This window comes from Salinimicrobium sp. WS361 (assembly GCF_050750585.1).
GTDB lineage: Bacteria > Bacteroidota > Bacteroidia > Flavobacteriales > Flavobacteriaceae > Salinimicrobium.
Window position 1 is genome coordinate 115,344 of record NZ_JBOJLM010000002.1, and the last position, 55,711, is coordinate 171,054.

Sequence of the window (55,711 nt, forward strand, 5' to 3'; positions counted from 1 at the left end):
GCAAATTTCAGGTAAAGCCGATGCCCTCCTTTTTCTAAGCCTGCTCTCCGGAAGAAACCCCGACTACCTGATTGGGCAGCAGGTGAGATCTGTGCCGCTTATTTCAAAAACCAGGCTCGAAATCATTCCCACGGCCTATCTGCTCATTGATGGAGGAAAGGAAACTGCCGTACAAAGGGCCAGCAAAACCCAGCCGCTTCCGCAGAAAGATGTACAGCATATCGTAGATACTGCCATGGCCGGAAAATATATGGGGAAACGTCTTATTTACCTGGAAGCCGGTAGCGGCGCAAATATTCCTGTTGCAGCAGGAATAATTTCCGCAGTAAAAGAAGCAGTGCAATTGCCCGTTATTGTTGGCGGGGGCATAAGAACTAAAGAACAGCTTGAGGCTGCTTACAGTGCCGGGGCCAATATGGTGGTGATAGGCACAGCCTTCGAAAAAGGGCATTTTTTCCTCTGATTTTCTTCAGTCGCAGCAAAAGTTTTCAAAAAGGCCTGTTTTACGTCTTAATCTTCCTAATTTTGAGAAGACAAAAACTATCAACATGCAAATTTCAGTAGAACTTGCTCTTACTCCGCTTCAGGATGATTTTGAAGCGCCCATTAAAGACTTTATCAAGAAACTTCGCAGTTCGGGGTTGACTGTAATGGAAAATCCTTTGAGCACCCAAATTTACGGGGAATACGACAAGGTGATGGAATTCCTGACTGAAGAGGTGAGGGAAACTTTTCAGGCTTCAGATCATGTATTGCTTACCATGAAACTTGTAAAGGGAAACAGAAGCGATTATGCAGCCGATTTTTGATTTCTTTTTTCAGCAGTATTCAGATTATCCTACGCTTTACATAATTTTAGAACTCATTGCGGTGGTGTTCGGGTTTCTTTCGGTGTGGTATTCCAAGCAGGAGAATATCCTGGTTTACCCCACCGGAATTATTAGTACCGTTATCTTTGTTTACCTGCTGTGGCAGTGGGAGCTGCTGGGAGATATGATGATCAACGTATATTATTCTACCATGAGTATTTACGGCTGGTATGTATGGACGCGCAAGGTAGATGCCCGGCATTACATTCCCATCACCACCACCACTCAAAAAGAGCATTTTTGGAGCCTCATCATTTTTGTTGCTACCATGGCTTTTACTTTTGGGATCTACGAGTATTTTGATAAGTGGAATAGCTGGACCGCTTATGTAGACACCGTGACCACGGCCATATTTTTTGTGGGTATGTGGCTCATGGCACGAAAAAAACTCGAAAACTGGATCTACTGGATCGTGGGTGATATTATTTCTGTGCCATTATATTTTTACAAGGGGCTCACTTTTACCAGTTTGCAGTACCTTTTGTTCACAATAATCGCAGTTTACGGATATAAAACATGGAAGAAGAGCTTGAGCAGCGGCGGTCACGTGATGTCATAAAAATAGTCCTGTTTGGACCCGAGTCTACAGGAAAAACCACCCTGGCCCAAATGCTGGCCAAACACTACAATACGCAGTGGGTGCCCGAATATATGAGGGAATACCTGCAAAAGAAGTGGGATGAACAGCAGGAGACCTGCCAACCTCATGACCTTTTGCCTATAGCCCGTGGCCAGATGGCCATTGAAAACCTGAAGGAAGCTAAAGCCAGTAAATATCTTTTTTGCGATACCAACCTGCTTGAACTGGTAGTCTACAGCCGTGCCTATTACAACGAATTTGTTGATCAAGTCCTTCTTAAACATGCGTTAAAGGCACAGTACGATCTCTATTTTTTAACGTATATTGATGTTCCCTGGGTTGAAGATGATCTTCGCGACCGCCCTGAAGACAGGGATGAAATGTTCGCCAGATTCAAAAAAGCCCTTGATGACAACCATTTACCCTACCGCATCCTGGAAGGTGTCTTGCAGCAGCGGCTGGAAATGGCGATAAAAATTATTGATCAACTTAAAAAATAGACCATTGGACTTTAGTGAAAAGGACATCTCCCACTTCAGGGAGAAAGGGATCTCTCCCGAAAAAGTAGAAGAGCAAATCGAGATCTTTAAAAGAGGAAATATTGTAGTTAACATCAGGGAGGCAGCTACAGTAAAAAACGGAATCCTCGCATTTTCCGAAGAAGAAAAAAACGAACTTACAGCGCTTTACGAATCGAGAAAGGATGATCTTGATCTCCTTAAATTCGTGCCGGCATCGGGCGCAGCCACCCGTATGTTTAAAGCTTTTTACAATCTGCTGAAGGAATTTGATCCCGAAAATGAAAATCTGGATGAATATATAGATCAAAAGAACGAGCAGAGCCTCGAAGTGTTTTTTAACCGTATAAAAGATCTTCCTTTTTACGATGAGGTAAAGAAAAGGGCTGTCCAGTCTACCCCGGGTTACGAAGAAATGCCAGAAGACCGTCAGCAGTATTTATTCGTAAAATATATGCTGCAGGAGGATGGATTAGATCTTGGAGATCAACCTAAAGGTCTCGTGCCATTCCATAAATATGATGACCATCTTGCTACAGCTTTTAAGGAACATTTAGTAGAAGCTATAGATTACGCGGCTTCCGTTAAGAAAGTGCGTATCCATCTTACGGTTGCCAAAGAGCACAGGGAAAAATTTGAAGAGGAAGCCCGGGAAGTAGTGCCCCGTCTTGAAGAGGAAACAGGCTACAGGTTTGAAATCTCCTATTCGTACCAGGATCCAAAAACCGATACTGTTGCGGTTACCAAAGAAAATGAACCCTTTAGGGATGAAGATGGAGAAATCTTCTTTAGGCCCGGCGGCCACGGTGCCCTCATCCAAAACCTGAATGACCAGGAGGCCGACCTTATCTTTATAAAGAACATTGACAACGTAGTGATCCCCAAGAACAGGGAACTTCTTGCTTCCTATAAAAAAATGTTGGGAGGTAAGTTGCTGCAGCTGCAGGAGAAGGTATTCAAGTATCTTGAGCAGTTGGAGCAAGGTGCCTCAGAAGATGAACTTCAGGAGATGGCAGAATTCCTTCAGCATGATCTAAATGCAGGGCTTAGTGTCAATTTTTACGATCTTACTGAAGAGGAAAAACCTTCAGTAATAAAGAACCTTCTCAACAGGCCAATTCGCGTTTGTGGTATGGTTAAAAATGAAGGGGAACCGGGAGGAGGACCTTTCTGGGTAACCCATAAGAATGGTAAGATCTCTTTGCAAATTGTAGAAAGTGCACAAATAGATCACGAGAATTATCAGCAGAGCAAGATAGCTAATGAAGCTACCCACTTTAACCCGGTAGATATAGTATGTTCTACCAAAGATTATCGCGGAGGCAAATTTGATCTCGACGAGTACGTTGATGAGGATACCAGCTTCATTGCAAATAAAACAAAAGACGGGAAAGAACTTAAGGCTCTAGAGCTACCGGGCTTGTGGAACGGCGGTATGGCCTACTGGAATACCATCTTTGTGGAGGTGCCGGTAGAGACTTTTAATCCGGTGAAAACTGTAGCCGATCTTTTAAAATCTTCACACCAGGTACAGTAAGTTGGATGAACAACAGCTCATACAGGAATCTGACTACAAGGCCGTAAGAAGTTCGGGCGCTGGGGGTCAAAATGTGAACAAGGTCTCTTCAAAAGTGGAGCTACACTTCAGGCTGGAGGAGACCCAGGGACTTTCGGAAGAAGAAAAGCAGCGGGCATTGAAGAAATTGTCATCCCGGCTTACAAATTCGGGAGAGTTGATCTTGCAGTGTGATGAATCAAGAAGTCAGCACAAAAATAAAGAGATCGTTACCCAAAGGTTTCTGGAACTCGTTAAGCAGGCTATTGTAAAACCGAAGATCCGGAAGAAGACCAAAACTCCAAAAGCAGCAAAACTGAAGCGGTTAAGAGAGAAAAAGAAACTTTCAGAAAAGAAAGCTACCCGCAAAGACCCTCTAAAAGATTGAAATGAGGAATATTTCTACAATTGGGTGGGGAAAAATCTAAATTACCGCACATCCTTCACTTCACAAAAAATAGCTAAAACCCCTGTGCCACAGGGGTTTTGTTGTTGATGTACCAAAATGGCCCGGTTTTCCCTCTAGACTTATCAGACTAAAACTAAAACATTAAACCCAAAAAACTTAGAATTATGAAAAAAGTATGTCTTACAATATTCGCTGCATCTGCAATGTTATTTTCAGCTCAAAATCTTACAGCCCAGGAAGTAGCCCAGACGCAGGTTGAGGTAGAGGAAACAGAGGTGCAAAGAGCCCAGGATGATTTTACACAAATTGAAGTTCAGGAACTGCCTGCTGCTGTACAGGAAGCTGTAGAACGTGACTATGCGGGGGCCACTATTGCTGAAGCCTATGTGAAAGAGCATGAAGGAGCACAAAAATTCAAGCTTAAATTGACCACTGCCAATGGTGAGGAGCAAGAGCTTTACGCCGATGCCGAAGGTAACTGGATAGATAAGGATAAAAAGTAATCAAGGAACTGTTCAGAGCAGTAATCTTGATCGCTACCACTAAACTAAAGGAGAAACCGACTCCTGGTGGCAGATCTCCCGCGGAAGATGTATTACCTGAGTAATTGCTACCCCGGAACCACCAACCTTCTGGTGTGGTATTAAGCCAACAGAGGAGATTTGAAAAATGGAGAATGTTCAAAAAAGAGAGCTATGATTTTAGCTCTCTTTTTTATGTTTATTTTTGGTCTTGAGGGGTGGGAAAACTGTAATTTTGTTACTATTTAAAAATACCAATGACCAAAATTCTCTTAGTTGAAGATGATGTAGCATTCTGTACTATGCTCAAGACTTTCCTGGTAAAAAAGGAATGTGAAGTTGATGCTGTGTACACTGCAACTGAAGCTCTTAACCTGGTTGCCAAAAACAAATACGACCTGGTAATTTCAGATGTGCGTCTCCCCGACAAGGAGGGGCTCGAGATCCTGCAGGCTGTAAATCAAAAAGGAGAAAAGACAGGGGTCATTATGATGACGAGCTATGCCGAAATTAGTATGGCTGTAAATGCAATTAAAGAAGGGGCATTAGATTACATAGCCAAGCCATTCCATCCCGAGGTGATCATGAATGCGATCCAGGCAGCTGTAAAGAATCCCATTATTCCTAAAGTGCCCTCTCCCAAAAAACCTGAAACTTCTGCACCGCAGGACACCTACATTAAAGGCGGGAGCGAAGCTTCTTCCAAGCTTAATAACTACATAGATCTTGTTGCGCCTACCAATATGTCTGTGCTCATTATGGGTGAAAGTGGTACGGGAAAGGAACAGATCGCTAAAAGTATCCACCAGAAAAGCAAGCGAAATGCAGCGCCATTTGTTGCAGTAGATTGTGGAGCCATTCCGCGGGAACTTGCTTCCAGTGAATTTTTCGGGCACGTAAAAGGCTCTTTTACGGGAGCGGTAAATAATAAAACCGGGCATTTTGAAGCTGCCAATGGCGGCACACTTTTCCTGGATGAAATTGGGAACCTAAGTTACGAGTTACAGGTGCAGCTGTTGCGCGCTTTGCAGGAACGCAAGGTAAAACCTGTAGGCAGTAATGAAGAGATTCATGTGAACATAAGGGTTATCGCAGCTACAAACGAAGATCTTTCTGAAGCTGTCAAAAAAGGTGATTTTAGAGAAGATCTTTATCACCGCCTCAATGAATTTTCTATTAAAGTACCTTCTTTAAAAGACAGGAAAGAAGACCTAATGGTGTTTGCTAATTACTTTCTTGACAGTGCCAACGAAGAATTGGAAAAAGATATTTCAGGTTTTTCTGAAAAGACCATTGCTGCTTTCAAAAGGTATAATTGGCCGGGCAATCTCCGGGAGCTGAAAAATGTTGTAAAACGAGCTGTTTTACTTTCAACAGGAGAATATATTTCTTCCAGTTGTTTACCAACCGAAGTACTTGCGGCCCAGGAGGAACCTGAAGAACAGGATTACAGCCTCTTCAAAAATAAGAATGAGCAGGAAATGATCCTGGATGCGCTTGAAAAGACCCGGGGTAATAAAAGTAAGGCTGCAAAATTGCTGTCAATTGATAGGAAAACGCTCTATAATAAACTGAAGCAATACGGTATTAACCTGTAATCTCTTCCTGAAGGTTTTCCAGAAGCTTATTCACCTCTTGTGCCAGAGCAGGTACATCTACGCTTTCTGTTTCTGTACCACTGGCATTTTCTAAAATCACAAGTTTCTGCACCAAATATGGTACCTGCAGCTGCCTGAACATAGGCAACATCTTATGCGCTACGGCAGAGACCTTCTCTTTTTGCCCTTTTTGATGGGCCATTTGCAGTAAGACCAGGTTAGACCTGGTGCTTTCAATAAAAGCGGTTAAAATGGCATCCATAGCTTCAGGATCTTCTCCTGCAAAGTTCCTGATCTCGGTTAAGGTATAGTTCTTTTCTGGCTGGGCTGAAGTATTAGTAGCCGGAGGCGGGCTTTTTAATTGTAGGTCCAGCAGGTCGCCAATAAGATGCAGTAATTCACCCGGAGAATATGGCTTAAAAAGACTGCCGCTAAATCCCCTTTTTAGATAGTCTGCTGCACTAACGTCTGGCCTGCCCGAGAGGGCAATGACAGGAAGATCCTGCAGGTTGGCGTCTTTCCTGATTTTTCGGAGCAGTTCAAAACCGTCCATCTTTGGCATTTGAATATCTGTAAGCACCAGGTGTGGCGGGAAGGCCTTTACCTCTTTTAAAGCTTCCTTCCCATTGTGTGCGGTGCGATAAGACATACCTGCATTGCGTATCAATTCCTTTAGCAATCCCAGTTGAGCCGGTTCATCATCTACAATGAGTACAGAGATCTTCTCGGGATCTACTATCGGCAGGTTTCGGGCGGCTACAGGCTCTTCATTCGTGGAGGCATATTCTACAGGAATCCTGATTAAAAAGGTGCTGCCTTTTCCGGGTTCACTTTCCAGGCTTATTTTTCCGCCTAAAAGATCGGTGAGTTTCTTGCTTATAGATAAGCCAAGTCCGGTGCCGCCGTACCGCTTTTCTATGCTGCTGTCTTCCTGTGAAAATTCTTCAAAAACCTTCTCTTTCTGTTCTTTTGAAATCCCTATTCCGGTGTCTTTAATTTCAATGAACAAGATGGGGTTATTCTTCTCCTGCTCCAGTCCGGCTTTTACTTGTACACTGCCCTGCGGTGTAAACTTGCAGGCATTGTTTACCAGGTTTGTAAGTATCTGTTTTATTCTGAAAGGGTCTGTAATTACCGGCCTGTCCAGTTCGGGTGCTATTTCTACCCGAACCTCCACATCCCGTGGCTTTTCCGGAGGGACAGCGTTTTCTACGGTTTCTTCGATCAGGTTCTTCGGATTAAAAGCCAGGGTATCAATAGACATTTTTCCGGCTTCAAGCCGCGACAGGTCCAGCAGGTCGTTCACAAGTCGCAGCAGGTAATCTGATGATCGCTTTAGCTGTCGCAGGTACCTGTTCTGGGATTTGTTGAGCTCACTTTTTTCGAGTAAACCTGTATATCCTATGATGGTGTTCAGGGGAGACCTTAAATCGTGTGTAACCGTATTCATAAATTGTTCACGGCTGGAGAGTAGCGATTCCGCATAAGTCTTTGCAGCCTCCAGCTCCTGCCTGTACTGCTGACTCTTAGAAACGTCTTTCACCACCAGGAACACAAAGGTTAAAATTACCAGCAGGCTTGCAATTGCCAGGAAGAGGATGATCCTGGAAGTGTCTTCTACGGTATTTTGCCAGGCCTCTACCTGATCCATGGACGCCATTCTTTCTTCAGTCTCCAAAGTACTTAACAAGGTCCTTAACCTGTTATTGAGCTGTATCTCATTGGCCAGTAACTGGTCTTCCTTGCTTTCCAGTTCCTGCCGGTAGCGCCGCTCCTGGGTTTCCAGCTGGCCCAGTACACTCTTTACCGAATTTACGAGGGAATCTATGGTGATCGCTGGAGGTTTCGGGCTCTGCTCATTTGAGTACTGCAGTAGTTTTATGAGTAGTTGCCGTTGGTGAGGTTGCAGGTCTTTAAAACGCTGGTCGTAGTTTCGGCTTTCAAAGTTTTCATCTACCCGCTGTAATTCTGAAAGTACCCTGGCGTAATAGCTTTCTGTTTCTCCGCGGGCCCTTAGCTCCAGCAGTTCTTCCAGGTTTTCGGTCTTCTGGCTAAGCAGCGTGTTTATGCTGTCTATTTCCCTGTCCAGAGAACTGTCGGTCCTGAAATTTTGCAGAGAGGCGAGGGTGAATTTTATGGAATCGATTTTGGCATTATAGGTATCAAGACCTTCCAGGTTAGCACTTTGAATGAGCTGCCTGCTAAGACTTTCGGCCTCGTACAGCTTTGTGGCGGCCTCTCCCACCAAAAGTAGTTTTTGGTTTCCGGCATTACTCCTTTCGGTTAAGCTGGTATAACCGGTCACCTGGTTATAAATAAACCACACCGCCAGTCCCATGAGAGAGGCCAGAATGATATAACCGGCAAAGACCGTGAAAGTTATAGATGCCTTTTTTTTTGCCATGATTTCTTTGAAAGTGTAAAATTAAAAGCTTTCTGTGCTAAACCTTCAAAAATTAGGTTAAATCGAAAAAAAGCATTTACCTTTGCCGCGTCTCAAAGGGGTGCTAAGTCCTGCGGAAGCAGGAGGAAGCTGAGATTATACCCAAGGAACCTGGGCAGGTAATGCTGCCAAGGGATAGGTGCAAAGTGCACCGTGCAAGTATTATACTCCTGTCAACCAATAGTGGTTTTCAGGATTTTTTATTTTATAACAACAAGAATAACAGCCCCTTTTATTTGTAAACATCTTTTTACGAATGAAACATGTTTTCTTAATCTTCAGTTTTTTTCTTGTCGCAGTAAGCGGCTTTTCACAAGAATTTCAGGTGTCGGGTACAGTGACAAGTGGTGATAAGCCGCTTGAAGGTGCCATTGTAAGGGTAGAAGGCTCTTCGCAATTCACCCAGACTTCAGCAGGAGGGAAGTATTCTTTTACTCTTGAAGAAGGTGTGCACCATCTCATTTTTTCCTTCGGAAATAAAAAACGGGTGCGTATTGATCTTTCCGAAGATATGTTGCTCAATATCGATATGAGTGATGCCGAAGAAATCCTTGATGAGGTGTTTTTATCGGCTGTGAGAGTGAGCGCCGCCTCGCCTATCACTTACAGCAATTTATCTAATGAGGAGATAGAAGATCGCAACCTGGGGCAGGATATTCCCAGCCTTATGCAATACATGCCGGGAGTGGTCACTACCAGTGATGCCGGTGCCGGTATTGGCTACAGTAGCATCCGCGTGAGAGGTACCGAGGCCCGCGGAATCAATGTTACTATAAATGGTATTCCCTATAATGATGCCGAAAGTCAGGGGACCTTTTGGGTTAACCTGGGTGATTTTGCATCTTCTGTAGAAGACCTTCAGCTGCAGCGTGGTGTGGGAACTTCTACCAACGGGGCCGGGGCTTTTGGTGCCAGTTTGAATATACTTACAGACAGGTATAGTTATGAACCTTCGGCCGAGATCGCCAACAGTTTTGGTTCCTATAATACCCGAAAACACACCGTGAAATTCAGCACAGGAATATTTAATGATCACTGGGAATTCAGCGGAAGGGCTTCAGTAATAAAGAGCGACGGATACATTGATCGTGCTGCAACCGATCTTAAATCTTACTTTTTCCAGGGTTCTTACGTTGGTGAAACCACGCTTATCAAGGCCCTTACCTTTGGAGGTAGTGAAGTTACTTACCAGGCCTGGGATGGGATTGATGGGGACCAATTAAAAGAAGACAGGCGTTTCAACCCCGCAGGAGCTTATGAAGATGATGAAGGCGATCTTCAGTTTTACGACAACCATATAGACGATTACAAGCAGGATCACTTCCAGTTGCTCTGGAATGAACGCTACGGCAATGGCTGGTCTACAAACATTGCGCTCCACTACACCTACGGGAGAGGTTTCTACGAATCTTATCGCGCAGAAGAAGACCTGGAGGCCTATAATCTGGAACCATTCACCGCAAATGGTGAAGAGATTACCCAAAGTGATCTGGTTACCAAAAAATGGCTGGTCAATGATTTTTACGGTACAACTTTTAACGTGCAATACGAAAATGAGAAACTGGAAGTTATTGCCGGTGGTGCATGGAACAACTATGAAGGAGACCATTTTGGAGAGGTGATCTTCACCCGCTTTGCACCTAGCCTGCCTTTGCACAGGTACTATGAGAATGATGCTGAAAAAAGCGACTTTAATCTCTTCGGAAAAGTCACTTACGCCCTTAGTGATAATCTTGCGCTTTACGGAGACCTGCAGCTAAGGAAGATCAATTATGAGGTCAATGGTTTTGAAGAGGAAAACACGCCTTTCATAGTTGATGACAGCCATACCTTTTTTAATCCAAAAGCCGGATTTACCTATGAATTTTCGGAAGCCAGCCGACTTTACTTTTCGTTTGCCAGGGCGCATCGCGAGCCCAACCGGTCCGACTATGAGGCGGGCAATCCCGAACCTGAGGAGTTAAATGATTACGAGCTGGGATGGAGATTTGCGACAGAGAACTTTCAGCTGAATTCCAATCTTTACTATATGGATTACCGCAACCAGCTGGTGCTCACAGGAGAACTCAACGATGTGGGTGCGCCAATTAGAAGAAATAGTGGGAACAGCTATAGGCTGGGTCTGGAGTTAGATGCTGTGGTGAGGTTGCATCCAAAGTTCAGCTGGCGCCCAAATGTGGCAATAAGCCGGAATAAAAATGACGACTGGTTCGCTTCATGGGACGGGGAACTGCGCAGCTTCGGAAAAACTGACATCTCTTATTCTCCTGAGATCATTGCCGGAAATATCCTGGAATACCGACCTGTAGAAGGACTTGAGATCAAATTCCTCTCAAAATACGTGGGAGAGCAGTATATGAGTAATTTAGAAAACGAACCTTCTTTGTTAAAAGATTATTTTGTGAACGACATTAACCTGCAGTACACCTGGAAGAATGCACCATTTTTTGAAGAAGTGGTATTCACAGGCTTGATCAACAACATCTTTAGTGAAGAATATGTGTCAAATGGGTATTACTATACTTATGATTGGGATGGGGTTACCTACGATGGCGTAGGATACTACCCTCAGGCCACCCGCAATTTCCTGGCGGGGGTGACATTGAGGTTCTAAGAGATTACCTTTCAAAAAAGGCTTTTTTGAGACCTCTCAAAAGAGCCTTTTTTTATGCCTTTTAATTTGAGATCTGTATCACATTCCCCCTCTTTTCTATCCGATAGGGCTGCAGCATATATTCTCCTGTCCCTGCAGTTTGTTCTCCCGTAATGATGTTGTAAACATTTCCATCTCCACAGGTACATGCAGCTGCTGTTCCGTTTACAGTTAAGGCAGAACAGGCTTGAGGTATATGGTTAGGATCGGTAAGTTCATAAGCAAAATACTGGTCGTTGTTGAGGTTGTAAATAACAATTCCGTTAATGCCGTAGTTGCGTGTTATAAATTTATTTCCGGGAAAATTCAGCTGATTATATTCAGGAAGGTTAAGGTCAAACTGCACTGAAAAATTCAGGTGAGGCAGGTAAGGATTTTGACGTATCTCATCATCAGAAGAACATCCTAAAAGGGTGATAGATAAGGATAAAAGCATTAAAATTCGTTTCATATTTGGGTTTTTAAAAGCTGCCGGATTATAATTGTACTGGATATTTTAATTTACTATATTTGTTTAAAATCCCGTCGGCGAATGGGATTTTTTCTATTTATATAAACGACGAAGTTATGAGTAAAGTATCATATTATAGTGCAGATGGCCTTAAAAAACTTAGAGATGAACTCAATCAATTAAAGGATGTTGAGCGGCCAAAAGCTTCACAGGCAATTGCCGAAGCGCGTGATAAAGGTGATCTTAGTGAGAATGCCGAGTATGATGCTGCAAAGGAAGCCCAGGGTTTACTTGAATTGAAAATTGCAAAACTGGAAGAGATATATGCCAACGCAAGGTTAATTGATGAGTCGCAACTCGACACTTCTAAAGCCCTTGTACATTCAAACGTGAAAATTAAAAACCTGACTAACGGTGCCGAAGTGAAATACAAGCTGGTGGCCCAAAGTGAAGCCGATCTTAAAGCAGGAAAGATCTCTGTAGACAGTCCTATCGGGAAAGGCCTTTTGGGAAAAAAAGTAGGTGAGATCGCTGAAGTACAGGTGCCTTCGGGAACAATGAAATTCGAAATTCTTGAGATCACCCGTGACTAAGGGGTGTCAAAAATGTCATTTTTAAAGATCCTTTCTTCGGAAAGGATTTTTTTATGCCCCGGTTTATGCCGAAAATCTTAACTTGTTACTTCTAAAATTTAAAAACTATGCCCAGCATTTTTACAAAGATCGTCAACGGAGAAATACCTGCTTACAAAGTTGCAGAAACCGATAAATTTCTGGCCTTTCTCGATGTGCGGCCCAATGTAAAGGGACACACTTTGTGTATTCCAAAAGAAGAGGTCAATAAACTTTTTGACCTTGATGAAGAAACTTACATGCAGCTTATGGCCTTTTCGCGCAAGGTCGCTAAGGGCGTTGAGAAAGCCGTGCCATGTAAAAGGGTAGGAGTGGCAGTAGTAGGTCTTGAAGTGCCCCACGTGCATGTGCACCTTATACCCTTAAACAATATGAGCGATATGAATTTTGCGCAGAGCGTTTCCCTGAGCGAGGAAGAATTTCAGCAAATCGCCGATGATATCAAAGCCAATATTTAGTGGAGTTTTCGGAATATAAACTATCGCTGGACCTTCGGATTGATTTCAGTGATCTCGATATGTACCGTCACGTAAACAATCTCACGTTTATCAGGTTCCTTCAGTCGGGTAGGGTGAATTTTTGGGAGGCTGCCGGCCTGTCCAAGCTCTTTTCAGAATCAAATAAAGGAGCCATTCTGGTTTCCACGCATTGCGATTTTAAAAAATCGCTGTTTTACCCGGGAACGGCTACGGTAAAGACTAAACTGGCGTACATCAGGAACAGCAGTTTCGCGCTCGATCAATTGATCCTGAATGACAAAGGTGAAGTTTGTGCCGAAGGTAGGGACATAGCGGTTTTCTTCGACTTTTCTGAAGATAAATCATTGCCTATTCCTCCCGATCTCAGACAGGTGATGCAACAGTTTTAGCTCTGTGAAGCTGGATCTCGATGGTTGTTCCTTTGTTGATCTCGCTTCGCAGCACTTTTATCCTGCCGCCGTGATATTTTTCTATGATCCTTTTAGAGAGTGACAAACCAAGGCCCCAGCCTCTTTTTTTGGTGGTGAAGCCGGGCTCAAAAATGCGTTTGTATTTGCTTTTTGGTATTCCTTTTCCGGTATCGGTAACCTGGATATACACTTTTTTAGAATCCTGCTTCAGCTTTATTTCCAGTTCCCCTTTTCCCTTCATGGCATCTATGGCATTTCGCACCAGGTTTTCAATAGTCCAGCTGTAGAGTTGGGCATTGAGGTTGACCAAAATCTTTTCCGAAGGAAGCTGAAGTTGAAATTTGATGAGCTTTGAACTCCGCGCTTCAAGGTAATCAAAAGAATCCCGGGTTTTTTCAACAATGTCTGCCGGTTCCAGAGTGGGTGCCGATCCAATTTTAGAGAAACGTTCGGTGATGGTTTTAAGGCGGTCTACATCTTTTTCAATTTCCGTAATAAAATCGGGGTTCACCTTTTCTTCTTTAAGGATCTCTGTCCAGCCTATGAGCGAAGAAAGCGGGGTGCCAATCTGGTGCGCCGTCTCTTTGGCCATACCAGCCCATAATTTGTTTTGTTCGCTGCTTTTTGTAGTTCTGTAGAAAAAATAGATCACCGCAATAAACAGGATGATGATAAGAATAAGGGCGAGCGGGTAGTATTTCAGCTTGTTGAGCATGGGAGAATTTCCGTAGTAAACCCTGTTCACCCTGCCTTCGCCAAGATCCATTTCTATAGGCTCATTGGTGCTTTTAAGCGATGCGAGGAATTGCTGAAGTTCTTCTTCACTGGCCATGATCTCGCCAGGTATGTTCATGGCGTCTACTATCTGGCCATTGTCATCTACCAGTATTGTGGGAATGCTCGAATTGCTGTTGATGATCTCCAGGTAAAGATCAAGGCCGGTATCTGTATCTACCTGGTCAAGATAAACCTGTGCCGAAGCCCAGATGTTCATTTTTACCCGTTCTTCTTCCTTGATGCGTTGAAAAAAGGCAACTGCATTCCATACAATAAGGCTAACAATGATGAGCGAAGTAACGATAATGAACCAGCGGCGAAAGTTTCGTTTGTCTGAAAACCTCATGAAGGCAGGGCTTAAATTGCGTTTAAATATAATCGTTTTAGGTAACTTATTATTGTGTAGCCAATTTTTCATCTCTTCAGGGTTTCGTTACCTTTGCCAAAATCACGAGCATGCTTAGCATAGATCCTAAAGAAGTTCCCGTACCACAATTGCACCAGTACCTGCTGGGAGCAGTAGGGCCAAGGCCCATAGCTTTTGCCAGCACCCTCGATAAAGAGGGAAGGCCAAATTTATCGCCCTTCAGTTTCTTTAATGTATTTGGGTCAAATCCTCCAATACTTATTTTTTCTCCGGCACGCCGCGGAAGAGATAATACGGTAAAGCACACTTATAATAATTCTAAAGCCACGGGAGAAGTAGTGATCAATGTGGTGAATTACGATTTGGTACAGCAGGTTTCGCTGTCGAGTACCGAATATGCCGAAGGTGTCAACGAATTTGAAAAGGCAGGGCTTACTATGCTGAAATCGGACATTGTAAAGCCTTTCAGGGTGAAGGAATCACCTGTACAATTTGAGTGCAGGATCAATGAGATCGTAGAGACCGGAAGTGAAGGAGGAGCCGGGAATCTTGTAATTTGTGAGGTGCTAAAAATGCATATTCGGGAAGATATTTTAGATGAAAAAGGCTATATTGACCAGCACAAAATTGACCTGGTAGCCCGCATGGGAGGTAACTGGTACACCCGCGCCACCCCCGGAATGTTTGAAGTTCCAAAGCCTTTGCAGACTTTAGGAATAGGAATTGATGCCATTGCCGAAGAGGTTAGAAACAGCAAATATCTCTCGGGGAATGATCTTGGGAAACTGGGCAATGTAGAGCGGCTTCCCACGGCTGAAGAAGTCAGGGAGTTTTTGAGAGGGAATTCTCAACTTTCAGAATTGGTGAAAAGCGCCGGTGAAGAAAAGCTGCATTTAACAGCAAAAGAATATTTAGAAAAAGACGATAAGGCAACAGCCTGGAAAATATTATTAGCAAAAAACGTTTGATATGGAAGTACAAGGAAAAATTAAGATGATTGGACAAACCCAAACCTTCGGGAGCAACGGGTTTAGAAAGAGAGAAGTGGTAGTTACAACAGAAGAGCAGTACCCACAACATATTCTTGTAGAATTTGTGCAGGATAAATGTGATCTTCTAAATAATTATGGTGTTGGACAGCCTGTAAAGATTGGGGTGAATTTGCGCGGGCGCGAATGGGTGAACCCGCAGGGAGAGACCAAATACTTCAACTCTATACAGGGATGGAGAATTGAAAACCTGGCAGCTCAGAGTCAGCAGGGTGGCGCTCCTGTACCACCGGCCGATCAATTTGAACCGGCCAATAATCTAAACGACGAAGATTACGACGATTTGCCATTCTAGGTGAATCATAAAATAAATAATAAAAACCCCTTTTCTGAAGAATTGGGGTTTTTTCTTTTCTGAAGAGACCGGAAAAAAAGAGTGGTCAATTTGTTTTATTTTTACTTCTGAAAAAAGACCCCTTGTTTTTGACATTTTTGAGACCACAAGACGATTTTCCTTCAGTTGAGAAGGCTACAGCAGAAGGCTTGCTGGCTTATGGCGGTGACTTATCGCCACAAAGGCTTCTGGCAGCATATTCCCGCGGAATCTTTCCGTGGTTTGATGAAGATCAGCCTATTTTGTGGTGGAGTCCCGATCCCCGAATGGTGCTGTTTCCCGAAAACCTGAAGGTCTCCAAAAGCATGAAGCAACTGCTTAAAAAAGATGCTTTCAAAGTGAGCTTTAATACGGCTTTTTCAGAAGTTATTGAACAATGTGCAAAAATATACAGGCCGGGACAGCCCGGCACCTGGATAACGCCCGAAATGCAGCAGGCTTACCTTTCCCTGCATGAGGAAGGTATTGCAGTTTCAGTTGAAGTTTGGCAAGAAACGGAACTCGTGGGTGGCCTGTACGGAGTCTACTTAAGGGAAAAGAAGATCTTTTGCGGGGAAAGTATGTTTTCAAAGGTCAGTAACGCCTCAAAATACGGATTTATTCACCTGGTGCAGCAACTTGAAAAGGAAGGCGTAAGATTAATTGACTGCCAGATGCACACAGCCCATCTCGCCAGTTTGGGTGCAGCCGAAATTCCCCGCAGCGTATTTCTTGAATACCTGAGCTGAAACCAGAAAGAGGTTCCAAAAATGGCATTTTTGAAACCTTTTTTTCTGTGGTTACTGCAGTTCTTTCACTTCGCTGTGCCTAAAGCATTGCGTTATGTGATCATTCACCATGCCTGTGGCCTGCATATGCGCATAGACCACTGTTGGTCCAACGAATTTAAAGCCCCTTTTTTTAAGATCTTTGCTCAGTTTTTCGCTTATCGTTGTGATTGCGGGTACTTCAGATAAATTTTGAAGGTCGTTTTGAATGGGGCTGCCATCAACAAATCCCCATATATATTTTGAGAAACTTCCAAACTCCTCCTGCACCTTCATAAAAGCCTGTGCGTTGGTTACGGCAGCACGAATTTTTGCAGCGTTTCTTATAATCCCGCTGTCTTGCATCAGAGTTTCCACTTTAGCTTCAGAAAATTGAGCTACTTTCCTGTAATCAAAGTTTTCAAAAGCGCTTCGGAAGTTTTCCCTTTTCCGAAGAATAGTGATCCAGCTTAAGCCCGCCTGAAAGGTTTCCAGAATCAAGAACTCAAAAATGCCGGCATCATCTTTTAAGGGAACGCCCCATTCCCGGTCGTGGTATTCCTCATAGAGTGGATCGCCCACGCACCAGCCGCAACGTATCTTTTCTTCCATTAATTCTGAAAATTATAGGTTATAGTGCCGGGTTGTGCATTTCGCCCGACAAGTTGGGTGAATTTTGCATCTGCCGCATATCTCATAGCCATATTTGCGAGGCATTCGTTGCTGCTGGTAGATGCGTTCTTATTGATGCTTGTTTTTACAACGTCTCCCGCAGCATTCACGGTGATATTTACCACAATCCTTCCGGAAGTGTCACAGGTATAAATTGGATTGGGAATATCTATAGCTGTTCGACCTACCAGAGAAAAAGAAATAGAGCTATTTCTCAGGCTGCCGGGTTTTACCGATGTTTCTTTACTGCTGTTATCTCCTTCAGAAGCCTTCTTTTTCTTCTCTTTTTTATTGTTGTTCAGTCTAAATTCTCCTTGTGCAGATTTGGCAGACTCTGCTTCCGAAGTTTCCTGTTGCGCGGCATTCTTCTGAAATATTTCATCCAATCTCGACTCCAGGTTATTCTGGCTTTCCTCCTGATCCTGGTTGAATGCCTGATGTGTTTGTACGGTAGGGCTCGGGCGTTGAGGTTCTGCAGGTTTGGACTCTTCGGGCTCGGGTTGTTCTTCTTCGGGAGGTGGGATGGGCCTTAATTCATTTAGCTCAATAAGCGTCTCCCGAATCTTTTTTGATTCGTTGGAGATATTGATGTTGTACATAGACAAGATCAAAATCGAAAAGATAAGGCTGGTAATGATCAGCGCCTTATGTCGATCGAAAAAATCCATTTTTTAAGTTTCTTCCTCCATCGAAAGATACTCATTTACAAAAGAATCTACTGTTAAGGCATTTTCAACTTTGTAGTCTCCAATACGGGTGCGACGCAGCGAAGAGAGGTATGCGCCACTGTTTAGCCGAGATCCAAAATCAAAGGCGAGGCTGCGAATGTAAGTACCCTTGCTGCACACCACTCTAAAATGTACTTTTGGAAGCTCAATTTTAGTGATCTCAAATTCTGAAATATTTACTGTGCGGGTAGGTATCTCCACTTCTTCCCCGCTTCGGGCGTATTCGTAAAGCCTTTTTCCATCTTTCTTTAAAGCTGAAAATACGGGTGGCCTTTGCTGAATATCTCCCAAAAATGCTTTTGTTGCTTCATGAATTCCTTCTGAAGTGAGATGATCTATGGGGAAAGTTTCATCAACTTCAGTCTCCATATCGAAGGAAGGCGTAGTGGCGCCCAGGGTGAAGGTACCGGTGTATTCTTTTTCCTGTCCCTGAAGGCTTTCAATAAGTTTGGTAGATTTCCCGGTGCAAAGGATGAGCAACCCCGTAGCTAATGGATCTAGAGTACCTGCGTGGCCTACCTTAATTTTTTTGATCCTGAAGTTCTTCCGGATGAGCCATCTCACTTTATTTACCAACTGGAAAGATGTCCATTCCAGGGGTTTATCAAATAAGAGGATTTGTCCGGTTTTGAATTCTTCTTCAGTCATTATTTATCAGGCGTAGAAATATTGGTAAACAATTGCTATTGTGCCCACTATAAAACAGTAGATAGCAAAATAGGTGAGTTTGCTTTTGCGCACCAGGGCAATCATCCAGGTACAGGCGGCAAAACCGGCGATGAACGCAGCGATGAATCCGGCCAGTAGTGGTATAGGTGCGATAGTGGTGTTAGTCAGGTCCCCACTCAAAAGGTCTTTTGCAATTTTCCCTAAAATTAAAGGTACTACCATGAGGAACGAGAAACGTGCAGCTCTAGATTTGTCATTTCCCAGCAGCACAGAGGTAGAAATGGTGGCCCCACTTCTTGAAATTCCCGGTAAAATGGCTATAGCCTGTGCCACTCCTATAATAATACTGTCTTTGTAGGTTACAGGTTTGCCAGTATTTTTAGCCCTGTCGGCCAGCCACAACAACACCGAAGTGATTAAGAGCATGAACCCTACAAAAGTGAGATTGCCACCAAAGAGAGATTCAAGCTCCTCCTCAAACATTAACCCGACAAAAACTGCGGGGATCATAGAGAGGACGATCTTTAAAGAGAATTTAGTTTCGTCATTCCAGCGGAAGGAGAACAGGCCGCGGAAAATTTCGGCTACGTCTTTCCTAAAAACTACAATGGTACTTAGAGCGGTTGCAAAGTGAAGTACCACGGTGATCATTAAAGATTCTTCGGGAATGCTTTGGCTTCCAAGAAGAGCTTTTCCTATTTCAAGGTGCCCGCTTGAAGAAACCGGCAAAAATTCGGTTAGTCCCTGGATGATTCCAAGGAACACAGCATCAATAATTTCCATTATTATTTTCGGGGGTTGAGAAGGATTGCGTAGACTTCAATGGCGAAACCAAGAAGTACCAGGGCTGGTGCCAGTCTTATTCTTCTAAAACTATAGATTTCCGGATTAAAAACATTCGGGTCGTCACTGCCGCCGCCGGCCATAAGAATGAATCCAAGGGCGATTACCGCCAGGCCTATTCCCATCACAATGTAGTTCTTCTTTTCGAATACAAAATTAAGATCCTGCCTGTGTAAAGGCTTTTTGTTCTTGTTCATTGGTTCTTTGTTTTTGGCTGCAATCCCTTAAAATATAAGGTGTCAAAAATAGCATTTTAAAGTTTGAATTTATAATTCTGATTGGAGCTTTTAAAAATGATAACTCTTAATCTTAAGATTGTTTATTGATATTAAGACGTTCTTCTAGTTTTTTTGCCACAGATGCACAGATATTTTTTAGAGATACTCTGCCAGTCTAAATATTTTCTGGAGTGGTTAGATTTCTTTTTGAACGGCAGAATTTCATTTGATCTTTGTACATTGAATTTCCAATTTCATCAGTGTATTCATGGTATTTTCAAAGAGTTTCTTCTAATTTTTTTGCCACAGATGCACAGATATTTTTTAGAGATACTCTGCCAATCTAAATATTTTCTGGAGTGGTTAGATTTCTTTTTGAACGGCAGAATTTCATTTGATCTTTGTACATTGAATTTCCAATTTTATCAGTGTATTCATGGTATTTTCAAAGAGTTTCTTCTAATTTTTTTGCCACAGATGCACAGATATTTTTAAAATAAGCCAACCTAAATATTTTTTTGAGTGGCGGCGGTTTCTTTTGATAGCAGAAGTTTCTTGAATTCAAAGAGATCTTCTTACAGTGAATTTTCAACTTTTATTAGTGTATTCGTGGCCTTTAAAAAGTTTTTTTTTGAAATTTTCGCCACAGATGCACAGATATTTTTAAAAGATATTGTGGAGTGATAACGCATTCCACTCTTTTTTTGTTGCTGTCACTTCTTTTTCTTTTAAAGTATAATTCTATGATGTATTAATTTATCACCTTCAAAATTGGCTAAGATGGCTAACCGAAGTTTAGAAATCTTTAAGTAGTTAAGGCATTGCGCCATATGCGATTCGTGCAAATGCGAAGCAGATTTTAATTCCAAAATTATCTTTCCAAAGACTACGAAATCTGCATTAAAATGATGGGGTAGTATAGTGTCTTTATAGTGAACCTGAAACTTCTTTTCCCTTTCATAAGGAATATTTCTCATCTTCAGTTCGTATTCTATTGCATCTGAATAAACTACCTCAAGAAAGCCACCGCCTAGTTCGTTATGCACGTCAAAAAGAACTCCGAGAAGTTCGTATGTCAGGTCTTTATACAGAAAATCACCCATAACTTATCCATGTATTTGTGGTTCTCTAACTAATACATTTTTCTTTCTGAAGCACATATCAATGTGCACAACAAAAAGAACACATGTGAGTTTATATTTCTTTAGGATATTCCCATAGACCATCTGTGCATCTGTGGCTATTTTATGGCACGACTTACTTGTTTAAAAACAGGTGTTGTAACGGGAGTGAGATCTTCTATAAATTATCTATAACTCACTAATAATACAATTCGTCAGTTTTTAAATTCAGGAAGCGCTGGGTGGCAAAAAAGGTGCTAAGCCAGGTTATCACTGCTCCCATTAGAAAGATTCCGAAGAAAAGAGCAGCCAAAATGCTTGTATCGCTTAGCAGTTCAAGTTCAGGAAAGCTCTTGTTCATATAGTAAAGTACTATGGCCATACCTATTAGTGCAATAAGTGCGCCTATCATGCCCAGTTTTACGCTCTTCAGAATAAATGGTTTTCTAATAAACCTTTTTGTAGCACCTACCATTTGCATGGTCTTGATAATAAACCTTTTTGAATATACCGAAAGCCTTATGGAGCTGTTGATCAAAAGCACGGCGATAAAGGTGAAAATCGCGCTAATGGCAAGCACCCAAAAACTGATTTTTGTAACATTCTCGTTGAGGAGGGAGATAAGAGGTTTATCATAAACCACTTCATCTACAAAATTCTTTGCAGTTAACTCTTCGGCAATTTGGTCTATTTCGCCCGAGGTAATATAATCGGCTTTGAAGTATAGGTCAATAGAATTTTGTAGTGGGTTATAACCCAAAAACTCCATAAAATCTTCTCCAATTTCTTTGCTGTGAGCTTCGGCTGCTTCCTCTTTAGTCACATAAGTGGTAGACTTTGTGTATTCGGCGAGGGCAATGGTCTTGTTAAGCTGGGTGATCTCCACTTCCTTCGCGGTGTCTTTAAGGTAAATGGTCAAAGCGATCTGCTCCTTGAAATGATCGGCTATTTTTTTGGTGTTGAGCACTAAAAGCCCCAGTAACCCAAGTAAAAACAGGACCAGCGCGATACTGATCACGACCGAAAAATAAGAGGAAATAAGACGTCTTTTTTGATATTTTTCAAAAGATGAACTCATAGGGCGGCTGCGTAAATTTGTGTAAAAATAAGAAAGTAAATCAATCCCTTTCTTTAAAACGCCCAAACTTTTCACTTTCGTACATTAACCGTATTTTTGCCCTTCCCTGAAGGTTTCCGGGAATGTAATAACGTGACGCTGAATCTGTAAAATGAGGTACAACTTCAACCAAATTGAAAAAAAATGGCAGGAGTACTGGGCAAAGAACCAGACTTTCAAGGCTGAGAATAATTCTGAAAAACCTAAATATTACGTGCTCGATATGTTTCCGTATCCTTCGGGGGCAGGGCTGCACGTTGGGCACCCGCTGGGTTATATTGCCAGTGATATCTATGCCCGCTATAAGAGGCACAAGGGGTTTAATGTGCTGCACCCACAGGGATATGACAGTTTTGGTTTGCCTGCAGAGCAGTATGCCATACAAACAGGACAACACCCTGCCCTTACTACAGAGGCTAATATAAATCGCTATCGCGAACAGCTTGACCAGATAGGTTTCTCCTTTGACTGGAGCCGGGAGGTACGCACCAGCGAGCCAGATTATTACAAATGGACACAGTGGATCTTTATTCAGCTCTTTGATTCCTGGTATGATTTTGAATCTGAAAAAGCCCGCCCTATAAGTGAACTGGAAGAGATCTTTGCTGCGGAAGGGAATAGCGGTGTAAATGCGGCCTGTGATGATGATGTAGAGCAGTTTACTGTAACACAATGGAATAATTTCTCTTCGGAAGAAAAACAAAAGCAATTGCTGAAGTACAGGCTGACGTATCTTGCTGAAACCGAAGTGAACTGGTGCCCGCAATTGGGGACTGTGCTCGCAAATGACGAGATCGTGAATGGCGTTTCCGAAAGGGGAGGCTACCCGGTGATCAGGAAGAAAATGACCCAGTGGAGCATGCGTATTTCAGCTTTTGCCGAGCGACTGCTGCAGGGGCTAAACGAGCTAGACTGGACAGAAAGTTTAAAGGAGAGTCAGCGGAACTGGATTGGGAAATCCGTGGGGGCTCTTGTGGAATTCAAAGTTCAAGGTTCAGAGTTCAAGGTTCCGGTATTTACCACAAGACCCGATACAATATTTGGAGTCACATTCATGACCCTTGCTCCCGAGCACGAACTGGTGGAGAAGATCACTATTCCCGAGCATAAATCCGAAGTTGAAGCTTATGTACAGGCAACGGCTAAGCGCAGTGAGCGGGAAAGAATGGCCGATGTAAAGACCATTAGCGGTGTTTTTACAGGGGCCTATGCCGAGCATCCTTTTACAAAGGAGCCGGTGCCAATCTGGATTGGAGATTATGTGTTGGCCGGTTATGGAACAGGAGCCGTTATGGCGGTGCCATGTGGCGATCAACGAGATTACGAGTTTGCCAAACATTTTGATCTGCCAATCAGGAATATTTTTGAGAATGTGGATATATCTGAAGAAGCTTATTCCGGCAAGGAAGGCACTGTGATCGCAAATTCAGATTTCCTTGACGGACTCGAATACAAAGCAGCCCTTCAAAAAGCCATTTTAGAGCTGGAAAAGATTGGGCAGGGAAAAGGAAAAACTAATTACCGACTCAGAGATGCGGTGTTTAGCCGACAAAGATACTGGGGTGAGCCATTTCCGGTTTATTATGTGGAGGGGCTTCCGCAGATGATAGAAAAAGAGCATTTGCCGCTACGTCTTCCCGAAGTAGAGAAATATCTACCGACGGAAACCGGGGAGCCGCCTTTAGGAAACGCTACAGACTGGGCGTGGGACACAGAAAAGAATGAAGTGGTAGAGAATTCAAAGATCGATCACAAAACTGTTTTTCCTCTTGAATTGAACACCATGCCCGGCTGGGCAGGTAGTTCCTGGTATTTATTCAGGTATATGGATCCTCAAAATGAAGAGCGATTTGCTTCAGAAGAAGCTCTAGAATACTGGGAAAATGTCGACCTGTACATTGGAGGAAGTGAACACGCCACAGGTCATTTATTATATTCGCGATTCTGGACAAAATTTTTGAAGGACAGAGGTTATTTGACGGTGGAAGAGCCTTTTAAAAAGCTGATCAATCAGGGGATGATCCTTGGGACTTCAGTTTTCCATTCTGCATATGATTATTCTTTAACCTTAAAGCAGTCATTAGTGGAAAAGCACACTTCCTATCCATTCATTAGGAATTCTGAAACAGAGATTGATCTAAATGTTATAGTATTATCTAAAAATGATGATGAAATACCTTTTGATGAGGTAAGAGAAAAAACTTTAAATCTAATCCAGAAGAGACAGGCTAAACAAAAACAACTGCCAGAAATATTGTCTTCCAAATCTGATTTAGGAGTGAACGGTTACTCATTTAATCCAAATAGAAGATTTCCCTATTCTTCTGTTGATCCAATTACTTTAAAAATTAATTTTGAAAAGCTTAGGGAAGATCCAATGTATCAGTTTGTATTATCCTTTGGAGATGACGAATTTATTTGCTCCCATGAGGTAGAGAAAATGTCAAAATCCAAATACAATGTTGTCAACCCAGATGATATTTGTGAGGATTACGGAGCCGATACGCTAAGGATGTACGAGATGTTCCTTGGTCCGCTGGAACAGGCAAAACCATGGAATACCGCCGGCATTACCGGAGTGCATAACTTTCTAAAGAAACTCTGGAACCTTTATCACGATCAGGATAACAATTTTTCTGTGAGTGACGGGAAGGCTTCAGCCGATTCACTTAAGACGCTTCATAAGACCATTAAAAAGGTAACCGGGGATATCGAGAATTTCAGCTTTAATACTTCGGTGAGTACATTTATGATATGCGTCAATGAACTGTCGGCTCAAAAATGCCATTTTAGAGAGGTATTGGAGCCGCTGGCTATTCTTATTGCGCCTTATGCGCCGCATATTTCCGAAGAACTATGGGAAAAACTGGGGCATGACACATCGGTCACTACGGCAGCTTATCCTGTTTACGAAGAGAAATTCCTGGTAGAAAGCACAAAAGAATATCCAATTTCTTTCAACGGGAAGATGCGCTTCACCCTTGAACTGCCCCTCGATATGAGTAAAGACGAAATTGAGAAGACGGTGCTGGCTCACGAAAAAACACAACAACAGCTGGATGGCAGGGTGCCAAAAAAGGTAATTGTAGTGCCCGGTAAAATTGTGAATATAGTAGGTTAGATTCTTTTTTAAGCCGTAGCAGCAGCGGGATGCGACAAAAGTTCACATTTTGCTTCCAAAAATAAATTGGCCGGCTTTTTGTTATAAAGCTTCAACAAAATAACCTTTAAAACTATGATGGGATATTATATCATCGCCGGACTCATCTTTGTAGTGAGTCTTTATGTGAGTAACAAGTTAAAAAGCAAATTTAAGCATTACTCCAAGGTACATCTTCAAAACGGCATGAGTGGCCGGGAGATTGCCGAAAAAATGCTTCGCGATAATGGAATAACCGATGTAAGAGTAATTTCTACACCGGGACAATTGACAGATCATTACAATCCGTCAAAAAAGACAGTTAACCTTAGTGAAGCGGTTTATACGCAGCGTAACGCAGCGGCGGCTGCAGTAGCGGCACATGAGTGCGGCCATGCAATACAGCACGCAAAATCTTATAGCTGGCTGCAAATGAGAAGTAAACTTGTACCTGTGGTACAGGTTGCCTCACAGTTCTCGCAGTGGGCCATCTTTGGTGGATTGATCTTAATGACTATGGTATCTGTCGGTATAGGCCAAACGGTGCTATTGGTGGGGATTATTCTCTATGCAATGGGAACGCTGTTCAGTTTTATCACGCTGCCGGTAGAATATGACGCAAGTAAGAGAGCGTTAGTGTGGCTGGAAACAGGAAACATGCTGAATTCACAGGAGCACAAAGCTGCTGAAGATTCTCTTAAATGGGCCGCCCGTACTTATGTAGTAGCAGCAATTGGTTCCCTGGCAACCTTGCTGTACTTTTTGAGCATTTATTTGGGAAGAGATTAATCAGGAGAAATAATAAAATAAAAAAGGACGCTGCGGGCGTCCTTTTTTTGTTTTGAGTAATGCTGGTATTACTTAATCGTGCTTAATTCGTTCATCGATAAACTTAAGTGCAATACCATCTGTGCCCATAAGATCGAACATTTCTAAAATTCTGCGGAACTGGTTTTCTTCTTCCATTTGTTCCTGAACAAACCATTGCAGGAAGTTCTCCGATCCATAATCCTGTACCTTACGGCATTTGCTGACTATGTTGTGTATAGATTTTGAAATTTCGATTTCCTGATCCAGTGCGGTTTCAAAGATCTCCTGGAGGGAGCTATATTCGTGATTGATGTTACTTACTTCAGGGGAGTAAGCCGTCCCACCGTTATCATTGATGAATTTGAAGATTTTGAGCATGTGCTCCCGTTCTTCGGCCGATTGTTTGTAAAAGAATTCGGCACTATTTGTTAGTCCGTTGTGATCACACCAGGAGGCCATGGCAAGATAAATTGCCGCTGAATGTGCCTCTTTGGAGATCTGCTCATTCAGCAGGTCCATCACATCTACATTAATTCCTATTTTTTGCCTTACTATATCTTTCATATCTATTCTTTTTTTTAAAAATACGAAAAGAAAAGGGCTTTTTGAGACAGAAGCCGAATTTATACTTGATCTAAATTCAAAGACAGCCTAGTGGCTCACCAGGGAATTTAATTCCAGGATGCCAAAAGTAGATCTTAGAAGCTCTTTTAGATCAATGACCTGTAAGGTGTCAAACACAAACAAATGTTCGCGGTTACACAGGGTAATAATTTCAATCCCGTTGTAGTTAAGATCCTTATCGAAGTGAGAAGAAATATCGATGCGCTTTACCTTTTGCCTCATCGCCAGGAGTTGGCAAAAACTAAACTTTACCTGTTTGTGGCCGAAGTCGATGTAAAAGCAACGACTGCGATCGCATTGGTAAGAGGTAAAGTAATATGATTTGTACAGCAGGTTCATTCGGTAGCAAATGTATATCTTATTCAGAATTGTTCCAAATAAACATAGCTAAAACTCCAGAAACCTGATAAAGATCAATTACAAAGCATTTATCTTCAATTTCCTACCTCGCCAAAAGGATTATATCCCAGGTATGAATGTTCTTCTTCCCTAAAGGTAATTCCGTTTTCGGCCAGTTCCTTTAGAATTGGGTCATACACCTCTTTAGTGATGGGTAGTTGCACGCCTGGAGTTGATATTGTTCCGTTGAGGATTTTTAAAGCGGCAATGGCTACAGGTAAACCAACGGTTCGTGCCATGGCAGTTCGGGTTTGATCTTGCCCAATATTTACCATGGTGGCATCAATTTGCCTTTGTTCACCATTAATCTCGTACCCAAATTTGTGGTACATAACGATCATGTCCTTATCCTCTGGTGAAAGAGACCATTTTTCGGTTAATATCTTCTGAAGGATCTCTGCCGGGGTAGCGTTTTTTAAACCAACTTTTTTGTCAGGGTTGAAGATATCGAGTTCCAGAAGCTTGTCCCACATAATATCGTCCTGATCGATCTTCAGGTTATGCCTGAATTTTAATTCCACAGAATCTGTTGGTGAGTAGGGGAGAAAAGAATTTACAAAATCGCGGTAGCTCATTTCTTCGGAATTCTCCATAGTGTAACTGTCGTCTGTCATGCCCAGTTGTACAAACATATTCCAGGCCCGGCTGAAACCAACGCGGCGAATGGTTCCGCGGTAAAGCGTAAGGATTTCATCCAGTCCATAGATGCTTTTGTACTTTAAGGAATTGCGGTTGGCATAGACTTCAAATTTTCCGTAGTCTTTTACCTCGAGAAATTCGGTTCTTCTAAAAAGGCGGTTATAAGGTATGTACTTGAACTTTCCCTCCTGCAGGAACTTTGCCACTCCGCCCTGTCCTGCCACTACAACATTGCGCGGGTTCCAGGTGAACTTGTAGTTCCAGAGGTTCGTGTCACTTTCGGGCGCTACGAGTCCGCCGGTAAAAGATTCAAAAAGCAGCATTTTCCCTCCCTGTTCTCTTATGCGGTCAATAACCTGCATAGCACTCATGTGGTCAATACCCGGGTCTACGCCAATTTCATTCATAAAGACGAGCCTCTTGTCTTTAACAGCATCATCCAGCTGCTGCATCTCTTCGCTTATGTAAGAAGCAGTAACCATGTTCTTTCCATAAGCTAGGCAGTCTTTAGCCACTTCAATATGAAAACGGGCCGGGAGCATGGAGATCACGATATCGGCATTTTGAACAGCTTTCTCTCTTTCCTCTCTCTTGAAAATGTCGAGTTGGGTGGCTTTTGCCCTGGGATGGTCTCCGGCTAACTTTTGAGCATTTTCAACTTCGAGGTCTCCTATGATAATCTGAAGATCTTCGGGTTCCGATTTTTTTAGTAAATATTCAATGAGGACAGAGGTAGATTTTCCTGCACCTATGATAAGAATCTTGCGCATAAGGCTAAACTTTGAGTATGTTTGTTAATTGTTTGGATAACGAATGTAATTAATTGAGAGCGTCTTTTAAAATTATACTATGAACAGGAGATTATTGATCACAGGAGCATTGTTTGGAGTTATAGCTATTATACTTGGGGCTTTTGCCGCTCATGGGTTAAAATCACTTCTTTCTCTGGAGAGTATTCAGACCTTTGAAACCGGAGTTAAATATCAGATGTACAGCGCTTTATTTCTTCTTATCCTGGGAGGGTTACCAATAGCGCCAGAAAAAGTTAAAAGAATTTGCTTCTACTTAACACTTTTTGGGGTTTGCTTTTTTTCAGGTTCTATTTATCTTTTGGCTACTAACAGCCTCACTTCTTTTGATTTCAGGACTATTGCCCTCATAACTCCCATTGGTGGTTCTTTGATGATTATTGCATGGATTGTGTTGCTAATCAGCTTCTTTAAGTTAAAAAAGAAATAAAAGAATTTAGCCTCAGCTGATTCTTTACAAGTTTTTCTACTTTTGTTGACCTAAACAAACCACTCAACTAAACTTTTTATGTTGGCTAAAAAACGACTTACGAAAACGATTGCGCTAGAACAGTATGGTATTAATGATGCAGAAGTTCACTATCAACTTTCTCCAAAAGACCTACATGACATTACTATTGAAAAAGGTCAGGGGGTAGAAGCTTCGTCTGGGGCTTTGGCAGTAAACACTGGGGAATTTACAGGAAGATCGCCCAAAGACAGGTTTATTGTTGAAGATGACATTACCAAAGACAGGGTTTGGTGGGGAAATATAAATATTCCCTTTGATCCTGATAAATTTGATGCCCTTTACAATAAGGTAGCCGATTATCTTTCTGGAAAAGAAGTCTTTGCGAGAGACTCATACGCCTGTGCTGATGAAGATTACAGGCTGAATATTAGAGTAGTAAATGAATATCCGTGGTCAAACCTCTTTGCCTATAACATGTTCTTACGTCCTGAGGAAAGTGAACTGGATGATTTCAAGGAAGACTGGCTGGTATTAAATGCTCCCGGTTTTATGGCCGATCCTGAAGTGGATGGAACCCGGCAGCACAATTTTGCCATATTGAACTTTACAAAAAAGATCGCACTCATTGGAGGAACAGGGTACACGGGTGAAATTAAAAAGGGTATTTTTTCGGCCCTCAATTTCATACTGCCAATTGATAAAAACACTCTACCCATGCACTGTTCTGCGAATGTGGGAGAAGAAGGAGATACGGCAATTTTCTTCGGCCTTTCGGGAACCGGGAAAACCACGCTTTCTGCCGATCCTGAAAGAAGGCTTATTGGAGATGACGAGCATGGCTGGACCAAAGAGAACCGGGTCTTTAATTTTGAAGGTGGCTGCTATGCAAAAGTCATCAACCTCACCGAAGAGAATGAACCGGACATATTCAGGGCTATTAAAAAAGGAGCTATTCTCGAAAATGTCATTCTGGATGAAAATGGAGAGGTAGACTTTGAAAATACCGAAATTACCCAGAACACCAGGGTGAGTTACCCAATTGATCATATTGACAATATTCAGGAGCCTTCTATTGGTGAAAATCCAAAAAATATCTTTTTTCTCACAGCCGATGCTTTTGGTGTTTTGCCTCCAATAAGCAAGCTTACTCCGGGGCAGGCAGCCTATCACTTTATAAGCGGGTACACTGCAAAGGTAGCAGGTACCGAAGCAGGTGTAGATGAACCTATTCCAAGCTTCTCTGCTTGTTTTGGTGCGCCTTTTATGCCGTTACACCCCACGCGTTATGCTGAAATGCTGAGTGCAAAGATGAAAGAGAACAATACAAATGTGTGGCTGGTAAACACCGGCTGGACTGGCGGGCCTTACGGAGTAGGTTCAAGAATGAAGTTGCGCTATACCAGGGAGATGATCTCTTCGGCACTTGAAGGAAAGCTTGAGAACGTAGAATACATTGAGCATCCGGTTTTTGGTTTGCAGATGCCGGTGGAATGTGAGAACGTACCTTCTGAAGTTCTCAATCCACGAAATACCTGGAAAGATAAAGAAGCTTATGACCGAAAGGCAAATCAACTTGCCGAATCTTTTCAAAAGAATTTTGAAGAATTCCAGGCGCAGGCTAATGAAGAAATACTTTCAGGTGCTCCTAAAGTATCTTAAGAATTACATAGAAATACATAAAAAAACCGGCAACTGCCGGTTTTTTTATTTCCAATTTTTCAGGATCTAATGAGCCTTTTTATTTTGTTCCTTGATGTACTTTTCAAGAGCCATGGTCATGGAAGGTGTTTCGGGCGTTGGCGCCTGAATGTTCACAACCAGTCCGTGGTCTTTTGCAGCCTTTACCGTAGTGTTTCCAAAAACAGCAATTTTGGTGTCATTTTGTTTAAAATCGGGAAAATTCTCAAATAGGGATTTTATTCCGCTGGGGCTAAAGAACACCAGGATATCATAAAATACTTCCCTAAGGTGAGAAAGATCACTCACAACGGTTTTGTAGAAAACAGCTTTTTTCCAATCCACCCCAAGCTTATTCAGGGTTTTTGGCACATCTGGCTTCAGCATATCTGAAGATGGCAGGAGGAATTTTTCGTTTTTGTACTTCTTAATAAGGGGAGAAAGTTCAGCAAAAGTCCTTTTCCCCACGTAAATTTTCCGCTTGCGGTAAACTACGTACTTCTGTAGGTAATAAGCAACGGCTTCGCTCTGGCAAAAGTATTTTAAAGTATCGGGCACTTTAAATCGCATCTCTTCAGCAATTCTAAAGAAATGGTCAACAGAATTACGACTGGTAAGGATAATTGCTGTATAATTTGAAAGGTCTACCTTTTGCTGTCTTACATCCTTGGAAGAAACGCCCTCAACGTGGATAAACGGGATAAAATCTATTTTTACTTTTTGTTTTTCTTCAAGATCAAAATAAGGAGAATTTTCAACCTTCGGCTCTGGTTGAGATACCAGAATTGTTTTCACTTTCATATACATATTTTTTATTCACCCTGGAACTTGGTAACCAGCTTATATAAAATATAATAGGGTCCAATTTCAAGAGCGCAAAGATACAAAATAAAATAAAACCAATGGGTCGCAATGTACTGTCGGTTTTTGATAAAAATGCTGAGCAGGGTAATCAAATTCATAAGTAAAATGAGTCCCAGCAAAATGTAGAGTACCAGCCTTGTTGGTTCCCATGTATATATAAAAAATATAGAAACAGGGAGTAATATTAAGGCCATGAAATTGCGGTAACTAAGTTTGTAGAACAGGTAGTAGTTCATTTTATCATTGACCGAAACTACATCTGCCAGAATCTTTTCCAGGGAAAACTTGAGCAGCACAAAAGTCGTATATGCAGTAATTATCCTTAAGAAGGTTACCATTGGCCTCTCGGGGTAAGAATCGGAAAAAGTGAGGTAGTAAATAAAGATAAACAGGCCTGCCGAGACCACATTCACAACAAAAAGAAGTACGTTAAATGGATGAAAAAGATTGGGGTCTTTTCCCTTTAAAAGAAGGTACTTATCTGTAGCGAAAAGCATGCTAAAGTGGGCAAACCTTTGAGTGAACGCATACCTGGCCACCACCAGCAGTACCAATACCAGTAAGAGTAGGAGGGTGATCCAGTCTTGAGAAACCACATGTCTTTCTATTACTTCCAAGCAGGAGAATTTTCTACAAAGGTAGGATTAATACGATTAAAAGAAGTTTTAAAAAACCATCCTAAACTTTAAAAATAGTTACATTTGTCCAAAAGAATTTTATGCCAGATGGGATTGTTATAATACCCACCTACAACGAAAAAGAAAATATTGAAAAGATCATTAAAAATGTCTTTTCTCTTCAGCGCGATTTTCATGTTTTGGTGGTGGATGATAATTCTCCCGATCAAACCTCCAGAATAGTCAGGTCTCTGCAATCGGTCTATGAGAATCGGTTATTCCTGATTGAAAGGGAAGGGAAATCTGGTTTGGGTACGGCGTATATCAAAGGTTTTGAATGGGTTTTGGAACGGGATTATAAGTACATCTTTCAAATGGATGCCGATTTTTCCCACAATCCCAACGATTTGATACGCCTCTATAATGCCTGTAAGCGGGGTGGAGCCCAGGTAGCGATTGGCTCCCGGTATAAAACCGGGGTTAATGTGGTAAACTGGCCCATGAGCAGGGTGCTTTTATCGTGGCTGGCCTCAAAATATGTACGCTTCATAACAGCAATGCCTGTAGAAGATACCACGGCAGGTTTTGTTTGCTATGATAGAGAAGTGCTTGAGAGGATTCACCTTGACAAAATTAAATTTGTGGGCTATGCTTTTCAAATTGAAATGAAATTCAAAGCTTACCTGGCAAAGTTCAATATCGTGGAAGTGCCGGTAGTTTTTACCGACAGAACCCGCGGAACATCAAAAATGAGTGGTTCAATTATATGGGAAGCTGTTTTTGGAGTGATAAAAATGAAAATAAACAGTCTGTTTAATAAGATGACAATATAATGAAGAAGGTACTAATTAAGAATGCAAAAATTGTCAATGAAGGTGCTATCGTTGAAGGAGATGTTTTTATTGAAGATGGAATTATTAAAGAGATCGCTTCAAGTATAAGTGCCAAATCTCCTAACCTTACTATCGTCGATGCCGAAGGCAATTACCTTATGCCGGGGGTTATTGATGATCAGGTGCATTTCAGGGAGCCGGGGCTTACCCATAAAGAAACAATTGAAACAGGCTCAAAAGCTGCTGTGGCAGGTGGTATTACTTCTTTCATAGAAATGCCCAATACCCAGCCGCAAACCACCACTATAGAACTTCTTGAAGAAAAATATAAACTGGCAGAGGCTACCTCTTACGCCAATTACGCCTTCATGTTTGGAGGTACTAATGATAATCTTGAGGAGATCAAGAAAATAGACCCAAAAACAGTGCCGGCCCTCAAACTTTTTCTGGGCTCCTCTACAGGGAATATGTTGGTGGACGATGAAAAAGTGCTGGAGAACATCTTCAAAGAATCTCCTGTGCTCATCGCAGCGCACTGTGAAGATGAAAAAACCATTCAGGAGAATCTACAAAAATATACCGAGGAGTATGGAGATGATATCCCGGTAGAGCTGCATCCTAAAATTCGCAGTGAAGAAGCCTGTTATATTTCTTCATCAAAAGCTGTTGCTTTAGCCAAAAAAACCGGGGCGAGATTACACGTTTTCCATCTTTCTACGGCAAAAGAACTCAAGTTGTTCGACAGTAAAAAGCCGCTTAAAGATAAAATGATCACTGCCGAAGTCTGTGTGCATCACCTTTGGTTTAATGATGGGGATTACGAGAAAAAGGGAACTTTCATAAAATGGAACCCTGCTGTAAAGACACAAAAAGATCAGGAAGCTCTCTTAAAAGGGTTGATTGAAGACAAGATAGATGTCATCGCGACAGACCATGCACCGCATACCCGCGAGGAAAAGAAAAACGTGTACACCAAGGCTCCAAGTGGCGGCCCATTAGTGCAACACGCTCTTCCTGCAATGTTGCAGATGTATCATCAGGGTAAAATTTCACTGGAGAAAATTGTAGAGAAAATGTGCCATAACCCCGCTATTCTTTTTGATATTGAAAAAAGAGGGTTTATAAGAGAGGGTTACAAGGCCGATCTTGTACTTGTTGATCTCAATGCTCCATGGGCTGTACAGCCTGGAAATACGCTGTATAAATGTGGCTGGTCTCCCTTTGAAGGTACTACTTTTAAATCGCGGGTGACTCACACCTTTGTCAATGGAAATTTAGTGTACAAAAATTTCAATTTCACTCCTTTTGTCCAAGCAGAAAGATTAAAATTTGACCGGTAGCATGAGGAAGATCTTCACAATTTTAGTGGTCTTTTTAATGCTGGTTTCCTGCCAGGAACTCAACCGTACTCCAAAGCCAGATAATCTCATTGCTGAAGATAAGATGGTGGAGGTGCTCACAGAGCTTTCCCTGCTGCACGGTGCCAGGAGCTACAACAAAACACTTTTGGAAGAAAAAGGTATAAATCCATACCCTTATCTTACGAAAAAATATGGGATAGACAGTACCCAGCTGGCGCAAAGCAATGAGTACTATGCACAGAACTATAAGCAGTACGAAGGGATATATGAGAGTGTAAAGGAAAATCTTGAACTCTTAATGGCCGAGTATGATTCCATTAGGGAAATGGAGGAAAAAATAAAGGATTCTCTTAGAGAAAATTCTGAAAGTAATACTTTAGATACTTTGAACCGGCGGGAGTTAAGAAGGGACACTACCGGGCCTCTTCGTGTTGATCGGGGATTTTCCATGCCTGTTTCAAGAGGCAGAGATCAACAGTAGAATTATTTCTGAAGATCCTTTTTAAAGTAAGTTGCTGTCTTTTCTACAACTTCAGAAATGGGTTCAAATTCAAAATCCATTTGTTGCTTCAGTTTAGCAGAAGAATAAAACGTGTGCTCAAAAAGGCTTTTTTGAGACCTCTTTTCCAGTTGCTTTTCCCGGTTTGAAAATAAACCTCTTAGTTCCTGCCACAGCCATCCGGTAAGGACCATCCATTTTTTTAGCGCTTTTGATGGTGCAGGCCGCCCAAGGGCGTCAGCCGTCATAGAGAAAACTGTCTTGAACGAAAGGTTTTCAGAAACAACTATAAATTCGTCATTTTTGACAGGGGAAACCATCAGTTCCCGGGTAATTCTTACCACATCCCAAACGCCGACAAATCCGGTGGTTTTTGGAACAAAGTAATCGAGGCCGCTGTGTATCTTTTCGAAGATCTTACCGCTGCCACTGCTCCAAAATCCGGGGCCAATAATGATCCCGGGCTTCACAATAACCACAGGAACACCTTCCTGGCTTGCACGCCACACTTCCATCTCTGCGCCATATTTGGTAATAGCATACATGCTGTGGCTAAGTTCTTTGTTCCAGAAAGAAACTTCAGTGATCTCCTTTTCGCCGGGTTTCTGGTCTAAAGTAGCAATAGAACTTACATAACAAAGTTTCTCCACTTCATTTGCGATACAAAGGTTTACCACATTAGCTGTGCCTTCAATGTTTACCTTCCGCAGTAAAGCGTCTTTAGAAGTGTCAAAAGAGACCAGTGCCGCACAATGATAAACCTGATGAATGTCTTTAAAGGCGCTATTCAATGAGGGAACGTCTGTGATATCAGCTTCAATCCATTCAATCGACGAAAAGAGTGTGTTTGCTTCAGGTTGAGAATTCGTGTAGGAAAAAACTTTTTTTACGGCTTTTAAACTTGCTTCTGTGCGATAGATCGCACGAACAGATTTTCCTGCTTTAACAAGATCAAGCAGCAAATGTGAACCTACCAAGCCTGTGCCTCCGGTGACTAGAATCATGAGGTAAATATAGCTAAAACCGCTTAGGAAAAATGAAGCTTTATGGTATCTTTACGGCTGTTTTTACTTCAAAATAATGATCATGAGCAAGAATTTTGTAGAAGAATTGACCTGGAGAGGGATGATTCACGATGTGATGCCCGGCACCGAAGAGCATCTTTTGGAAGGCCTTAGGTCTGCCTATGTTGGGATTGACCCCACAGCCGATTCTTTACATATAGGTCACCTGGTGGGTGTTATGATGCTGAAGCATTTCCAGGAAGCAGGACATCGCCCTGTGGCGCTGGTAGGCGGAGCCACGGGAATGATAGGTGACCCTTCAGGAAAATCAAACGAGCGCAATCTTCTTACTGAAGCTACTTTGCTTCAGAATCAAAATGCCCTTAAAAACCAACTGTCTAAATTTCTCGACTTTGAAAGTGAAGCAGAGAATGCGGCAGTAATGGTGAATAACTATGACTGGATGAAAGATTTCAGTTTCCTGAGCTTTATAAGAGATGTAGGAAAACACATTACTGTGAACTACATGATGTCTAAAGACAGCGTAAAAAAGCGTTTGTCTTCAGATTCTTCCGAAGGAATGTCTTTTACCGAATTCACTTACCAGCTTGTGCAGGGATATGATTTTCTGCATTTGTACAGAGAACTTGATTGTACGCTGCAAATGGGTGGTAGTGACCAGTGGGGAAATATCACAACCGGAACCGAACTCATCCGAAGAATTGGTGAGGGGAAAGGTTATGCTCTTACCTGCCCGTTAATTACCAAGGCAGACGGCACTAAATTCGGAAAAACCGAGTCGGGGAACATCTGGCTTGATCCGGCACGTACATCTCCTTACAGGTTCTATCAATACTGGCTCAACACCAGCGATGAAGACGCCGAAAAATTTATAAAAATATTTACCTTCCTTTCAAAAGGAGAGATAGAAGGTCTTATAGCTCAGCATAAAGAGGCGCCTCATTTGAGAGAATTGCAGCGAAAACTGGCCGAAGAAATTACTGTAATGGTACACTCGGCAGAGGAGTATGAGAATGCTGTAAAGGCTTCGGAAGTGCTTTTTGGAAAGAGTACCGCCGAGGATCTAAAAAAGCTGAATGAAGCTACTTTTTTAGATGTTTTTGAAGGGGTGCCGCAGGCAAAAATTGACCGTGCCGATGTAGAGGCAGGTTTGGATATGATTGCAGCTCTTTCTGCCAAAACCGACTTTTTAAACTCTAACGGAGAAGCCAGGAGAGCTTTAAAAGAAAATTCAATTTCGGTAAATAAAGAAAAGGTCACCGAAGATTATACCATCACCACAAATGATCTTTTAAATGATAAATACGTCATTATCAATAAAGGAAAAAGAAACACCTATATCTTAAGGGTTGAGTAAATAAGATAGCCCCCTTGCCTTAGAGGGCGAAGGGGGCTTCTACTAACCAACCAATTATGAAAACATAATCTAACCGTACAGTAAGTCGATAAAAACTACAATCCTTACAGTACAGGTGAATATTTTTTGTTAAAAAACCATCAGGTTACACCCTCTTATATCACTGTGGTCAAAACGGCCCAATATTTCAGTCCTTCCCCCGCCTAAATTTTTACCAAGGTCTTGCGTGGCAATGAAGGAGCAGGAATTGATATTGGCCAGATCTATAACATTGATTCCGCCAGATTTCCCTTCGGGCAGTAAGCTCAAAGCATCTTCGGGTTCTCTTATAAGGATCTTCATCCAGGGTGGGCATTCAAAAATGCCATTTTTGAGGGCGTATGCCTGTGACAGTAGCTCGGTCATTCCATATTCGCTATGAATAGCTTCTACCCCCAATCCTTTTTTTAGCACTTCATGAAGTTCGGTGCGTATCATTTCCTTGCGGCGGCCTTTCATTCCGCCGGTTTCCATCACAATTGTATGCTTCAGGTTTAAACGGTATTGCTCTGCCAGGTCCAGTAATGCAAAAGAAACACCTATAAGCAGTGTCTTTTGCCCTTTCTCTTCCAGCTCTTGTAGTTTTTGAACGAGGGCATCGAGGTCGTGAAGATAAAAGCCGCTTGCCGGATTATTACTTTTCTCAATAAGATCCTGCACCATGTAGATCAATGAAGAACCTTTTCTTTCGAGATAAGATGGAAGAAGTGCGAGCACTGCGTAATCTTCTACATTATTGTAGAAATGTGTGAAGCCCCTGCGGAAACTTTCCTCATAAACCTTCAGGTCTGTGACGTAATGTTTGCTGGTTTGAGTACCTGTGGTGCCGCTGCTGCTAAAAATAACTTCAGCAGAAGCTTCCGAAGAAATTATCTTGTGAGATTTAAAGAGCGCAATGGGCAAAAAAGGTATTTCTTCAACGCAGTTTACCTCTGCCAGACTGCGGTGAAGCAGATCGCAAAATTTGCTGTAAACGGAATTGTTTTTGTACTGGTACTCAAATACCTGCAGCGCTTTTTTATTGAACTCCTCGAGAGTAGAAATGGAAAATATGTCCTTCAAATTGTTATAAAAAATTGAGGGCACAAAGGTACTGAATAAAATAAAGGATATGGGCTATCTTACCACAAGCTTTCGGGTAGCAGAACTTCGACCTTCCTGAATTCTCATGATGTATACTCCCGGTTCAAGATTGGAGATATTGAGCTCATTTCCTGTTAATTGTGCAGAAAGGATGCTTTTGCCCAAAACATTATATATCTCTACTCTTTTAGCTTTTCCCGCTTTAGTGTTAATGTACACTTTTTGGCCTGAAGCAGGATTGGGGAAAATAGAAAGCCCTTCAATAGGAACTTCTTTTACAGGAGGTTCCGGGGCTGATACCTGTGCAAAAGCCGGGCTCGATAAGAGCAAAAGGCCAATGATCATAAGAGGGTACAAGTAGAGTTGTTTCATTTTCAATACGGTATCAATTCAAAATTACAATAAAAAATTCAAAAACCGCACCAAATTTTAGTTGGAGAAAAGTTAAAGCTTAATTTCTACACAATAATTTTCAAAAAAAGGGGTTGCGATGTCGCAACCCCTTAAAAATAAATCTATTAATAAATGGCTAATTCATTAAAATTTTTGAGCCGCAGCCAGGTTGCTCCAGCTTTCAAAGACGCTGAGATCTGCGCCTGTTGCATTCTCATCAAGCTCCAATAAGTCGCTCGCTACCTCGGTGTCATCAACGTTGTTCACCACAAGATCTTTACTGTACTCAAAATGAGCACTGGTAAATTGTAATTTATCATTCTCTACTTCCTGTAGCTGGTCATTTAGAAATATGATGGTCTCGTAATTACTGGCAACAATATTTTCAAAAGTTCCGGCGGTTCCCTGCTTTAGGTCGAATGCAGCTTTGCCGCTGCGGTTATGGCCCCAGATACTCACATTTTTAACTGTGCCCATTGAACGTGGTTCTGCATTGTTCTCGCCTTTTCTGTTAGCCAGTTCGAAGGCAAAATCACCTATGCCTTCATATTGAACAATGGCAAGATTATCTATAGTGCCACGATAACCTTCATCCCAGTCTATTGAATCATCTTCCATCCCTATAGCTACAAGATTCCTGGCATTTACGGTACCTCCATAAAATTCAAACCCGTCATCTGCGCCTTCAAAAGCCTCGAGGTTTTCAAGTACGGTGCCGCTGCCTACTGCGAAAAATGAGAAAGCATTGAATTCAAATTGCCCATCTGAGGATGCCTGCCCTGCATATTCTACTCTCACATGTTTTAAGCTTCCAGAGCTATCCTGGTCATTGGTGCCTCCGTATGGTAACTGCCCTGCTTCAGAGATTGAGGTTCCGCCGGGGGCGTTCATTTTGGCACGGCCATGTATACCGATACCGCCCCAGTCACCGTCGCCACCTTCAGAATTTTTATTTTCGGAAGTAAAGACTATAGGTTTTGCTGCAGTACCCTCGGCTATTAATTTTCCGCCCTGTTCTACAAATAACAGGTTTACTCCTGCCACCTGATCTGCGGCGCTTACCGTGAAAGTTGTTCCTGGTTCTATGGTTAGTGTGGCTCCATCTTTTACTGAAACTGCGCCTTTCAGGTTATAATTACCTTCTTTCACAAGGAGGTCTTCTGTAATGTCTCCTTCAAGAACGGTACCCTCAAGTATTCCTGTGTCGCCTCCTGTGCCTGGATCGGGGTTTGGTACATCGTCATCACTGCTGCATGAAAACAAGCTGAGAGAGAGCACAATTGTAAATGCGGTTTTTAAAAATTGGTTTTTCATTTTTTCTGATTTTTAGTTGAATATTTAAGTTTAAAATTTAAAGGTGATGGAGGCTCCATAAGTGGTGCCGGTATCAAATGATTCTATAGTGTTGCTGAACTTATCCAGGAACCTTATTTCGCGGGTGGGATCCTGAAAGAACATGGTCTTTTCGTTGAGAATATTTATCGCGGTTAATTTGAGTCCCCAGCTTTTGTTGAATTGGGTGGTCCATACCAGGTCGAGTTGATCAATAGGCTTTTCGTAGATTTCATCGGCTCCTTCTACACCTACGGCATATATTCTTTTTCCAAAAGTGTTGTAAATGAGGTTTAGAGAAGATTCTGTATTGCCGCGCTTAAAAATGCGGTAAAGTACATCGGCATTGATTCCCCAGTTTGATGCTCCCTGCAGTTTTCTGTTTTTATTAGTTACTGCTGCAAATCGGGGGTTGTTCTCTTCGGCAGTTGCGCGAGAATCCATCAGAATTCCATTAAAGCCTACAGATAACCTGTCAAAAATGGCATTTTTGAAGAGGCTTCCGGCGTTGAACCTGGCTTCGGCTTCTAATCCGTAGAGAACAGCTTCCTCAAAATTATCGAAATAAGTTCTGTAGCCTACAGAGGTGGCACGGGCCAAACGCTCTATGGGATCCTGGAGATATTTAGCAAAGGCGGTTACTGCCAGTAATTCGCTGTTGGTTGGAAAGAACTCATACTTTAGATCTAAATTGTAGTTGCGGGAATTTAAAAGATCGGGGTTTCCTATTACCTGGTTGCCATCCCCATCCTGGTAAATTGTAGGCAAGATCTCTCTCATCCTGGGGCGGGTAGTGGTGATAGATGAGGCCAGCCTTAGGTTAGAGGTTTCGGTAAGTTGGTACCTAATGTTGAGGGCAGGGCTAATATCAAAGGGTTCATAGGTGATCTTACTGAACTTAGTATCGAGAGCTTTTTTATAAGTGATTTCTCTGGGTGCGTATTCAGCGCGTACGCCCACATCAAGTAGTATATTGTCCCATTCCTTTAAAAAGATGAAATACCCGGAGTGTATGTATTGCTCCACCTGAATGTCGGGTGGTGTAGGGGCAAAATTGCCTGCATATTTTAGAAATCCTTCAGATAAACCTTGTTGGAAGAAAGCTTCAGGATCATTGGTATTGAGGTTTGGTAAGTTGGCCGAACTGACCTGTGCTGTAATGGTGCGGGTGAAAAAGTCGTAATTTATTCCGTCGAAATTATGCCCTACCTTAATTTTTGAGGAGAAAGTATTGTCTTCTTTTCTTCGGATTCCCAACTCGTACTCAAGGCGGGAACTAAAGCTAACGTTCTCCAGCTCCTGATAGAACCTGAAAGGATTAATGCCATTTGTGGTGATGTATTCTGCATTTTCACCTGTGCCGGCAGCGCGTAGCACCCTGCGATCGGGTACATTATTGTTGCCCATCCCGGTAGAGCCGCCAAAATGCAGTTGATGTTTTTTGTTGTTCCATTCCAGATCTCCAAGGAGCTGGAAAGTGAGCATGTCATTTTCTGTATACCGAATGTCACGGATAAAGAAATCTCTGTTGTTAAGCTGGGTAAATCCGTCATTCCTTCCAAATGCTTCCCTTATAAAATTTGAAGTATTCTGAAGGTAAATGGTATTGAAGTTCAGCTTCAGCATATCAAACCTGTCGTAATCAAGTGCCAGTAAAGCTGATTTTCGGGTGGAGAAATCATAGTTTGTGGTAGAGAAATCTTGCCCTGCGGTGCCTTCAGAATTTAATGTGCGTTCCACCCCGTTTTTCTTCTCATAAGAATTGCGATAGTTCATACCAAAATATATACCTAGAGATTGTTTGTCTCCGTTTACCAGACGTTGCCCGTGAGTTATTCCAAGAGTAGTAGCCAGTGGAGCAGTAATTTTTTCCGGAGTCCAGGAAGTGGAAAATGGACTGGAAGATTGTGCGGGTGCGGCAGGCAGTTCCCTGCTGTTTCCGGTATATCCCAGATATTCCAAATCACTGCTGTTATCGATCTTGTAATCTTCAAAAGTGGAATTTGTGTTGTAATTAACCCCAACTGTTACCGTGGTAGCGGGCTTTGAAGGTGCGGTGATAGTGTTGACATTAAAAGTTGCGCCCGCAAAATCCTGATACAGCGAAGGACTAAAGGTTTTATAAACATCTACGTAGCTCACAATGTTGGTGGCGATGTAACTGAGCGGAATAATTTTGAAATCGGGGTCTGAAGATGCTACGGGAAGCCCGTTCATGGTTAGAAAATTATAACGGTCATCCAATCCCCTTACAAAAATACCCCTGTCTCCCACCATACTAATTCCGGAGACCTTGGAGAGTCCCTGCTCTACGTTATTGATCCCTTTTCTTGATAGTTCTTCAGCGCCAATAGCCTGTTTTATTGTAATGGCATTTTTCTGCTCTAATAGCAGTGCCACTTCAGAATCGGCTCTTGATACCGTAGAAATAACAACTTCATCCAGGGAAGAAGCAGTGGTTCCAAGTTGAGTGTTTATTTCTGTTACTTTACCCGGTTCTACCCGCACATTGGGGATTTCGAGCTGTTCGTATCCTACAAAACTAAAGGCAACAGTGTAGCTTCCGGGTTCAAGGTTTTCTATTTCAAAAAGTCCGTTTTCGTTAGTAGTTCCACCTGTTCCTGTGCCTTTCACGAGTACATTGGCAAAGGGGAGGGGCTCGCCCTGCATTTCCTTGTCAGTTAATTTCCCGGCAATGCTACCGGTGTGTTGTGTCTCCTGTGCCAACAGGTTTGAAAAGGAAAGGAGTACTGCGGCACCAATCAAAAGAAGTCTCATTTTTGTCAATTTTCTATGCCGCAAAGAAAACTGTGCAATGTAACTATGGCGTTAGCTGAAAATTACCAATAGATCAACTAAAGGTTATGACTAATTAAATTTAAGGTTAACAGAAGGTTATCAATGAATGGGAGTGGGAGGCGGCATAATTATTATCTTTACTTTTACAGGGTAAATTAACCACACCCATGAAAACAAATGACATTTGCATCCTTTTGGTCGATGATGAGCCCGATATCATTGAGATTATAAGGTATAATTTAGCTGCTGAAGGTTACCGGGTAGTAACTGCAGAAAATGGTAAACAGGCTTTAAAAGTTGCCAAAGAAAACCATCCTCATCTTATTATTTTAGATGTAATGATGCCTGAAATGGATGGTATAGAAACCTGCATTCAAATGCGAAAAGAACCGGAGCTTACCAACAGCATGATTACTTTTCTTACCGCCAGGGGAGAAGATTACTCTCAAATGGCCGGATTTGACGCTGGTGCCGATGATTATATCACTAAACCCATAAAACCGAAAGTGCTTATAAGTAAAGTGAAGGCCTTGCTGCGCCGGTTTAACGGAGGGGAAGCCGGAGGGAAAGCAGAGATTATTACTGCCGGAAACCTCGAGATCAACAGGGAAGAATACAAAGTGGTAAAAGGCGGGGAAGAGGTGATGTTGCCCCGGAAGGAATTTGAGCTATTATTCTTATTGGCATCACAACCCGGACGGGTTTTTCAGAGAGATGAGATCCTTGAACGGGTTTGGGGCAATGAGGTGGTTGTAGGCGGTCGTACTATTGATGTGCATATTAGAAAACTCAGGGAAAAACTTGGAGGTGAGAGCATCCAGACCATTAAAGGTGTGGGGTATAAGTTTGTAGAGTAATGGCTAAAGGTTTTAGGCGCTCATATAGGTTTGCAATAAAGACATCAATTTATGTGTCACTCTTCCTTACTGGGATTTCGGCTGTTTTTCTCATTATTCACGATGCATATTCAGAGTGGGCACTTCTGCTCTATGGTTTTTCGTGTTTTATTTTTTCATTTCTCATCATTCAGTACCGGGTTGAGGCCTTTATTTATAAAAAGATAAAGAAGATATACGAGAATGTGAGTATGCTTAGTGCTACCCCACTTAACCCTGAGCAGGTGACTACAGATATGACCAGCCTATCGCAGGAAGTGCAGAAATTTGCTGAAGGGAAAAAACTCGAAATCGAAGCTTTAAAAGTGCGTGATTCCTACCGGAAAGAATTTATGGGCAATATCTCTCACGAACTCAAAACCCCTTTATTCACAGTTCAGGGATATATTGAGACCTTGCTTGATGGAGCTATGAAAGATAAAAATGTGCGAAAGCAGTATCTTTCAAGAGCAGCCAAAGGGGTGGAGCGACTGGTTTACATTGTTCAGGATCTGGATATGATCACTAAACTGGAAACCGGAGAGCTCAGTCTTAAACCTGAAGTATTTAACATTGTTGAGGTAGTTCAGAATGTCTTTGACCTCCTGGAGATGAAAGCCGCAAAGAAGAATATCACCCTCACATTTGAAACTCCTTATGCTCCTGTGTGGGTTAAAGCCGATAAAGAAAGAATTCAGCAGGTGATGACCAACCTCATCGTGAATTCTATCAAATACGGTAAGAACGACGGGACTACAGAAGTATCTATTGAAGATCATTCCAAGAAGAAGATCATAATAAGAGTAAGCGACAATGGAGAGGGGATCCAAAAAGAGCATATTCCGAGGTTATTTGAGCGCTTTTACCGGGTAGACAAAAGCGGATCGCGTAAAGAAGGAGGCTCGGGGCTTGGCCTGGCCATTGTAAAGCACCTGCTTGAGGCACATAAGGAGAGAATCTTTGTAGAAAGTACTTACGGTATGGGAAGTGAATTTTCATTCACCCTTAAAAAGGCCAAAAAGCTTTGAGAAATCACAAACAAAGCCAGGATCCTTTAACCCCGAATAATCTTTTACTGTAACCAGCATTTCCAGATTAAATTCTTCCTGCCTGCACGATGGTGCAAAACCTAATTTGCGCATTCTATCAGCCAGGTATTCCTGTTCAAACTGGCCGGGTGTAGGTATGAAAAAGGCCTTTTTTTCGAGCCGGGCAAGATCCATAAGGGTGGTATATCCCGATCTTGCCACTACCACTTCGCTACTGTTAAGTGCCTGTTCCAGTTCCCTGCCAAAGAGATAGTTTCTTACAGTGAGATTTGGTGTATTGAAATCAGCAGTGCTTTCATCTACAACCCCTCTTATAAAGAGGATACTTCCGGAAGATTTGCTGAACTCCTTTAGAAGAATTTCTTCGAGAATGCTTCTCTGGGGTTCGGGGCCTGACAATAATACCATGTAATCATACTTCCGAGGTATTTTTTCTTTTTTAAACCTGCTCATCACCCCTAGATAATTTACTTCTGAAAATGCCCTTTTTGGATGTCCAAGAATTCCGCTTAGGTTTGGCCTGCCGGGAGTGTCGGGAATCCAGCATTGATCATATTGTTTTATATACTTCTGGTGAAGCCAACTGCTGAAGAAAGTGGTTGTCCCCGAGAGTACATTCAACTGGTGGGTGATAAAAACGCCTGGTACATGCGGGTGCCGCACCCCAAACCGGCTGTCCGAAATTATTCCGTGAAGTTTTAATTTTTGCACCAGGATCTCAGTGGCCTGTTTTTCCTTTTTGATGTTTTTCAGGATATGTGGGCTGTCTAAAAGCAGCTTCCATTTTAAAAAACTTCCCTTTCTGGTGTAGGTGATATTGTAAGAAGGTAATTCAAATGCCTGCAAATGCGGAAACTCTTTTTTAAGAAGGTCAAGTGCTGCTCCATCTGAAGCTATGATGGGAGTAAATCCCTGTTCTTCAAGTTTTTCAATAATAGGGATGCATCGTGTGGCATGACCTAACCCCCAGTTAATTGGCGCAACCAAAATTCGTCTACTTCGCATAAATCAGATATAATTGAAAGGCCTGTGGGGGATTTTCTTTAATTTTACCAAAATATTAAATTTTCAGGTGGGAAGTAAGAATAAATTAAAGCGGTTTAGAGAAAACGAATCCTTTTCTAATGTGGTACAGCCCACACGGGAAGAGGTGGTAGATGGAGAATTTATCCTGAAAGGGAAGTGGAGCAGTGACTTCTTTAAAAACGATAAGCCTATAGTGCTTGAACTGGGCTGCGGAAAAGGGGAATATAGCGTGGCTCTTGCTGAAGCCTATCCGGAAAAGAACTTTATTGGGATTGATATTAAAGGAGCCCGTTTTTGGCGGGGTGCGAAAACAGCCCTGGAAGAAGGACTTCAAAATGTGGCATTTTTGAGAAGCCAGATAGAGCTGGTTGATTTGCTGTTTGCGGAAAATGAAGTAGATGAGATCTGGATTACTTTCCCCGATCCACAAATAAAATACAAGCGTACCAAGCATAGAATGACCAACTCCGAATTTCTTCAGAGATATAAGAAGATCCTGAAACCCCAAGGCCTGGTCAACCTTAAAACAGATAGTGAATTCATGCACGGCTATACACTTGGTCTACTCCACGGTGAAGGTCATGAGGTGGTACAGGCCAATCACAACGTGTATAAAAACGAGTATTCTCCAAAAGAAGTTACCGGGATACAGACTTTTTATGAAAAACAGTATCTTGAGCAGGGAAAACCCATAACTTACGTACAGTTTAGGATAAAATAACCAGCATTGGAGGAAACTAAAATTTTCCTTATTACCTATTTTGCAGCGCTGCTGGGGGTAGTTCCCCCGGGACTTGTGAATATGAGTGTTGCCAAAACTTGTGTCAAAAGAGGTAAAAAGAACGGCATCTACATGGCTGTTGGTGCATCTGTGATCGTCATGCTACAGGCGTTGATCGCGGTCATGCTGGCGCGCTATATCTTTGACAATGCCTATATTAACAATGTGCTCTTGCGGGCCGGGCTTGTGATCTTTTTGATCATGATGTTCTATTTTCTCGTAATGGCGCAACGAAAAAAGAAAGAGGTAGAGGTTCATCCAACCTCGGGCTTAAGAAGTGTGCTAAAGGGAATGATGATAGGCGCACTAAATATTTTTCCCATTCCATTTTTTGTGGCGCTTGCCGCTGCACTTAACGTAAATGGCGCTGTAGAATATCACCCGCTTAACAATACCGCATTTGTACTGGGGGCTTCTCTGGGTACTTTTACAACCCTTTACTTTTATGCGTTGTTTTTCACCAAGATAGAAGCCGAGGGGACTTTTTTTGTAAAATATTCCAATTACTTTATGGCAGCTCTTATGCTGGTCTTGCTGATCATTACCTTCATTAGGATCTATTTGCAGTAATGACAGAAACTTCATTTTTTGAACGCGTATATGAGGTGGTAAAACTTATTCCTGAAGGGCGGGTGACCAGCTATGGTGCTATCGCCGTTTTTTTAGGAGCAAAAGGCAGTGCGAGAATGGTGGGCTGGGCTATGAATAATGCTTCTAAAATGGAAGATATTCCGGCACATCGGGTGGTGAACAGAAATGGTCTGCTTACCGGGAAACATCATTTTCCCGGCACCCGGGTAATGCAGCAAATGCTCGAAGCTGAAGGAGTGCAGGTTATAAACGATAAAATCGTAAGATTTCAGGATTATTTCTGGGATCCTTCGGTAGAACTTCAGTAAAAATTTAAGCTATTTTTGTATTGATTTTATTGATCCTTAAAAATGGGTAATAACTTCGTTATCTTAGCTTTTCAGCTTATATTTGCATTTAGAATGAATCTACATAAGGTTCAGAAATTACAAGAAATACAGCATGAAACTTAATCGGAAGGATATATTAAATGCTCTTGAAACTATTTCTGTTTCAGGGGAAGGTAAAAATATGGTAGAGAGTGGTGCGGTTCAGAACATTATGACCTTTGGAGATGAGGTGGTGGTAGACCTGCTGCTTACTACTCCGGCGCTTCACATCAAAAAACGCGCAGAGGTTGATGTAATGAAAGCCATTCATGAACACGTTCATCAAAAAGCCAAGGTGAAGGTGAATATTAAAGTTCAGGCGCCCGAGAAGACAGAGATTAAAGGGAAATCTATTCCCGGTATCAAAAATATTGTAGCGGTAGCTTCAGGGAAAGGTGGAGTAGGGAAGTCTACTGTCACTGCAAACCTTGCGGTGAGCTTGGCAAAAATGGGCTTTAACGTAGGTCTTTTAGATGCCGATATTTATGGGCCATCTATGCCTATGATGTTTGATGTGCAGACAGAAAAACCCCTTTCGGTGAATGTAGATGGGAAGTCAAAAATGAAACCTATTGAAAACCACGGGGTGAAAATGCTATCTATTGGGTTCTTTACGCAGCCAAATCAGGCAGTGATATGGAGAGGCCCTATGGCAGCGAAGGCGTTGAACCAGATGATCTTTGATGCAGCCTGGGGCGAACTCGACTTCTTGTTGGTAGACCTGCCTCCGGGAACAGGGGATATTCATCTTTCTATCATGCAATCACTTCCTTTAACCGGTGCCGTTGTTGTGAGTACGCCTCAAAACGTAGCACTTGCTGATGCCAGGAAAGGAGTGGCGATGTTCCAGCAGGAGACCATCAATGTTCCGGTTTTGGGGATCATTGAGAATATGGCCTATTTTACTCCTGAAGAATTACCCGATAATAAATATTACATTTTTGGAAAGGAAGGTGCCAAACTTTTAGCCGAAGATTTGCAAGTGCCATTTTTGGGGCAGTTGCCTTTAGTACAAAGCATCAGGGAAGCAGGAGATATTGGGCATCCGGCAGCATTGCAGGAGAATACACCTTTATCTAAAGCTCTGGAGCTCCTTACACAAAATGTAGTGCAGGAAACGGTGAACCGCAATAGCAGTTTACCTCCTACCGAAGCAATAAAAATCACCACTATGGCTGGCTGTAGTGCAGTTAAAAAATAGTCATGACAAGCGAAGAAGTTAGATTGAACGTAGAGAGAGCCCTTGAAGAAATAAGGCCTTTCCTTAGGAATGACGGCGGAGATATCTCCCTTATCAGTATAGAAGATGACGACCGGCTGGTAAAGGTTCAGTTGCAGGGAGCCTGTGTGGGCTGTAGCGTAAACACGATGACTTTGAAATCGGGTGTTGAAATGACCATTAAGCGGTATGTACCTCAAATTGAAAAGGTGCTGAATATTGAAAAATAACATTTCCCCAATTCACAAAATAAGAAGTAATGATTAAAACTGATATGTTGATCATCGGTGCTGGGCCTACTGGTCTTTTCGCCGTATTTGAAGCAGGATTACTAAAATTAAAATGTCACCTCATAGACGCCCTGCCGCAACCGGGAGGACAATGTTCAGAGATCTACCCAAAAAAGCCTATTTATGATATTCCGGCCTTTCCCGAAGTACTGGCGGGAGATCTTGTAGATAATCTTATGGAGCAGATTCGCCCGTTTGAACCAGGTTTTACCCTGGGGGAAAGGGCAGAAACAATAGAGAAGCTGGATGACGGTTCTTTTATCGTTACCACCAGTGAAGGTACGCAACATCAGGCCCCTGTAGTAGTTATTGCTGGTGGTCTGGGAAGTTTCGAGCCACGAAAGCCTCCAATTCCTAATATTGCAAAGTATGAGAACAACGGGGTTGCCTATATGATCAAGGAACCCGAAGATTACCGCGACAAGCGTGTGGTAATTGCAGGAGGGGGAGACTCAGCTTTAGACTGGGCTATTTATCTTTCTGAAGTTGCTTCGGAAGTTTCTTTGGTTCACAGAAGAAATGAATTCCGCGGAGCTTTAGATTCAGTAGAGAAAGTTTCTGAACTCTCAAAAATAGGAAAAATCAACCTCATTACAGAAGCTGAAGTAGTTGGGCTGAAAGGAGAAGAAGCATTAGATTCAGTGGTAATCCGCCACAAAGGAGATGCTTCCGAAGAAGAGATCAAAGAAACTGATTATTTCATTCCGTTATTCGGACTTTCCCCAAAATTAGGTCCAATTGCTAATTGGGGGCTCGAAATTGAAAAGAATGCAATTAAGGTTGATAACAGCTACGATTATCAAACTAATATTCCGGGGATTTATGCTATTGGAGATGTAAATACCTATCCCGGTAAGCTAAAGCTCATTTTGTGTGGCTTCCATGAAGCGGCCATAATGTGCCAGAGTGCTTATCAAAAAATATTTCCCGATAAGAAATACGTGATGAAATACACCACAGTGAGTGGGGTGAATGGATTTGACGGCAGTAAGAAAGAGGCCAAACGGGAAGTTGTAAAGAGTATTAATTAATTTTACCGAAATTTAAAACCAAACCTCACAGGTTTTGGAAACCTGTGAGGTTTTATAATTGACAAATGTCAGATATTAAAATTACAATCATTGATCGCGAAGGAGAAGCGCACCTTGTTGATGCGCCTATAGATATGAACATGAACCTCATGGAGGTGATTCGTTCATACGAGCTCGCACCCGAAGGTACTGTAGGTATTTGTGGGGGAATGGCCATGTGTGCTTCCTGCCAGTGCTATATGCTGAACAAAGATCACCTGCTTCCCGAAAAGTCTTATGAAGAAGAGGAGATGCTGGACCAGGCTTTTTTTGTGCAGGAAAACAGCCGCTTAAGCTGTCAAATTCCCATGGAGAAAGAGCTCGATGGGCTGGAAGTAAAGATCGCGCCTTTTAACGCCGATTAGTTTGAAAAAAGGGTTCGGTTTTTGCCCTTTTTGAGAAGTAATACAATCGCAGGTACCATGATTTTAAATGTCATTGTTTTCTATTCACAAAAATCCAAAGATTATCTAAAGCTGGATGGGGTGATTGCGAAAAAGCCTGTGGAGTTGAAGAGCGAATGCTGTGAAAAATACAAAAAGGGCAAGCGTTGTAAACGCTGCCCCTGTTTTGATTTAGATATTTAAATTTGGAGTAGACCTCACAGGTTTTTAAAACCTGTGAGGTCTTTTTTTTACTGAAAAGCAGGAATTCCTGTAATATCTGCCCCTGTTATTAAGAGGTGAATGTCGTGCGTGCCTTCGTAGGTAATCACACTTTCCAGGTTCATGGAGTGTCGCATAATGCTGTATTCCCCGGTAATTCCCATTCCTCCTAAAATCTGCCTGGCTTCCCTGGCGATATTGATCGCCATTTCCACGTTATTCCTTTTTGCCATAGAGATCTGTGCTGAGGTGGCGGTACCTTCGTTTCTCATAACTCCAAGTCTCCACGCAAGTAGTTGGGCTTTTGTGATCTCTGTGATCATCTCGGCCAGTTTCTTCTGTTGTAGCTGGAAACTCGCAATAGGCTTTCCAAACTGTTCGCGTTCCTTTGCGTATCGTAAAGCTGTATCATAACAATCCATCGCAGCCCCAATTGCACCCCAGGCAATCCCATAACGTGCAGAGTCAAGGCAGCCAAGAGGAGCACCCAGTCCGCTTTTTTCGGGCATCAGGTTTTCTTTAGGCACTTTTACATTGTTAAAGACCAGTTCCCCTGTGGCACTGGCGCGAAGCGACCACTTGTTATGAGTTTCGGGCGTTGTGAAACCTTCCATTCCGCGTTCTACAATGAGTCCGTAGATGCGGCCTTCCTCATTTTTTGCCCATACAACAGCGATATCAGCAAAAGGAGCGTTAGAGATCCACATTTTCGCACCATTAAGCAGGTAGTGATCTCCATTGTCTTTAAAGGTGGTGGTCATGCCGCTGGGGTTAGAACCGTGGTCGGGTTCGGTAAGCCCAAAACATCCCATCATTTCTCCCGAAGCTAGCTTTGGAAGATATTTCTTTTTTTGTTCTTCGGTCCCGTATTTAAAGATAGGATACATCACCAAAGAAGACTGTACAGAAGCTGTCGATCTTACGCCACTATCGCCTCTTTCTATCTCCTGCATGATTAATCCGTAGGAGATCTGGTCGAGACCTGCGCAGCCGTATTCTTCAGGAATATAAGGGCCAAAGGCTCCAATTTCGGCAAGGCCGTTAATTATCTGCTTCGGAAATTCGGCTTTTTGGGCAGCTTCTTCTATAATGGGAGAAACCTCGCGCTTTACCCATTCCCGGGCAGCGTCACGTACCATTTTATGTTCATCACTAAGAAGGTCGTCAAGATTATAGTAATCGGGCGCCTGGAATTGGTCTGCTTTCATTGTTGGTAGTTTAAGTTTTTGTCTGGAATAGTAAATTTACATAGAAAGACCATAAAGACCTAACAGGTTTCAAAAACCTGTTAGGTCTGAAGCTTTAGATTCATGGAAAAAGATTGATTTCTATTTCCTTGACCCTGAAAGGGGCATATCTTCATAGCTATTAATCACGAGACCGTTCGACCCCTACGGGGTTGCATATTTCCTGTTTTTATTTGTTCTATAAAGATTTGATTCCTTCGGGATTCTTACCTGGGTTACCCACAGATTCAAGTAAACTACATCTTCAAATAAAAATCTTTTACCAGTTCGGTGAATTCCGGAGTTCTTGTTGGCTAAATATTCAGGAGCTTTTTTAATGTTTCAGGATCCATTCTATTCTTGAAAAAAGTGATTAGCACAACACTATTTTTAATCTCATTTATTTTATAAAAGAGAGTCACGTTTGGATGAATGAGGATTTTGCGAATGTGGGATTGGGGAAATATAACAGGGTGAAGAATCTTACCCGAAGTTATTTGAAAAAGATTTTCTTTTGTTAGGCTGTTAAAGTTTTGGATCTCCTTTGCTGTCCAGTATTTTTCAAGGCCCTCTAGTATTTCCAGATAGGTTATTCTGGCCATACGGGTCCAGAAAATCTCCATATTAAATGTTATATTTTTCCTTAATCTCCCTCATAATATCTTCATGAGAATAGATTTTTCCTTCTTCAATATCTTTTAAACCCGCCTCAATAAAAAGTCGTTCAGTATCTGAAATTTCATAAGAATCACCGGGATCTGATGTCTCATTTCTTATTTCCTGAAGTCGCCTGACGATATCTTCATCCTCAAGAGAAAGAAGCCATTCAATAAGTTTATATTTTTCAGCAGGTAAATCCATCGATCTTGTTTAGAGAAATATAGTGATAAGATAAAGAAATTTGGTTAATTCTCGTTATGTATTATTTTACGTCTTTTGCCAGGATTAATTTTTTAAGATCAGTAATATCTATATCTATTTTCATGACCCTGAAAGGATCATACCTTTATAGCTATAGTTCACGCGACCGTTCGACCCCTACGGGGTCGCATATGTCATGTTTTATTTTTTCTATAAAGATTTGATTCCCTCGGAAGTGAAACCGGGGTTATCCAAGGATTTAAAGTAACTACATCTTCAAATAAAAATCTTTTACCAGATCTATATATTCGGGAGTGTATTGGTGCCGGGCGGTTTCGATAATAAGCTCATCAACTTCTGGCTTACCTTCCAAAAATGACATTTCCAGCAGACTTCTTTTTACGGGAGAATCGGGAGTTCCTTTTACATGGGTTATGCGCTGCGGAAAAAGTCCGTGGTCAGCTGCCAGGTAGCGGAATTTTTCTTCTTCAGCATAAGGGATAATGACGCTGAATTTTCCCCTTTTTGAGAGGAGTAAAGACACACCTTCCAGAAGTTCTTCGAAAGGGAGTGCTTCTGCAAACCTTGCCTGGTCACGCTTTGCATCTCCTGAAGAATAATCGGCCGAATAAAATGGCGGATTTGAAATTATGAGTTCATACTTTTCCTCTTCTTCCATACCTTCTTCCTGCATCTCTTCTACAAACTCATCAAAGGCGGCGTGATAGCAAAAGAGTCGGTCGCCCCAGTCGCTGTTCTCAAAATTGTCAACTGCCTGCTCGTAGGCATCTTCATCTATTTCGAGGGCATCAATGAGTTCAGCATTACTGCGCTGTGCTAACATCAAAGCTATGACTCCGGTGCCGGTGCCAATATCCAGAATAGAAAACGGATTATGCTCTAAAGAAGCCCAGGCTCCCAGCAGCACCCCATCGGTACCGATTTTCATCGCGCACTTATCTTGTTCTACATTAAATTGTTTAAAACGGAAGCTTTTCATTGCTGATTATTAATTGGTGAGGCAAGATAAGCACCAAATTCCAATTGGTAAATGAAGCACCAAACATTAAATTCCAAAGAGAGGTATGTGGCAAATTTTAAACACCAAATTCTAAAAAAAAGGTCGCGTCAAAGCACCGAATTCCAACGGTGAAATAAATTTAATTATGATTTCTTAATAATGGCAGATAATATTTTTCGCAGTTCCTCTGCTTCCCTGAAAATTCCTCTATCTCTGAATCTATGGATGGGTTTGAGGCTTTTAAAAGTTTTAACCAATAAGCAGATTCTTTAGCTTCTTTTCTAGCAATTTTAAGTCGAAAAGAAAAATCTTTGTCCCCCAGTTTCTCATTAGCCTCAATGTAATTCGCACCTACAGATCCCGACGATCTTATAAGTTGCTTTCCGTCTTCAATATTTGAAATTGTTTTTGGAAGCTTTGAAACCATTAATCTGCATTGTCTTGCAAATTCAAAAGTTCTTTCTTCCAGGTTATAAGGTTTCATACTTAAAGTTAGCAAAAAATGCCTTTTTTAGAACCTTATTTTTTGCTCCAGATTGAATTGGAATTTTATTCTCTTTTGAATTTGATGCCTGGTATTCAAAATAATCCAGTTGAAATGCGGAATTTGAAAATTTTCAAAAGTTGAAATTTGGTGATTGAAATTTCCGGGTAATTGGAATTTGGTGCTTGGGTATTGATTATAGATATAAATCAATAAGTCCCTCGGGCGTCTTAACGTAGATGGTTTTGTTTTTCTTATCCACCTTAACCAGGAATTGGTCATTCATAGGGATGAGGATCTGTTTGCCGTCTTTTTCTATTTCAAAAAGGGCCTGGGTGGTGGTGTCATTGACTCCGGTGAGGGTGCCAACTGTGCCGTAAATCTCATCTTCTACGGTAAAACCAATTACTTCGTGAAAATAGAATTGATCATCATCTAATTCCGGCAGAAGGTTGAGTGGCAGATAAAGGTCGCATTTCATAAGATCTTCTGCGTCCTCTTCAGAATCTACTTCTTCAAATTTTACCCGTAAGAGGTTGCTTTTTTGCAGCGAACTTCTTTCAATAAAAAATGGAACCAGGTTGTTGTCATATTCGACAAAAACTGATTCCATTTCTAAATAAGTTTCGGGTTCATCGGTATCGAGTTTAATCAATACCTCTCCCTTAAAACTGAATTTACTAACGATCCTGCCAAGATAGAAACACTCTTCTTTTGTCATAGCTCGTTAGAGAAAAAATTAAGAACCTGCCTGGTCCTGTTTTTCTTCAGCATTCGCTTCAGCAGCAGTAGCATCATCTACTTCATTTGCAGCAGCAGCTTCCTGGTCTTCGGTGTTCTCCTCAACTTCAGGTTGTGCAGCGGCAGCAGCTTCGGCTTCGCGCTTGGCGTTAACTTCTTTTTCAGCCTCAAGAGCTTTAGCTTTAGCAGCTTCCTGCTCTTTGCTTAAGCCTTCTTTTTTAGCTTCAACTTTTCCTTCTTTTTCCGATACCCAAGCGTTGAATTTCTCCTCTGCTTGTTCTTCGGTCAAAGCTCCTTTTCTCACACCACCGGCAAGGTGATTTTTAAGAAGGATTCCTTTGTAAGAAAGGATAGCCCTTGCAGTATCTGTTGGCTGTGCACCATTCTGTAACCATTTTACAGAACTGTCAACATCAATGTCAATAGTTGCAGGGTTGGTAGTTGGATTGTAGATTCCCAATTTTTCAAGGAATTTACCATCTCTTTTTGCGCGTGAATCCGCAGCAACGATCCAGAAAAAAGGTTTACCTTTTTTACCGTGTCTTTGTAATCTAATCTTTACAGGCATAAAAATTAATTTGTGGGGTTCCCGACCCCGGTTATTAATGAGGGGGCAAAGATACTATTATTTTTTCTTGTATATTAAGTGGTTAGTAAAAAATATATTTCCTGCTTCAAAGCGGCCACCTTTATTTATTTTCTACAAAGTTAAGGAGTGCTAAACCCTGTTAAACATTGGGTTACGTCAATAATTGTATCTTATATTAGGAGAGAAAGAAAAGTTGCTAACCCAAAAAATGAAGAAGAAAATGAACACGACAAAAGACCTGGCGTCAAAACTCAATGAGCTGCTGGAAAAGAACTATGATTCTGAAAAAGGATTTCAAAAAGCAGCAGAAGATGTAAAGAGCCAAAGGCTGAAAGATTTTTTTGAAGCCAAAGCAAAAGAGCGATATGATTTTGGACATGAGTTAAAAACCGAAATCAAGAACCTG

The 55,711-nt window shown here is 42.0% G+C and carries 61 protein-coding genes (2 of these 61 only partly in view); 33 read left to right on the forward strand and 28 right to left on the reverse strand.

All coding sequences use genetic code 11. The annotated features are described in order from the left end of the window. The 8 genes from ACQ93I_RS02415 to ACQ93I_RS02450 all read left to right on the forward strand — a co-directional run. On the forward strand, positions 1–463 hold the 3' portion of the coding sequence (locus ACQ93I_RS02415) for a geranylgeranylglyceryl/heptaprenylglyceryl phosphate synthase (protein WP_431696989.1). The gene continues 245 nt to the left of window position 1, outside the view; the window shows 463 of its 708 coding nt (coding positions 246–708); its start codon lies off the left edge, out of view; the stop codon is at positions 461–463. An 85-nt stretch (positions 464–548) separates the two neighbouring features. Continuing rightward, positions 549–809, forward strand: a complete 261-nt coding sequence (locus ACQ93I_RS02420; protein WP_431696990.1) for a YkoF family thiamine/hydroxymethylpyrimidine-binding protein — start codon at positions 549–551, stop codon at positions 807–809. Further along, positions 793–1,428 (forward strand): nicotinamide riboside transporter PnuC, encoded by a 636-nt coding sequence (pnuC, locus tag ACQ93I_RS02425; protein WP_266071152.1) that lies wholly within the window; start codon positions 793–795, stop codon positions 1,426–1,428. Before ACQ93I_RS02420 ends, pnuC begins: the two co-directional genes overlap by 17 nt. Next, a complete protein-coding gene (locus ACQ93I_RS02430) occupies positions 1,386–1,949 on the forward strand; it encodes an AAA family ATPase (protein ID WP_431696991.1) in 564 nt (187 codons plus the stop codon). Before pnuC ends, ACQ93I_RS02430 begins: the two co-directional genes overlap by 43 nt. 4 nt (positions 1,950–1,953) lie before the next feature. Then, a complete protein-coding gene (locus tag ACQ93I_RS02435; protein WP_431696992.1) occupies positions 1,954–3,504 on the forward strand; it encodes a DUF4301 family protein in 1,551 nt (516 codons plus the stop codon). A gap of 1 nt (position 3,505) precedes the next feature. Next, complete coding sequence (gene arfB, locus ACQ93I_RS02440) at positions 3,506–3,910, forward strand: alternative ribosome rescue aminoacyl-tRNA hydrolase ArfB (protein WP_431696993.1); 405 nt, start codon at positions 3,506–3,508, stop codon at positions 3,908–3,910. Between the two features lie 185 nt (positions 3,911–4,095). Next, a complete protein-coding gene (locus ACQ93I_RS02445) occupies positions 4,096–4,434 on the forward strand; it encodes a hypothetical protein (RefSeq protein ID WP_431696994.1) in 339 nt (112 codons plus the stop codon). 275 nt (positions 4,435–4,709) lie between these two features. Then, a complete protein-coding gene (locus ACQ93I_RS02450) occupies positions 4,710–6,050 on the forward strand; it encodes a sigma-54-dependent transcriptional regulator (RefSeq protein WP_431696995.1) in 1,341 nt (446 codons plus the stop codon). Here ACQ93I_RS02450 and ACQ93I_RS02455 read toward each other — a convergent pair. Beyond that, positions 6,040–8,454, reverse strand: a complete 2,415-nt coding sequence (locus ACQ93I_RS02455) for an ATP-binding response regulator (RefSeq protein WP_431696996.1) — start codon at positions 8,452–8,454, stop codon at positions 6,040–6,042. The genes ACQ93I_RS02450 and ACQ93I_RS02455 overlap by 11 nt on opposite strands. Positions 8,455–8,749: 295 nt before the next feature. Here ACQ93I_RS02455 and ACQ93I_RS02460 point away from each other — a divergent pair, with 295 nt between their 5' ends. Next, positions 8,750–11,107, forward strand: coding sequence for a TonB-dependent receptor (locus tag ACQ93I_RS02460; protein WP_431696997.1), 2,358 nt, complete (start codon positions 8,750–8,752; stop codon positions 11,105–11,107). A 61-nt stretch (positions 11,108–11,168) separates the two neighbouring features. On the opposite strand, the gene ACQ93I_RS02465 is transcribed toward ACQ93I_RS02460, so the two are convergent. Then, positions 11,169–11,597, reverse strand: coding sequence for a hypothetical protein (locus tag ACQ93I_RS02465; RefSeq protein ID WP_431696998.1), 429 nt, complete (start codon positions 11,595–11,597; stop codon positions 11,169–11,171). A 116-nt stretch (positions 11,598–11,713) separates the two neighbouring features. Here ACQ93I_RS02465 and greA point away from each other — a divergent pair, with 116 nt between their 5' ends. The 3 genes from greA (at position 11,714) to ACQ93I_RS02480 (ending at position 13,097) form a co-directional block, all read left to right on the forward strand. Further along, positions 11,714–12,190, forward strand: a complete 477-nt coding sequence (gene greA / locus ACQ93I_RS02470) for a transcription elongation factor GreA (RefSeq protein WP_431696999.1) — start codon at positions 11,714–11,716, stop codon at positions 12,188–12,190. A gap of 107 nt (positions 12,191–12,297) precedes the next feature. Beyond that, positions 12,298–12,687: an HIT family protein gene (locus ACQ93I_RS02475; RefSeq protein WP_266071139.1), complete on the forward strand. Its 390-nt coding sequence runs from the start codon at positions 12,298–12,300 to the stop codon at positions 12,685–12,687. After that, positions 12,687–13,097, forward strand: a complete 411-nt coding sequence (locus ACQ93I_RS02480; protein ID WP_266071138.1) for an acyl-CoA thioesterase — start codon at positions 12,687–12,689, stop codon at positions 13,095–13,097. The genes ACQ93I_RS02475 and ACQ93I_RS02480 overlap by 1 nt, the downstream gene beginning before the upstream one ends. Here ACQ93I_RS02480 and ACQ93I_RS02485 read toward each other — a convergent pair. Then, positions 13,072–14,241: a sensor histidine kinase gene (locus tag ACQ93I_RS02485; protein WP_431697000.1), complete on the reverse strand. Its 1,170-nt coding sequence runs from the start codon at positions 14,239–14,241 to the stop codon at positions 13,072–13,074. The two genes, ACQ93I_RS02480 and ACQ93I_RS02485, sit on opposite strands and share 26 nt — an antisense overlap. Before the next feature lie 110 nt (positions 14,242–14,351). On the opposite strand from ACQ93I_RS02485, the gene ACQ93I_RS02490 reads away from it, so the two are divergent. The 3 genes from ACQ93I_RS02490 (at position 14,352) to aat (ending at position 16,373) form a co-directional block, all read left to right on the forward strand. Beyond that, on the forward strand, positions 14,352–15,230 hold the full coding sequence (locus ACQ93I_RS02490; RefSeq protein WP_431697001.1) for a flavin reductase family protein: 879 nt from the start codon (positions 14,352–14,354) through the stop codon (positions 15,228–15,230). A 1-nt stretch (position 15,231) separates the two neighbouring features. Further along, positions 15,232–15,606, forward strand: coding sequence for a DUF3127 domain-containing protein (locus ACQ93I_RS02495; RefSeq protein ID WP_266071135.1), 375 nt, complete (start codon positions 15,232–15,234; stop codon positions 15,604–15,606). A 128-nt stretch (positions 15,607–15,734) separates the two neighbouring features. After that, complete coding sequence (gene aat / locus ACQ93I_RS02500; protein WP_431697002.1) at positions 15,735–16,373, forward strand: leucyl/phenylalanyl-tRNA--protein transferase; 639 nt, start codon at positions 15,735–15,737, stop codon at positions 16,371–16,373. A 51-nt stretch (positions 16,374–16,424) separates the two neighbouring features. Here aat and ACQ93I_RS02505 read toward each other — a convergent pair whose 3' ends face one another. The 7 genes from ACQ93I_RS02505 to ACQ93I_RS02535 form a co-directional block, all read right to left on the reverse strand. After that, positions 16,425–17,003 (reverse strand): DNA-3-methyladenine glycosylase I, encoded by a 579-nt coding sequence (locus ACQ93I_RS02505; RefSeq protein ID WP_431697003.1) that lies wholly within the window; start codon positions 17,001–17,003, stop codon positions 16,425–16,427. After that, positions 17,003–17,731, reverse strand: a complete 729-nt coding sequence (locus ACQ93I_RS02510) for a hypothetical protein (RefSeq protein WP_431697004.1) — start codon at positions 17,729–17,731, stop codon at positions 17,003–17,005. Before ACQ93I_RS02510 ends, ACQ93I_RS02505 begins: the two co-directional genes overlap by 1 nt. Positions 17,732–17,734: 3 nt before the next feature. Beyond that, on the reverse strand, positions 17,735–18,439 hold the full coding sequence (gene truB, locus ACQ93I_RS02515) for a tRNA pseudouridine(55) synthase TruB (protein WP_431697005.1): 705 nt from the start codon (positions 18,437–18,439) through the stop codon (positions 17,735–17,737). 6 nt (positions 18,440–18,445) lie between these two features. Further along, the gene (locus ACQ93I_RS02520) at positions 18,446–19,243 is read right to left on the reverse strand and encodes an undecaprenyl-diphosphate phosphatase (protein WP_431697006.1); all 798 of its coding nucleotides are present in this window, start codon (positions 19,241–19,243) and stop codon (positions 18,446–18,448) included. Positions 19,244–19,245: 2 nt separating this feature from the next. Continuing rightward, the gene (locus tag ACQ93I_RS02525) at positions 19,246–19,500 is read right to left on the reverse strand and encodes a DUF3098 domain-containing protein (RefSeq protein WP_423820022.1); all 255 of its coding nucleotides are present in this window, start codon (positions 19,498–19,500) and stop codon (positions 19,246–19,248) included. Positions 19,501–20,249: 749 nt separating this feature from the next. Then, on the reverse strand, positions 20,250–20,624 hold the full coding sequence (locus tag ACQ93I_RS02530; RefSeq protein WP_431697007.1) for a GxxExxY protein: 375 nt from the start codon (positions 20,622–20,624) through the stop codon (positions 20,250–20,252). A gap of 217 nt (positions 20,625–20,841) precedes the next feature. Next, on the reverse strand, positions 20,842–21,720 hold the full coding sequence (locus ACQ93I_RS02535; RefSeq protein WP_431697008.1) for a cell division protein FtsX: 879 nt from the start codon (positions 21,718–21,720) through the stop codon (positions 20,842–20,844). Between the two features lie 151 nt (positions 21,721–21,871). Between ACQ93I_RS02535 and ACQ93I_RS02540 the strand changes: the two genes are divergently transcribed. Both ACQ93I_RS02540 and ACQ93I_RS02545 read left to right on the forward strand, forming a co-directional pair. Next, on the forward strand, positions 21,872–24,880 hold the full coding sequence (locus ACQ93I_RS02540; protein ID WP_431697009.1) for a leucine--tRNA ligase: 3,009 nt from the start codon (positions 21,872–21,874) through the stop codon (positions 24,878–24,880). A gap of 114 nt (positions 24,881–24,994) precedes the next feature. Further along, on the forward strand, positions 24,995–25,687 hold the full coding sequence (locus ACQ93I_RS02545) for a zinc metallopeptidase (protein WP_431697010.1): 693 nt from the start codon (positions 24,995–24,997) through the stop codon (positions 25,685–25,687). A gap of 72 nt (positions 25,688–25,759) precedes the next feature. Here the strand turns inward: ACQ93I_RS02545 and ACQ93I_RS02550 are convergent, their stop codons facing one another. The 3 genes from ACQ93I_RS02550 to ACQ93I_RS02560 all read right to left on the reverse strand — a co-directional run bounded on the left by ACQ93I_RS02550 (position 25,760) and on the right by ACQ93I_RS02560 (position 28,140). Further along, positions 25,760–26,272: a ferritin gene (locus ACQ93I_RS02550; protein ID WP_266068331.1), complete on the reverse strand. Its 513-nt coding sequence runs from the start codon at positions 26,270–26,272 to the stop codon at positions 25,760–25,762. Positions 26,273–26,359: 87 nt separating this feature from the next. Further along, entirely contained in the window at positions 26,360–26,554 is a 195-nt protein-coding gene (locus tag ACQ93I_RS02555; protein WP_431697011.1) for a hypothetical protein, read from the reverse strand. A 212-nt stretch (positions 26,555–26,766) separates the two neighbouring features. After that, on the reverse strand, positions 26,767–28,140 hold the full coding sequence (locus tag ACQ93I_RS02560; RefSeq protein WP_431697012.1) for a saccharopine dehydrogenase family protein: 1,374 nt from the start codon (positions 28,138–28,140) through the stop codon (positions 26,767–26,769). A gap of 79 nt (positions 28,141–28,219) precedes the next feature. Between ACQ93I_RS02560 and ACQ93I_RS02565 the strand changes: the two genes are divergently transcribed. Together ACQ93I_RS02565 and pckA are read left to right on the forward strand one after the other, a co-directional pair. After that, on the forward strand, positions 28,220–28,609 hold the full coding sequence (locus ACQ93I_RS02565) for a DUF423 domain-containing protein (RefSeq protein ID WP_423820017.1): 390 nt from the start codon (positions 28,220–28,222) through the stop codon (positions 28,607–28,609). A 78-nt stretch (positions 28,610–28,687) separates the two neighbouring features. Then, positions 28,688–30,289, forward strand: coding sequence for a phosphoenolpyruvate carboxykinase (ATP) (gene pckA, locus ACQ93I_RS02570; protein WP_431697013.1), 1,602 nt, complete (start codon positions 28,688–28,690; stop codon positions 30,287–30,289). A 66-nt stretch (positions 30,290–30,355) separates the two neighbouring features. Here the strand turns inward: pckA and ACQ93I_RS02575 are convergent, their stop codons facing one another. Then, on the reverse strand, positions 30,356–31,108 hold the full coding sequence (locus ACQ93I_RS02575) for a uroporphyrinogen-III synthase (RefSeq protein WP_266068336.1): 753 nt from the start codon (positions 31,106–31,108) through the stop codon (positions 30,356–30,358). Positions 31,109–31,119: 11 nt separating this feature from the next. Further along, positions 31,120–31,788, reverse strand: coding sequence for a DUF4271 domain-containing protein (locus tag ACQ93I_RS02580; RefSeq protein ID WP_431697014.1), 669 nt, complete (start codon positions 31,786–31,788; stop codon positions 31,120–31,122). A gap of 101 nt (positions 31,789–31,889) precedes the next feature. Between ACQ93I_RS02580 and ACQ93I_RS02585 the strand changes: the two genes are divergently transcribed. Genes ACQ93I_RS02585 through ACQ93I_RS02595 form a run of 3 tightly spaced genes read left to right on the forward strand, consistent with a single transcriptional unit; the run spans position 31,890 to position 34,463 of the window. Beyond that, positions 31,890–32,621, forward strand: coding sequence for a polyprenol monophosphomannose synthase (locus ACQ93I_RS02585; RefSeq protein ID WP_266068339.1), 732 nt, complete (start codon positions 31,890–31,892; stop codon positions 32,619–32,621). Continuing rightward, entirely contained in the window at positions 32,621–33,961 is a 1,341-nt protein-coding gene (locus ACQ93I_RS02590; protein ID WP_431697015.1) for a dihydroorotase, read from the forward strand. Before ACQ93I_RS02585 ends, ACQ93I_RS02590 begins: the two co-directional genes overlap by 1 nt. Position 33,962: 1 nt before the next feature. Continuing rightward, positions 33,963–34,463, forward strand: coding sequence for a DUF4296 domain-containing protein (locus tag ACQ93I_RS02595; protein ID WP_431697016.1), 501 nt, complete (start codon positions 33,963–33,965; stop codon positions 34,461–34,463). Positions 34,464–34,465: 2 nt separating this feature from the next. Here the strand turns inward: ACQ93I_RS02595 and ACQ93I_RS02600 are convergent, their stop codons facing one another. Further along, a complete protein-coding gene (locus ACQ93I_RS02600; protein ID WP_431697017.1) occupies positions 34,466–35,485 on the reverse strand; it encodes an SDR family oxidoreductase in 1,020 nt (339 codons plus the stop codon). 82 nt (positions 35,486–35,567) lie between these two features. Between ACQ93I_RS02600 and tyrS the strand changes: the two genes are divergently transcribed. Then, entirely contained in the window at positions 35,568–36,863 is a 1,296-nt protein-coding gene (gene tyrS / locus ACQ93I_RS02605; protein ID WP_431697018.1) for a tyrosine--tRNA ligase, read from the forward strand. A 129-nt stretch (positions 36,864–36,992) separates the two neighbouring features. Here tyrS and ACQ93I_RS02610 read toward each other — a convergent pair whose 3' ends face one another. The 4 genes from ACQ93I_RS02610 to ACQ93I_RS02625 form a co-directional block, all read right to left on the reverse strand. Then, the gene (locus tag ACQ93I_RS02610; protein ID WP_431697019.1) at positions 36,993–37,964 is read right to left on the reverse strand and encodes an acyl transferase; all 972 of its coding nucleotides are present in this window, start codon (positions 37,962–37,964) and stop codon (positions 36,993–36,995) included. A 54-nt stretch (positions 37,965–38,018) separates the two neighbouring features. Next, the gene (locus ACQ93I_RS02615) at positions 38,019–38,357 is read right to left on the reverse strand and encodes a T9SS type A sorting domain-containing protein (protein WP_266068346.1); all 339 of its coding nucleotides are present in this window, start codon (positions 38,355–38,357) and stop codon (positions 38,019–38,021) included. Positions 38,358–38,522: 165 nt separating this feature from the next. After that, positions 38,523–39,692, reverse strand: coding sequence for a hypothetical protein (locus ACQ93I_RS02620; protein WP_431697020.1), 1,170 nt, complete (start codon positions 39,690–39,692; stop codon positions 38,523–38,525). Between the two features lie 30 nt (positions 39,693–39,722). Then, on the reverse strand, positions 39,723–42,488 hold the full coding sequence (locus tag ACQ93I_RS02625; RefSeq protein WP_431697021.1) for a carboxypeptidase-like regulatory domain-containing protein: 2,766 nt from the start codon (positions 42,486–42,488) through the stop codon (positions 39,723–39,725). A 188-nt stretch (positions 42,489–42,676) separates the two neighbouring features. Between ACQ93I_RS02625 and ACQ93I_RS02630 the strand changes: the two genes are divergently transcribed. Both ACQ93I_RS02630 and ACQ93I_RS02635 read left to right on the forward strand, forming a co-directional pair. Beyond that, entirely contained in the window at positions 42,677–43,366 is a 690-nt protein-coding gene (locus tag ACQ93I_RS02630) for a response regulator transcription factor (RefSeq protein ID WP_266068350.1), read from the forward strand. Continuing rightward, positions 43,366–44,412 carry a sensor histidine kinase gene (locus tag ACQ93I_RS02635; protein WP_266068351.1) on the forward strand — a complete coding sequence of 349 codons (1,047 nt, stop codon included), beginning with the start codon at positions 43,366–43,368 and terminating at the stop codon, positions 44,410–44,412. The genes ACQ93I_RS02630 and ACQ93I_RS02635 overlap by 1 nt, the downstream gene beginning before the upstream one ends. Here ACQ93I_RS02635 and ACQ93I_RS02640 read toward each other — a convergent pair. Continuing rightward, the gene (locus ACQ93I_RS02640; RefSeq protein WP_345599437.1) at positions 44,380–45,438 is read right to left on the reverse strand and encodes a glycosyltransferase; all 1,059 of its coding nucleotides are present in this window, start codon (positions 45,436–45,438) and stop codon (positions 44,380–44,382) included. The two genes, ACQ93I_RS02635 and ACQ93I_RS02640, sit on opposite strands and share 33 nt — an antisense overlap. Before the next feature lie 67 nt (positions 45,439–45,505). On the opposite strand from ACQ93I_RS02640, the gene trmB reads away from it, so the two are divergent. From trmB to ACQ93I_RS02675, 7 genes are all read left to right on the forward strand, one after another. Beyond that, a complete protein-coding gene (gene trmB, locus ACQ93I_RS02645) occupies positions 45,506–46,180 on the forward strand; it encodes a tRNA (guanosine(46)-N7)-methyltransferase TrmB (RefSeq protein ID WP_266068354.1) in 675 nt (224 codons plus the stop codon). Between the two features lie 6 nt (positions 46,181–46,186). Continuing rightward, on the forward strand, positions 46,187–46,810 hold the full coding sequence (locus ACQ93I_RS02650; RefSeq protein ID WP_431697022.1) for a LysE family translocator: 624 nt from the start codon (positions 46,187–46,189) through the stop codon (positions 46,808–46,810). Next, positions 46,810–47,139, forward strand: a complete 330-nt coding sequence (locus ACQ93I_RS02655) for an MGMT family protein (protein ID WP_431697023.1) — start codon at positions 46,810–46,812, stop codon at positions 47,137–47,139. Before ACQ93I_RS02650 ends, ACQ93I_RS02655 begins: the two co-directional genes overlap by 1 nt. Positions 47,140–47,272: 133 nt before the next feature. Next, positions 47,273–48,400 (forward strand): P-loop NTPase, encoded by a 1,128-nt coding sequence (locus ACQ93I_RS02660; RefSeq protein ID WP_431697024.1) that lies wholly within the window; start codon positions 47,273–47,275, stop codon positions 48,398–48,400. 2 nt (positions 48,401–48,402) lie between these two features. Then, positions 48,403–48,648 (forward strand): NifU family protein, encoded by a 246-nt coding sequence (locus ACQ93I_RS02665; RefSeq protein WP_228916004.1) that lies wholly within the window; start codon positions 48,403–48,405, stop codon positions 48,646–48,648. 29 nt (positions 48,649–48,677) lie between these two features. Then, positions 48,678–49,739 (forward strand): NAD(P)/FAD-dependent oxidoreductase, encoded by a 1,062-nt coding sequence (locus tag ACQ93I_RS02670; RefSeq protein WP_345599435.1) that lies wholly within the window; start codon positions 48,678–48,680, stop codon positions 49,737–49,739. Positions 49,740–49,804: 65 nt separating this feature from the next. Next, positions 49,805–50,143, forward strand: a complete 339-nt coding sequence (locus ACQ93I_RS02675; protein WP_266068359.1) for a 2Fe-2S iron-sulfur cluster-binding protein — start codon at positions 49,805–49,807, stop codon at positions 50,141–50,143. Positions 50,144–50,412: 269 nt separating this feature from the next. Here the strand turns inward: ACQ93I_RS02675 and ACQ93I_RS02680 are convergent, their stop codons facing one another. From ACQ93I_RS02680 to ACQ93I_RS02710, 7 genes are all read right to left on the reverse strand, one after another. Next, positions 50,413–51,591: an acyl-CoA dehydrogenase family protein gene (locus tag ACQ93I_RS02680; RefSeq protein ID WP_431697025.1), complete on the reverse strand. Its 1,179-nt coding sequence runs from the start codon at positions 51,589–51,591 to the stop codon at positions 50,413–50,415. A gap of 332 nt (positions 51,592–51,923) precedes the next feature. Next, positions 51,924–52,211, reverse strand: a complete 288-nt coding sequence (locus tag ACQ93I_RS02685) for a hypothetical protein (RefSeq protein ID WP_431697026.1) — start codon at positions 52,209–52,211, stop codon at positions 51,924–51,926. Between the two features lie 22 nt (positions 52,212–52,233). Continuing rightward, a complete protein-coding gene (locus ACQ93I_RS02690; RefSeq protein WP_266068362.1) occupies positions 52,234–52,470 on the reverse strand; it encodes a hypothetical protein in 237 nt (78 codons plus the stop codon). Between the two features lie 268 nt (positions 52,471–52,738). Continuing rightward, positions 52,739–53,419: a tRNA1(Val) (adenine(37)-N6)-methyltransferase gene (locus ACQ93I_RS02695; protein WP_431697027.1), complete on the reverse strand. Its 681-nt coding sequence runs from the start codon at positions 53,417–53,419 to the stop codon at positions 52,739–52,741. Positions 53,420–53,630: 211 nt separating this feature from the next. Then, a complete protein-coding gene (locus tag ACQ93I_RS02700; protein ID WP_431697028.1) occupies positions 53,631–53,975 on the reverse strand; it encodes a four helix bundle protein in 345 nt (114 codons plus the stop codon). Between the two features lie 196 nt (positions 53,976–54,171). After that, entirely contained in the window at positions 54,172–54,696 is a 525-nt protein-coding gene (gene rimM, locus ACQ93I_RS02705) for a ribosome maturation factor RimM (protein ID WP_431697029.1), read from the reverse strand. Positions 54,697–54,714: 18 nt separating this feature from the next. Continuing rightward, positions 54,715–55,284, reverse strand: coding sequence for a 30S ribosomal protein S16 (locus ACQ93I_RS02710; protein WP_431697030.1), 570 nt, complete (start codon positions 55,282–55,284; stop codon positions 54,715–54,717). Between the two features lie 229 nt (positions 55,285–55,513). Here ACQ93I_RS02710 and ACQ93I_RS02715 point away from each other — a divergent pair, with 229 nt between their 5' ends. Then, positions 55,514–55,711, forward strand: the 5' end (the start) of a protein-coding gene (locus ACQ93I_RS02715; protein ID WP_306419735.1) for a ferritin-like domain-containing protein. 264 nt of this gene lie beyond the right edge of the window; only the first 198 of its 462 coding nucleotides appear in the window; its start codon is at positions 55,514–55,516; the stop codon falls past the right edge of the window.

Bases quoted from the DNA above. Each gene is read 5' to 3' on its own strand.
- ACQ93I_RS02420 (WP_431696990.1), top strand. From the start codon at position 549: ATGCAAATTTCAGTAGAACTTGCTCTTACTCCGCTTCAGGATGATTTT.
- pnuC (WP_266071152.1), top strand. From the start codon at position 793: ATGCAGCCGATTTTTGATTTCTTTTTTCAGCAGTATTCAGATTATCCT.
- ACQ93I_RS02430 (WP_431696991.1), top strand. From the start codon at position 1,386: ATGGAAGAAGAGCTTGAGCAGCGGCGGTCACGTGATGTCATAAAAATA.
- ACQ93I_RS02445 (WP_431696994.1), top strand. From the start codon at position 4,096: ATGAAAAAAGTATGTCTTACAATATTCGCTGCATCTGCAATGTTATTT.
- ACQ93I_RS02450 (WP_431696995.1), top strand. From the start codon at position 4,710: ATGACCAAAATTCTCTTAGTTGAAGATGATGTAGCATTCTGTACTATG.
- ACQ93I_RS02455 (WP_431696996.1), bottom strand. From the start codon at position 8,454: ATGGCAAAAAAAAAGGCATCTATAACTTTCACGGTCTTTGCCGGTTAT.
- ACQ93I_RS02460 (WP_431696997.1), top strand. From the start codon at position 8,750: ATGAAACATGTTTTCTTAATCTTCAGTTTTTTTCTTGTCGCAGTAAGC.
- ACQ93I_RS02465 (WP_431696998.1), bottom strand. From the start codon at position 11,597: ATGAAACGAATTTTAATGCTTTTATCCTTATCTATCACCCTTTTAGGA.
- greA (WP_431696999.1), top strand. From the start codon at position 11,714: ATGAGTAAAGTATCATATTATAGTGCAGATGGCCTTAAAAAACTTAGA.
- ACQ93I_RS02475 (WP_266071139.1), top strand. From the start codon at position 12,298: ATGCCCAGCATTTTTACAAAGATCGTCAACGGAGAAATACCTGCTTAC.
- ACQ93I_RS02485 (WP_431697000.1), bottom strand. From the start codon at position 14,241: ATGAGGTTTTCAGACAAACGAAACTTTCGCCGCTGGTTCATTATCGTT.
- ACQ93I_RS02490 (WP_431697001.1), top strand. From the start codon at position 14,352: ATGCTTAGCATAGATCCTAAAGAAGTTCCCGTACCACAATTGCACCAG.
- ACQ93I_RS02495 (WP_266071135.1), top strand. From the start codon at position 15,232: ATGGAAGTACAAGGAAAAATTAAGATGATTGGACAAACCCAAACCTTC.
- ACQ93I_RS02505 (WP_431697003.1), bottom strand. From the start codon at position 17,003: ATGGAAGAAAAGATACGTTGCGGCTGGTGCGTGGGCGATCCACTCTAT.
- ACQ93I_RS02510 (WP_431697004.1), bottom strand. From the start codon at position 17,731: ATGGATTTTTTCGATCGACATAAGGCGCTGATCATTACCAGCCTTATC.
- truB (WP_431697005.1), bottom strand. From the start codon at position 18,439: ATGACTGAAGAAGAATTCAAAACCGGACAAATCCTCTTATTTGATAAA.
- ACQ93I_RS02520 (WP_431697006.1), bottom strand. From the start codon at position 19,243: ATGGAAATTATTGATGCTGTGTTCCTTGGAATCATCCAGGGACTAACC.
- ACQ93I_RS02525 (WP_423820022.1), bottom strand. From the start codon at position 19,500: ATGAACAAGAACAAAAAGCCTTTACACAGGCAGGATCTTAATTTTGTA.
- ACQ93I_RS02530 (WP_431697007.1), bottom strand. From the start codon at position 20,624: ATGGGTGATTTTCTGTATAAAGACCTGACATACGAACTTCTCGGAGTT.
- ACQ93I_RS02535 (WP_431697008.1), bottom strand. From the start codon at position 21,720: ATGAGTTCATCTTTTGAAAAATATCAAAAAAGACGTCTTATTTCCTCT.
- ACQ93I_RS02540 (WP_431697009.1), top strand. From the start codon at position 21,872: ATGAGGTACAACTTCAACCAAATTGAAAAAAAATGGCAGGAGTACTGG.
- ACQ93I_RS02545 (WP_431697010.1), top strand. From the start codon at position 24,995: ATGATGGGATATTATATCATCGCCGGACTCATCTTTGTAGTGAGTCTT.
- ACQ93I_RS02550 (WP_266068331.1), bottom strand. From the start codon at position 26,272: ATGAAAGATATAGTAAGGCAAAAAATAGGAATTAATGTAGATGTGATG.
- ACQ93I_RS02555 (WP_431697011.1), bottom strand. From the start codon at position 26,554: ATGAGGCAAAAGGTAAAGCGCATCGATATTTCTTCTCACTTCGATAAG.
- ACQ93I_RS02560 (WP_431697012.1), bottom strand. From the start codon at position 28,140: ATGCGCAAGATTCTTATCATAGGTGCAGGAAAATCTACCTCTGTCCTC.
- ACQ93I_RS02565 (WP_423820017.1), top strand. From the start codon at position 28,220: ATGAACAGGAGATTATTGATCACAGGAGCATTGTTTGGAGTTATAGCT.
- pckA (WP_431697013.1), top strand. From the start codon at position 28,688: ATGTTGGCTAAAAAACGACTTACGAAAACGATTGCGCTAGAACAGTAT.
- ACQ93I_RS02575 (WP_266068336.1), bottom strand. From the start codon at position 31,108: ATGAAAGTGAAAACAATTCTGGTATCTCAACCAGAGCCGAAGGTTGAA.
- ACQ93I_RS02585 (WP_266068339.1), top strand. From the start codon at position 31,890: ATGCCAGATGGGATTGTTATAATACCCACCTACAACGAAAAAGAAAAT.
- ACQ93I_RS02590 (WP_431697015.1), top strand. From the start codon at position 32,621: ATGAAGAAGGTACTAATTAAGAATGCAAAAATTGTCAATGAAGGTGCT.
- ACQ93I_RS02595 (WP_431697016.1), top strand. From the start codon at position 33,963: ATGAGGAAGATCTTCACAATTTTAGTGGTCTTTTTAATGCTGGTTTCC.
- ACQ93I_RS02600 (WP_431697017.1), bottom strand. From the start codon at position 35,485: ATGATTCTAGTCACCGGAGGCACAGGCTTGGTAGGTTCACATTTGCTG.
- tyrS (WP_431697018.1), top strand. From the start codon at position 35,568: ATGAGCAAGAATTTTGTAGAAGAATTGACCTGGAGAGGGATGATTCAC.
- ACQ93I_RS02615 (WP_266068346.1), bottom strand. From the start codon at position 38,357: ATGAAACAACTCTACTTGTACCCTCTTATGATCATTGGCCTTTTGCTC.
- ACQ93I_RS02620 (WP_431697020.1), bottom strand. From the start codon at position 39,692: ATGAAAAACCAATTTTTAAAAACCGCATTTACAATTGTGCTCTCTCTC.
- ACQ93I_RS02625 (WP_431697021.1), bottom strand. From the start codon at position 42,488: ATGAGACTTCTTTTGATTGGTGCCGCAGTACTCCTTTCCTTTTCAAAC.
- ACQ93I_RS02630 (WP_266068350.1), top strand. From the start codon at position 42,677: ATGAAAACAAATGACATTTGCATCCTTTTGGTCGATGATGAGCCCGAT.
- ACQ93I_RS02635 (WP_266068351.1), top strand. From the start codon at position 43,366: ATGGCTAAAGGTTTTAGGCGCTCATATAGGTTTGCAATAAAGACATCA.
- ACQ93I_RS02640 (WP_345599437.1), bottom strand. From the start codon at position 45,438: ATGCGAAGTAGACGAATTTTGGTTGCGCCAATTAACTGGGGGTTAGGT.
- ACQ93I_RS02655 (WP_431697023.1), top strand. From the start codon at position 46,810: ATGACAGAAACTTCATTTTTTGAACGCGTATATGAGGTGGTAAAACTT.
- ACQ93I_RS02660 (WP_431697024.1), top strand. From the start codon at position 47,273: ATGAAACTTAATCGGAAGGATATATTAAATGCTCTTGAAACTATTTCT.
- ACQ93I_RS02665 (WP_228916004.1), top strand. From the start codon at position 48,403: ATGACAAGCGAAGAAGTTAGATTGAACGTAGAGAGAGCCCTTGAAGAA.
- ACQ93I_RS02670 (WP_345599435.1), top strand. From the start codon at position 48,678: ATGATTAAAACTGATATGTTGATCATCGGTGCTGGGCCTACTGGTCTT.
- ACQ93I_RS02675 (WP_266068359.1), top strand. From the start codon at position 49,805: ATGTCAGATATTAAAATTACAATCATTGATCGCGAAGGAGAAGCGCAC.
- ACQ93I_RS02680 (WP_431697025.1), bottom strand. From the start codon at position 51,591: ATGAAAGCAGACCAATTCCAGGCGCCCGATTACTATAATCTTGACGAC.
- ACQ93I_RS02685 (WP_431697026.1), bottom strand. From the start codon at position 52,211: ATGGCCAGAATAACCTATCTGGAAATACTAGAGGGCCTTGAAAAATAC.
- ACQ93I_RS02690 (WP_266068362.1), bottom strand. From the start codon at position 52,470: ATGGATTTACCTGCTGAAAAATATAAACTTATTGAATGGCTTCTTTCT.
- ACQ93I_RS02695 (WP_431697027.1), bottom strand. From the start codon at position 53,419: ATGAAAATCGGTACCGATGGGGTGCTGCTGGGAGCCTGGGCTTCTTTA.
- ACQ93I_RS02700 (WP_431697028.1), bottom strand. From the start codon at position 53,975: ATGAAACCTTATAACCTGGAAGAAAGAACTTTTGAATTTGCAAGACAA.
- rimM (WP_431697029.1), bottom strand. From the start codon at position 54,696: ATGACAAAAGAAGAGTGTTTCTATCTTGGCAGGATCGTTAGTAAATTC.
- ACQ93I_RS02710 (WP_431697030.1), bottom strand. From the start codon at position 55,284: ATGCCTGTAAAGATTAGATTACAAAGACACGGTAAAAAAGGTAAACCT.